General features: G+C 71.6%; 43 protein-coding genes, 1 tRNA gene and 4 pseudogenes. 26 read left to right on the top strand and 22 right to left on the bottom strand.

The window, feature by feature from the left end; all coding sequences use genetic code 11:
- Positions 1-36: 36 nt before the first annotated feature.
- The 3 genes and pseudogenes from nhaA to ACT2CW_RS02305 all read right to left on the bottom strand — a co-directional run.
- A complete protein-coding gene (gene nhaA / locus ACT2CW_RS02315; RefSeq protein ID WP_445515318.1) occupies positions 37-1,428 on the bottom strand; it encodes a Na+/H+ antiporter NhaA in 1,392 nt (463 codons plus the stop codon).
- Between the two features lie 355 nt (positions 1,429-1,783).
- Positions 1,784-3,745 (bottom strand): acetate--CoA ligase, encoded by a 1,962-nt coding sequence (gene acs / locus ACT2CW_RS02310; RefSeq protein ID WP_445515317.1) that lies wholly within the window; start codon positions 3,743-3,745, stop codon positions 1,784-1,786.
- Positions 3,746-3,859: 114 nt separating this feature from the next.
- Positions 3,860-4,963: pseudogene (locus ACT2CW_RS02305) on the bottom strand (carbonic anhydrase); the annotation flags it as partial.
- Positions 4,964-5,571: 608 nt separating this feature from the next.
- Between ACT2CW_RS02305 and ACT2CW_RS02300 the strand changes: the two are divergent.
- Positions 5,572-6,930: a hypothetical protein gene (locus ACT2CW_RS02300; RefSeq protein ID WP_445515316.1), complete on the top strand. Its 1,359-nt coding sequence runs from the start codon at positions 5,572-5,574 to the stop codon at positions 6,928-6,930.
- Here ACT2CW_RS02300 and ACT2CW_RS02295 read toward each other — a convergent pair.
- Positions 6,911-7,915: an ATP-binding protein gene (locus ACT2CW_RS02295; RefSeq protein ID WP_037955333.1), complete on the bottom strand. Its 1,005-nt coding sequence runs from the start codon at positions 7,913-7,915 to the stop codon at positions 6,911-6,913. The two genes, ACT2CW_RS02300 and ACT2CW_RS02295, sit on opposite strands and share 20 nt — an antisense overlap.
- A gap of 102 nt (positions 7,916-8,017) precedes the next feature.
- Here ACT2CW_RS02295 and ACT2CW_RS02290 point away from each other — a divergent pair, with 102 nt between their 5' ends.
- Positions 8,018-8,845: an oxidoreductase gene (locus ACT2CW_RS02290; RefSeq protein WP_445515315.1), complete on the top strand. Its 828-nt coding sequence runs from the start codon at positions 8,018-8,020 to the stop codon at positions 8,843-8,845.
- 415 nt (positions 8,846-9,260) lie between these two features.
- Here ACT2CW_RS02290 and ACT2CW_RS02285 read toward each other — a convergent pair whose 3' ends face one another.
- Entirely contained in the window at positions 9,261-10,097 is an 837-nt protein-coding gene (locus ACT2CW_RS02285; RefSeq protein WP_182467671.1) for an HAD family hydrolase, read from the bottom strand.
- A 453-nt stretch (positions 10,098-10,550) separates the two neighbouring features.
- On the opposite strand from ACT2CW_RS02285, the gene ssd reads away from it, so the two are divergent.
- The 7 genes and pseudogenes from ssd to ACT2CW_RS02250 form a co-directional block, all read left to right on the top strand.
- Positions 10,551-11,660, top strand: a complete 1,110-nt coding sequence (gene ssd / locus ACT2CW_RS02280) for a septum site-determining protein Ssd (RefSeq protein WP_445515314.1) — start codon at positions 10,551-10,553, stop codon at positions 11,658-11,660.
- Positions 11,657-12,823 carry a TadA family conjugal transfer-associated ATPase gene (locus ACT2CW_RS02275; protein WP_445515313.1) on the top strand — a complete coding sequence of 389 codons (1,167 nt, stop codon included), beginning with the start codon at positions 11,657-11,659 and terminating at the stop codon, positions 12,821-12,823. Before ssd ends, ACT2CW_RS02275 begins: the two co-directional genes overlap by 4 nt.
- Positions 12,820-13,782 (top strand): type II secretion system F family protein, encoded by a 963-nt coding sequence (locus ACT2CW_RS02270; protein WP_445515312.1) that lies wholly within the window; start codon positions 12,820-12,822, stop codon positions 13,780-13,782. Before ACT2CW_RS02275 ends, ACT2CW_RS02270 begins: the two co-directional genes overlap by 4 nt.
- Positions 13,779-14,597, top strand: a complete 819-nt coding sequence (locus tag ACT2CW_RS02265) for a type II secretion system F family protein (RefSeq protein ID WP_445515311.1) — start codon at positions 13,779-13,781, stop codon at positions 14,595-14,597. The genes ACT2CW_RS02270 and ACT2CW_RS02265 overlap by 4 nt, the downstream gene beginning before the upstream one ends.
- A gap of 126 nt (positions 14,598-14,723) precedes the next feature.
- Positions 14,724-14,921 (top strand): DUF4244 domain-containing protein, encoded by a 198-nt coding sequence (locus ACT2CW_RS02260; protein ID WP_051573355.1) that lies wholly within the window; start codon positions 14,724-14,726, stop codon positions 14,919-14,921.
- A gap of 139 nt (positions 14,922-15,060) precedes the next feature.
- Positions 15,061-15,492 (top strand): TadE family type IV pilus minor pilin, encoded by a 432-nt coding sequence (locus tag ACT2CW_RS02255; RefSeq protein WP_445515310.1) that lies wholly within the window; start codon positions 15,061-15,063, stop codon positions 15,490-15,492.
- A pseudogene (locus tag ACT2CW_RS02250) lies at positions 15,489-15,881 on the top strand (Rv3654c family TadE-like protein); the annotation flags it as partial. The gene ACT2CW_RS02255 and the pseudogene ACT2CW_RS02250, both read left to right, overlap by 4 nt.
- A gap of 111 nt (positions 15,882-15,992) precedes the next feature.
- Here the strand turns inward: ACT2CW_RS02250 and ACT2CW_RS02245 are convergent.
- Positions 15,993-18,449 carry a DEAD/DEAH box helicase gene (locus tag ACT2CW_RS02245; RefSeq protein ID WP_445515309.1) on the bottom strand — a complete coding sequence of 819 codons (2,457 nt, stop codon included), beginning with the start codon at positions 18,447-18,449 and terminating at the stop codon, positions 15,993-15,995.
- A gap of 54 nt (positions 18,450-18,503) precedes the next feature.
- On the opposite strand from ACT2CW_RS02245, the gene bldG reads away from it, so the two are divergent.
- From bldG to ACT2CW_RS02190, 11 genes are all read left to right on the top strand, one after another.
- Positions 18,504-18,845, top strand: coding sequence for an anti-sigma factor antagonist BldG (gene bldG / locus ACT2CW_RS02240; protein ID WP_014061729.1), 342 nt, complete (start codon positions 18,504-18,506; stop codon positions 18,843-18,845).
- A gap of 92 nt (positions 18,846-18,937) precedes the next feature.
- Positions 18,938-19,366, top strand: coding sequence for an ATP-binding protein (locus tag ACT2CW_RS02235; protein ID WP_037955352.1), 429 nt, complete (start codon positions 18,938-18,940; stop codon positions 19,364-19,366).
- Between the two features lie 583 nt (positions 19,367-19,949).
- Positions 19,950-22,388, top strand: a complete 2,439-nt coding sequence (locus ACT2CW_RS02230; protein ID WP_445515308.1) for a sodium-translocating pyrophosphatase — start codon at positions 19,950-19,952, stop codon at positions 22,386-22,388.
- Between the two features lie 238 nt (positions 22,389-22,626).
- Positions 22,627-23,202 carry a small secreted protein gene (locus tag ACT2CW_RS02225; RefSeq protein WP_311766762.1) on the top strand — a complete coding sequence of 192 codons (576 nt, stop codon included), beginning with the start codon at positions 22,627-22,629 and terminating at the stop codon, positions 23,200-23,202.
- Between the two features lie 228 nt (positions 23,203-23,430).
- Entirely contained in the window at positions 23,431-25,005 is a 1,575-nt protein-coding gene (locus ACT2CW_RS02220; protein ID WP_445515307.1) for a DUF7059 domain-containing protein, read from the top strand.
- 250 nt (positions 25,006-25,255) lie between these two features.
- Positions 25,256-25,453 carry a hypothetical protein gene (locus tag ACT2CW_RS02215; protein ID WP_037955359.1) on the top strand — a complete coding sequence of 66 codons (198 nt, stop codon included), beginning with the start codon at positions 25,256-25,258 and terminating at the stop codon, positions 25,451-25,453.
- Between the two features lie 209 nt (positions 25,454-25,662).
- Positions 25,663-28,512: a type I DNA topoisomerase gene (gene topA, locus ACT2CW_RS02210; protein ID WP_445515306.1), complete on the top strand. Its 2,850-nt coding sequence runs from the start codon at positions 25,663-25,665 to the stop codon at positions 28,510-28,512.
- A 122-nt stretch (positions 28,513-28,634) separates the two neighbouring features.
- Complete coding sequence (gene tmk / locus ACT2CW_RS02205; protein ID WP_445515305.1) at positions 28,635-31,982, top strand: dTMP kinase; 3,348 nt, start codon at positions 28,635-28,637, stop codon at positions 31,980-31,982.
- Positions 31,983-32,450: 468 nt separating this feature from the next.
- Positions 32,451-33,677, top strand: a complete 1,227-nt coding sequence (locus ACT2CW_RS02200) for a DNA polymerase III subunit delta' (protein WP_445515304.1) — start codon at positions 32,451-32,453, stop codon at positions 33,675-33,677.
- A 162-nt stretch (positions 33,678-33,839) separates the two neighbouring features.
- Positions 33,840-35,384, top strand: a complete 1,545-nt coding sequence (locus tag ACT2CW_RS02195) for an alpha/beta hydrolase (protein WP_445515303.1) — start codon at positions 33,840-33,842, stop codon at positions 35,382-35,384.
- Positions 35,385-35,487: 103 nt separating this feature from the next.
- Positions 35,488-35,564, top strand: a tRNA-Thr gene (locus ACT2CW_RS02190).
- A gap of 559 nt (positions 35,565-36,123) precedes the next feature.
- Here ACT2CW_RS02190 and ACT2CW_RS02185 read toward each other — a convergent pair.
- Positions 36,124-36,639, bottom strand: a complete 516-nt coding sequence (locus tag ACT2CW_RS02185; RefSeq protein WP_445515302.1) for a MarR family winged helix-turn-helix transcriptional regulator — start codon at positions 36,637-36,639, stop codon at positions 36,124-36,126.
- A gap of 239 nt (positions 36,640-36,878) precedes the next feature.
- On the opposite strand from ACT2CW_RS02185, the gene ACT2CW_RS02180 reads away from it, so the two are divergent.
- Positions 36,879-38,774 (top strand): BTAD domain-containing putative transcriptional regulator, encoded by a 1,896-nt coding sequence (locus ACT2CW_RS02180; protein WP_445515301.1) that lies wholly within the window; start codon positions 36,879-36,881, stop codon positions 38,772-38,774.
- Here ACT2CW_RS02180 and ACT2CW_RS02175 read toward each other — a convergent pair.
- Both ACT2CW_RS02175 and ACT2CW_RS02170 read right to left on the bottom strand, forming a co-directional pair.
- Entirely contained in the window at positions 38,675-40,153 is a 1,479-nt protein-coding gene (locus ACT2CW_RS02175; RefSeq protein ID WP_445515300.1) for a cation:proton antiporter, read from the bottom strand. The two genes, ACT2CW_RS02180 and ACT2CW_RS02175, sit on opposite strands and share 100 nt — an antisense overlap.
- Before the next feature lie 11 nt (positions 40,154-40,164).
- The gene (locus ACT2CW_RS02170) at positions 40,165-41,586 is read right to left on the bottom strand and encodes an NAD(P)/FAD-dependent oxidoreductase (protein ID WP_262702130.1); all 1,422 of its coding nucleotides are present in this window, start codon (positions 41,584-41,586) and stop codon (positions 40,165-40,167) included.
- A gap of 249 nt (positions 41,587-41,835) precedes the next feature.
- Here ACT2CW_RS02170 and ACT2CW_RS02165 point away from each other — a divergent pair, with 249 nt between their 5' ends.
- The gene (locus tag ACT2CW_RS02165) at positions 41,836-42,855 is read left to right on the top strand and encodes a methyltransferase (RefSeq protein WP_445515299.1); all 1,020 of its coding nucleotides are present in this window, start codon (positions 41,836-41,838) and stop codon (positions 42,853-42,855) included.
- A 111-nt stretch (positions 42,856-42,966) separates the two neighbouring features.
- Here the strand turns inward: ACT2CW_RS02165 and ACT2CW_RS02160 are convergent, their stop codons facing one another.
- The 10 genes and pseudogenes from ACT2CW_RS02160 to ACT2CW_RS02115 form a co-directional block, all read right to left on the bottom strand.
- On the bottom strand, positions 42,967-43,716 hold the full coding sequence (locus tag ACT2CW_RS02160) for an SDR family NAD(P)-dependent oxidoreductase (protein WP_445515298.1): 750 nt from the start codon (positions 43,714-43,716) through the stop codon (positions 42,967-42,969).
- Positions 43,713-44,045 carry an antibiotic biosynthesis monooxygenase family protein gene (locus ACT2CW_RS02155; RefSeq protein WP_182467712.1) on the bottom strand — a complete coding sequence of 111 codons (333 nt, stop codon included), beginning with the start codon at positions 44,043-44,045 and terminating at the stop codon, positions 43,713-43,715. The genes ACT2CW_RS02160 and ACT2CW_RS02155 overlap by 4 nt, the downstream gene beginning before the upstream one ends.
- Entirely contained in the window at positions 44,042-44,377 is a 336-nt protein-coding gene (locus tag ACT2CW_RS02150) for an antibiotic biosynthesis monooxygenase family protein (protein ID WP_445515297.1), read from the bottom strand. The genes ACT2CW_RS02155 and ACT2CW_RS02150 overlap by 4 nt, the downstream gene beginning before the upstream one ends.
- A gap of 1 nt (position 44,378) precedes the next feature.
- Positions 44,379-45,077: pseudogene (locus ACT2CW_RS02145) on the bottom strand (SDR family NAD(P)-dependent oxidoreductase); the annotation flags it as partial.
- Positions 45,078-45,110: 33 nt separating this feature from the next.
- Positions 45,111-45,563 (bottom strand): annotated as a pseudogene (locus ACT2CW_RS02140) (SRPBCC family protein); the annotation flags it as partial.
- A 29-nt stretch (positions 45,564-45,592) separates the two neighbouring features.
- The gene (locus ACT2CW_RS02135; RefSeq protein WP_164427081.1) at positions 45,593-45,844 is read right to left on the bottom strand and encodes an acyl carrier protein; all 252 of its coding nucleotides are present in this window, start codon (positions 45,842-45,844) and stop codon (positions 45,593-45,595) included.
- A 70-nt stretch (positions 45,845-45,914) separates the two neighbouring features.
- A complete protein-coding gene (locus tag ACT2CW_RS02130) occupies positions 45,915-47,144 on the bottom strand; it encodes a ketosynthase chain-length factor (RefSeq protein WP_164427079.1) in 1,230 nt (409 codons plus the stop codon).
- Entirely contained in the window at positions 47,141-48,418 is a 1,278-nt protein-coding gene (locus ACT2CW_RS02125; RefSeq protein WP_445515296.1) for a beta-ketoacyl-[acyl-carrier-protein] synthase family protein, read from the bottom strand. Before ACT2CW_RS02125 ends, ACT2CW_RS02130 begins: the two co-directional genes overlap by 4 nt.
- A complete protein-coding gene (locus tag ACT2CW_RS02120) occupies positions 48,415-48,846 on the bottom strand; it encodes a cupin domain-containing protein (protein WP_325114825.1) in 432 nt (143 codons plus the stop codon). The genes ACT2CW_RS02125 and ACT2CW_RS02120 overlap by 4 nt, the downstream gene beginning before the upstream one ends.
- Positions 48,839-49,177 (bottom strand): TcmI family type II polyketide cyclase, encoded by a 339-nt coding sequence (locus tag ACT2CW_RS02115; RefSeq protein WP_164427077.1) that lies wholly within the window; start codon positions 49,175-49,177, stop codon positions 48,839-48,841. Before ACT2CW_RS02115 ends, ACT2CW_RS02120 begins: the two co-directional genes overlap by 8 nt.
- Positions 49,178-49,396: 219 nt before the next feature.
- Here ACT2CW_RS02115 and ACT2CW_RS02110 point away from each other — a divergent pair, with 219 nt between their 5' ends.
- From ACT2CW_RS02110 to ACT2CW_RS02100, 3 genes are all read left to right on the top strand, one after another.
- On the top strand, positions 49,397-50,470 hold the full coding sequence (locus ACT2CW_RS02110; protein WP_445515295.1) for a methyltransferase: 1,074 nt from the start codon (positions 49,397-49,399) through the stop codon (positions 50,468-50,470).
- Positions 50,471-50,496: 26 nt separating this feature from the next.
- Positions 50,497-52,365, top strand: coding sequence for an asparagine synthase (glutamine-hydrolyzing) (gene asnB / locus ACT2CW_RS02105; RefSeq protein ID WP_445515294.1), 1,869 nt, complete (start codon positions 50,497-50,499; stop codon positions 52,363-52,365).
- 61 nt (positions 52,366-52,426) lie between these two features.
- Complete coding sequence (locus tag ACT2CW_RS02100; protein ID WP_182467716.1) at positions 52,427-52,879, top strand: DUF1772 domain-containing protein; 453 nt, start codon at positions 52,427-52,429, stop codon at positions 52,877-52,879.
- Between the two features lie 72 nt (positions 52,880-52,951).
- Here ACT2CW_RS02100 and ACT2CW_RS02095 read toward each other — a convergent pair whose 3' ends face one another.
- From ACT2CW_RS02095 to ACT2CW_RS02085, 3 genes are all read right to left on the bottom strand, one after another.
- Positions 52,952-54,556 carry an FAD-dependent monooxygenase gene (locus ACT2CW_RS02095; RefSeq protein WP_445515293.1) on the bottom strand — a complete coding sequence of 535 codons (1,605 nt, stop codon included), beginning with the start codon at positions 54,554-54,556 and terminating at the stop codon, positions 52,952-52,954.
- A gap of 183 nt (positions 54,557-54,739) precedes the next feature.
- Positions 54,740-55,399 carry a PEP/pyruvate-binding domain-containing protein gene (locus tag ACT2CW_RS02090; RefSeq protein ID WP_414083833.1) on the bottom strand — a complete coding sequence of 220 codons (660 nt, stop codon included), beginning with the start codon at positions 55,397-55,399 and terminating at the stop codon, positions 54,740-54,742.
- Positions 55,400-55,581: 182 nt separating this feature from the next.
- Positions 55,582-55,806: a helix-turn-helix domain-containing protein gene (locus tag ACT2CW_RS02085; RefSeq protein WP_262702116.1), complete on the bottom strand. Its 225-nt coding sequence runs from the start codon at positions 55,804-55,806 to the stop codon at positions 55,582-55,584.
- A gap of 160 nt (positions 55,807-55,966) precedes the next feature.
- Here ACT2CW_RS02085 and ACT2CW_RS02080 point away from each other — a divergent pair, with 160 nt between their 5' ends.
- On the top strand, positions 55,967-57,580 hold the full coding sequence (locus ACT2CW_RS02080) for an MDR family MFS transporter (RefSeq protein ID WP_445515292.1): 1,614 nt from the start codon (positions 55,967-55,969) through the stop codon (positions 57,578-57,580).
- The last annotated feature ends 91 nt before the right edge of the window (positions 57,581-57,671 follow it).

The raw sequence follows: 57,671 nt of genomic DNA, 5'->3' as shown, positions 1-57,671 counted from the left end.
CTTCTGCGCATTTCTGCGGGTGTCAAGCCTCTCAGATCATGCCGGACCATCGTCGCCGGAGTCGTTTGCGGCGGCCACTTCGGCAAGCCGTCGGTGCTCGGCGGCCTTTGCCTCGTGGATGGCGGCCATCCGCAGGTGGTACGCGGGGCTGTCGAGCTCATAGACATCCGGGATGCCGTCCATGTCCTCGTCCCGCTCCTCCTCCTGACACAGCCGCTGGTACGTGGTGTTGCGCAGTTTGAGGAGGATCCCGGCGAACAGGGCGGCGGTCAGCGAGCCGATGAGGACCGCCGCCTTGACCTCCTCGGCGAGCGTGGGATCGCCGGAGAAGGCGAGCTCGTCGATGAGGAGGGAGACGGTGAAGCCGATTCCGGCGAGGGCGGCCACGGCGAAGACATCGGCCCAGGCCAGGTCCTCGTTCAGCTCGGCCCTGGTGAAGCGGGCGGCGCACCAGGAGCCGCCGAAGACGCCGACGGCCTTGCCCACGACGAGGCCGAGCACGACGCCGAGGGTCTCCGGGCGGGTGAAGACATCCGCCACGGCGCCGCCGGAGAGCGGCACCCCGGCCGCGAACAGCGCGAACAGCGGCACCGCCACCCCCGCCGACACCGGTCGCACCCGGTGCTCGACGCGCTCGGCGGGGGAACGCTCCTCACCCTCCCGTACGGTGCAGCGCAGCATCAGGCCCATCGCGACGCCGGCGATGGTGGCATGCACACCGCTGGCGTGCATCAGCGCCCAGATCACCACGGCGAGCGGGACATATATCCAGGCCGTCCGGACGCCCCTGCGGTGCAGCAGCCAGAAGAGGGCGAGCGCGGCGATCGACAGGACCAGGGCGATGACGTTGATGTGCTGGGTGAAGAAGATCGCGATGATGAGGATCGCGCCGAGGTCGTCGACGACCGCGAGGGTGAGCAGGAAGGCGCGCAGCGCGGCGGGCAGCGCGGTGCCGATCACGGCGAGGACGGCGAGCGCGAAGGCGATATCGGTGGCGGTCGGCACGGCCCAGCCCTTGAGGCTGCCACCGCCGCTCGCGCTGACGATGACATAGACCAGCGCGGGCACGGCCATGCCGCAGACGGCGGCGATCACGGGCAGTGCGGCGGCCTTGGGGTCGCGCAGCTCGCCCGCGACCAGCTCGCGCTTGAGCTCGATACCGGCGACGAAGAAGAAGATCGTCAGCAGGCCGTCGGTGGCCCAGGAGGCGACCGAGAGACGCAGATGCAGCGTCTCGGGACCGAAGGAGAAGTCCCTGATGTCGCCGTAGACGCCGCTGAGCGGGGTGTTGGCGAGGATCAGCGCCACGATGGCGGCCAACAGGAGGATCACACCGCCGACGGTCTCGGTGCGCAGCGCGTCGATGACGAATGTCCGCTCGGGCAGCGACAGGCGTCCGAGGAACTTGCGGCTGGTGGGCGCGGCCACGGGCGGGCCTCCTGGGTGGGTCGAGGTGCGGATACACGTGTGGCGTATGCCGACCAGACTTCCCGGCGCTCCTGTTCATCATCTTGTCGCAATTTTTACGCGGCAGCCACCTGCGGCGGTCGCCTGCGGTGGCGACCTACGGCAGCCCTTGCGGCGGCCACTTGCGGTGGCGACCTGCGGCAGCCCTTGCGGCGGCCGCCTGCGGCGGCGACCTGCGGTGGCGACCTGCGACCGCCACCTGCGGCGGGGCCGCCCGGCGTCCGTGACCGCTACGGCGGCAGCCGGCGCGAGGGGCGCCCCCGCCAGGCGGGAGCGCCCCTCGTACCTCGTGCAGTGCTGACCCCGGGTGGCGGGGTCAGTCCTCGCTGGGGGCGGAGGGCAGCTTGCTCTGGATCAGCTCCATGACGGAGGAGTCGGTGAGCGTGGTGACATCGCCCAGCGCCCGGTTCTCGGCGACATCGCGCAGCAGACGGCGCATGATCTTGCCGGAGCGGGTCTTGGGCAGCTCCGCCACCGGCAGGATCTTCTTGGGCTTGGCGATCGGGCCGAGCTGCTTGGCCACATGCGCCCGCAACTCCTCGACCAGGCCCTCGTCCTCGGCCGCGCCGCCGCGCAGGATGACGAACGCGCAGATGGCCTGGGTGGTCTGCGGGTCGGTGGCGCCGACGACCGCCGCCTCGGCGACCTTGGGGTGCGAGACGAGCGCCGACTCGACCTCGGTCGTGGAGATGTTGTGGCCGGAGACCAGCATCACATCGTCGACCCGGCCGAGCAGCCAGATGTCGCCGTCGTCGTCCTTCTTGGCGCCGTCGCCCGCGAAGTAGCGCTTGTCGAAGCGGGACCAGTAGGTGTCCAGGTAGCGCTGGTCATCGCCCCAGATGGTGCGGAGCATGGACGGCCACGGCTCGGTGAGCACCAGATAGCCGCCATGGCCGTTCGGCACCTCATTGGCCTCGTCGTCCACGACGGTGGCGGCGATGCCCGGCAGCGCTACCTGGGCCGAACCGGGCTTGGTCGCGGTGACGCCCGGCAGCGGGCTGATCATGATGCCGCCGGTCTCGGTCTGCCACCAGGTGTCGACGACGGGAGTGGTGTCCGCGCCGATGTGCTTGCGGTACCAGACCCATGCCTCGGGGTTGATGGGCTCGCCGACCGAGCCGAGGATCCGCAGCGAGGAGAGGTCGAACTTGGCCGGGATGTCGTCGCCCCACTTCATGCAGGCGCGGATCGCGGTCGGGGCGGTGTACAGGATGGTGACCCCGTACTTCTGGACGATCTCCCACCAACGGCCCTGGTGCGGGGTGTCCGGGGTGCCCTCGTAGAGCACCTCGGTGGCGCCGTTGGAGAGCGGGCCGTAGACGATGTACGAGTGGCCGGTGACCCAGCCGACGTCCGCCGTGCACCAGAAGACATCCGTCTCCGACTTGAGGTCGAAGACGGCGTGGTGGGTGTAGGAGACCTGGGTGAGGTAGCCGCCGGAGGTGTGCAGGATGCCCTTCGGCTTACCGGTCGTGCCCGAGGTGTAGAGGATGAACAGCGGGTGCTCGGCGTCGAACGCCTCGGGGGTGTGCTGCTCCGGCTGGCGCTCCACGATCTCGTGCCACCAGACGTCGCGGCCCTCGCTCCAGTCCACCTCCTGGCCGGTGCGGCGGACGACCAGCACATTGCGCACGTTCTCGGTGCCGGGCCGGGTGAGCGCCTCGTCGACGGCGGGCTTGAGCGCGGACGGCTTGCCACGGCGGTAGCCGCCGTCGGCGGTGATGATGACCCGGGCGTCGGCGTCCTGGATACGGGTGGCGAGAGCGTCGGCCGAGAAGCCGCCGAAGACCACCGAATGCGGGGCACCGATGCGGGCGCAGGCCAGCATCGCGACCACGGTCTCCGGGATCATCGGCATGTAGATGGCGACCCGGTCGCCCGACTGGACCCCCAACTCGGTGAGTGCGTGGGCCGCTTGGGAGACCTCCCGCAGCAGCTCGGCGTAGGTGAGGGAGCGGGTGTCACCGGGCTCGCCCTCGAAGTGGAGCGCCACCCGGTCGCCCAGGCCGTTCTCGACGTGCCGGTCGACGCAGTTGTACGCCACATTGAGCTTGCCGTCGGCGAACCACTTCGCGAAGGGCGGGTTCGACCAGTCGAGTGTCTCGGTCGGCGGGGTCGCCCAGGACAGCCGACGGGCCTGATCGGCCCAGAAGCCCAGGCGGTCCACCTTCGCCCGCTCATACGCCTCGGCCGTGACATTGGCGTTCGCGGTCAGCTCGGCGGGCGGCGCGAAGCGACGCTCCTCCCGAAGAAGGTTGGCCAGGCTCTCGTTACTCACGACATCTCCCATTCCCAGGGTGTCCGTTGTGTCCCAGGCCATAGCTCATCAGCCAACGGCACACCCTGACAAGGGCTGTCGCCGAAAATTGGTTTAGACCTGTCGTCGTGTATGTCACCGTCCCAGCTCCAGGGCGCCCCGGGTGGGGTCGCCACCCCGCTCCGCCACGCCGGAATTGCCGCTTCCAGGCCGGGCGGGTGCCGCCGTGGTGGCCAGGCAGACGGGTGTCGGGGCGCCATGGTCCGGGCGGACGGGCAGAAACCTCCCCGTACCCGTGTCCAGGACATACGCCTGGGCCTCCGCCACCTGGAAATACATGCCGTGCAGCGCCAGCCCGCCCTCCGCCACCCGCCGTGCCACACAGCCGTGCTCCATCAGATGGTCGAGCTGCTGTCTCACATTGACCAGCGCCAGTCGCTCCGCGTCGTCGGCGATCGCCCGGCTCGACAGGGCGACCTCGCCGCGCCCCAGTCGACCGATCCGTTCCATCCGCGCCAGTGCTGGTCTGCCGTGGCGCAGCCAGCGCTCCAGCGGCGTCCGGCCCCCGTTGGAGGATGCCTCGGGCGCGTTGGAGGTTGCCCCAGGTCCGCCGGATGACTCGGGCCCGCTGAAGGGTGCCCCGGGTCCGCCGGAGGTTGCCCCAGATCCGCCGGATGGCTCGGCTGTGCCGGGGGAGGCCCCGGTCTGGGGCGGTGTGCGGAGCGGCGCCGATGAGTCGAGCAGCGCCTGCATCGCACCGCATCCGGAGTGGCCGCACACCGTGATGCTGCTGATCTTCAGCACCTCCACCGCGTACTCGATCGCCGCCCCCACCGAGTCACAGGAGTCATCGGCGCCCGGTGGTGGCACCAGATTCCCGACATTGCGCACGGTGAACAGATCGCCGGGGCCGCTTGAGGTGATCATGCTGGTCACCAGGCGGGAGTCGGCGCAGGTGAGGAACAGCTGGCTGGGCCGCTGCCCCTCCCGCGCCAGCCGGGCCAGCTCATCGCGGACCAGCGGTGCCGTATGGCGCTGGAACGCGCTCACGCCGCCGAGCAGCTGACCGCCCGCGTCCCCGCCGGCGGCGACGCTCGCCCCGACGCCCACGGCAGCCGGGGCCGGACGGGTGCAGTGGTGATCACGCCAAGGCGTCCACGGCCGGCAGGGCCGGGCGCCGTCCGCCTCCGCGACCCGCCGCGCCGCCCGTCCATCGGCCGCCGCCCGTCCGGAGGGCGCCACCCGCCGGGAGCCCGAAGGCTGCCCGGAGCCTGAGGGCCGCGCGGAGCTTGAAGGCCGTGCGGAGCTTGAAGGGTGCCGGGAGCCAGAAGGCCGCCGGGACCCCGAGGGCCGGAGGAGCACCGCAAGGAGGACGACCGCGAGGGCCGCGGCGGCGGCCATGAGTCCGGCCGCCCGGAGCGAGGCACCGCGGGCCGATGCGATGCCCAGCGAGACGGAGGCGATACCCAGCGAGAGAGGAACGGCGAATCGGAAGAGGGCGGCCGAGGCGGAGAGATCTCCGAGTCTGAGGCGGGAGACCCGGTGGATTCGGTCCAAGAGCTTCAACATTCCCGTCTCCTCCGGGGCTTCGGTCGCGGATAGGCGCGCGGCCGTGGGTCACGGCGTACTGCGGTACTGACTGCCAAGCGTTGGTAAATGAATCGTAATGCTGAGTAAAGTCGCTGGGAAGCTTTTTGGGAGAGAGTGGGCTGCTATTCCCCCTATGGGGTGAATAGTCATTTAAGACGCCTTGTCATCCACTGTCTTTTTCTCCGCCCATGCGATGTTTGCTCCTATCCGGCCGGATCTCCCGGGTCAGGGCGCGACACGAGGAACGAGGTGGCGGTATGAGGGCCAGAGGAGGCGGAAGGGCCGGAAGAAACGTCACCGCACTGCTGGCCGCGGCGGTGGCGCTCTCCGTGCCGGTCGGCTGCTCGGAAGACTCCCCCCAGGCCCATGGACCGGGCGGCACCGCGGGCTCGGGCCACGACAGGGACAGCCCGCGGAAGGGGCCGGGAGCGCCGATCCATCCGGACAAGGCTCCGAAGGTGATCCGGCTCATCGGCGACGGATCGACCTCCGACACCGGCCCCCAGCCCCATCAGCCGAAGGCCGAGCCGCTCGAACCGGGCGAGAAGCCACCGCAGTTCGTCGTCTTCTCCTGGGACGGCGCCGGCCAGGACAAGCAGAAGCTGTTCTCCCACTTCCGCGCGGTCGGCAAGAAGTACGGCGCGACGATGACGTACTTCCTCAGCGGGGTGTACCTGCTGCCCGCCGAGAAGCGGTACCTCTACGATCCGCCCGAGCATCGGCGCGGCGCCTCGTCGATCGGCTTCAACGACGTCGAGGGGATCAGGGCCACGGTGGAGCAGCTCCGGGGCGCCTGGCTGGACGGCAATGAGATCGGCACCCACTTCAACGGCCACTTCTGCGGGCGCCGCCACGGAGTCGGCACCTGGTCGGCGCGCCAGTGGACCAGCGAGATCCAGCAGGCCGAGTCGTTCGTCAAGAACTGGAGGACCAACGCGGGTCTGGAGCACGAGAAGCCGCTCCCCTTCGACTACGACAAGGAGCTCGTCGGCGGTCGCGCACCCTGTCTCCAGGGGCAGAAGAACCTGGTCCGGGCGGCCGCGAAACTGGGCTGGCGCTATGACGCGAGCTCACCCGGCGGTCTTCAGATCTGGCCCCGCAAGATCCACGGCATCTGGGACTTCCCGCTGCAACAGATCCCGGTACCGGGCCGTGCGTTCGAGACGCTCTCCGTGGACTACAACTTCCTCGCCAACAAGCCGCGCAAGAAGAAGGGCAAGCGACCCAAGCGCTCCACCTGGGGCCGTCCGATGCGCGACGGCATGCTGGCCGCCTTCGACCGGGCGTACGAGGGCAACCGGGCGCCGCTGTTCATCGGCAATCACTTCGAGTCCTGGAACGGCGGAACGTATATGCGCGCTGTGGAGGACGTCATCAAGAAGGTCTGCCCGCGCAAGGGGGTGCGCTGCGTCTCCTTCAAGCAGCTGGCCGACTGGCTGGACGCGCAGAACCCCCGCGTCCTGGAGAAGCTGCGGGTGCTGGACGTCGGGATGCGGCCGCCGGGCGGCTGGAAGGGCTACCTGGCCGCCGAGCCGGGGCGGACGTCCGATCGCGAAACGGCGCACGAGCGGACGTCCGGGCCCCACACACGGACGGCTAAGCGGGAGCGGGAGTAGCCGTCGAGCTCTCCTCCGGCGCGAACTCCCGCAGCCCGAAGGCGGGGTCGACCTGGGCGGCAAGGTCGGCGCCCGTCTTCTCGTTCCCCCAGCTCTGTGCGTTCTTGAGATGGAAGTGCACCATCTGACGGGTGTACCGCTGCCAGTCGCGCCGCTCGTACGAGGCGTCCACCGCGCCCTGGAGTGTCCGCAGCGCCTCGCGGTTCGGTTCCTCCAGCTCCGCGAACCGGGGCGCACGGCCCTTCTCCATCGCCCGGACCCAGTCGGAGTGGCCGAACGCGACCAGCAGGTCATCGCCCACCTCCGCACGGAGGAAGTCCAGGTCGTCCGGGCCCTGCACCTTGTTGCCGACCACCCGGAGCGCCACATCGAAGTCGCGGGCGTACTCCTTGTACTGGCGGTAGACGGAGACGCCCTTACGCGTGGGCTCGGCCACCAGGAACGTCATGTCGAAGCGGGTGAAGAGGCCGGAGGCGAAGGAGTCGCTGCCCGCCGTCATGTCGACGACGATGAACTCGCCGCGCCCGTCGACCAGATGGTTCAGACACAGCTCGATCGCGCCGACCTTGGAGTGGTAGCAGGCGACACCGAGGTCGGATTCGGTGAAGGGGCCGGTCGCCATCAGCCGCACCGACCCGTCGTCGAGCGGCAGGGTGCGGGCGCATGCCTGGTAGACGGGGTTGTCCTCACCGATCCGCAGCAGCCTCGAGCCCTCGCCCGGCGGGGTGGTCTTGATCATGGTCTCGGCGGAGGCGATCCGGGGGTTCGTACCGCGCAAGTAGTCCTTGATCAGCGGGAGATGGGCACCCATCGCGGGCAGTGCGGCGGCCTCCGCCTCGTCGAGTCCGAGCGCCACACCCAGATGCTGATTGATATCGGCGTCGACGGCGACGACGGGGGCGTGGGTGGCGGCGAGATGGCGGATGAACAGCGACGACAGCGTGGTCTTGCCGCTTCCACCCTTGCCTACGAAAGCGATCTTCATGTTCACCTAGCGTAGGTGAGTGATCCCGGACCATGAGGGATTTACGTGAAGAACACCACTCCAACGAGGGGCGCCCGCTGCGAGGTGCGTAGTGTCGTACTCATGAGTACGTCAGCTGATCCGCTCGCCACCCTGGCCGCGCTGCCCGGTGTGGCCGAGTCCGTGAACGCCGTACGGACCGCCGTGGACCGGGTCTATGGGCACCGGGTGATGCGCCGCCGCAGCAATGAGGTCACCTCCGAGGCGGCGTTGCGCGGAGCGCGGGGTTCCGCCGCGCTGGCCGGTGCGGACTGGGCGCTGGAAGAGGTGCGCCGCCGCACCGACTTCGGGGCCGAGGGCGAGCCGCGCACGGTGGGGGCGGCGCTGCGGCTGACCGCCGAGGCGGGGCAGCTGCTGAGCATCTGGCGGCAGTCGCCGCTGCGGGTGCTGGCCCGGCTGCATCTGGTCGCGGCGGGCGGGGCGGAGGGCGACGAGACGATCGGGCGCCCCCGGCAGTCGGGTGAGCCGGTGGACGAGCCGCTGATCGGGTCCGATCTGCCGCTGCCGGACGCGGACGAGGTGGCGGGGCGGCTCGATGGGCTGGCCGGGCTGCTGCTCGCGGGCAGCGAGGCTCCGGCGCTGGTGACGGCGGCGGTGGTGCACGGCGAACTGCTCGCCCTGCGGCCCTTCGTCTCCCGCAATGGTCTGGTGGCGCGGGCGGCCGAGCGGATCGTGCTGGTCGGCAGCGGTCTCGATCCGAAGTCCATCTGCCCGGCCGAGGTGGGGTACGCGGAGCTGGGCGCCGCGCCGTACATGGCGGCGCTGGAGGGCTATGCGTCCGGGACGCCGGAGGGGATGGCGGTGTGGATCGCGCACTGCGGACGGGCGGTTGAGCTCGGGGTGCGGGAGTCCACGGCGGTCTGCGAGGCGCTCCAGCGCGGGGCGGCCTGACGCGGACAGGCCTGACCTCGGAGAGGTGCGGGCTGAGGCGGGACAGTGGCCTGACGTCGGAGAGGCGCGGGCTTGAGGTGGGACGGGCGCGGTCTGACGTGGGACAAGGCGGGCCGGTCCGGACAAGAGTTGCGGCGGCACCACATGGGCACCGCCGCTGGCACAGCTGCCGGGTTACCATGCGTGCAATCTCATTCGCCCATCAGGTCGGGAACTTCTGCCCGTCACCTGGTGCGGCTGGCCCGTAATCGACGGGTCGACGTCGCGTGGGTGCTCAGCATCTGTGCTCGGTCCGTGGGGCCTTGGCGTCTGAGGGTTTCCTCCCGGATACCCCTGGTCTCGCGGGCCGTCGATTCCTTTGTACTCCTGCGAGAGGCCAATCGGAAGCCCTCACCGCAGATCTTTGCTGTCACCCCTAAATGCGGGCATAAAGGGCGCGGCGCCGATTGGTGTACCACAGCAGCCCGGCCGTGGCGGCGGCCGCGCCGACGGCCGCCGCCACGGCGAGAACCGGGCGTGGTGGCATGGAGAGTGAGGGCCTGCGCTGCTTCAGCCGCACCGGGCGGTTGAAGGAGAGCACCGGCCAGCCGCGCGCCGCCGCCTCGCGCCGCAGCGCCCGGTCCGGGTTGACCGTATGGGGGTGGCCGACCGCCTCCAGCATCGGGAGATCGGTCACCGAATCGCTGTAGGCGTAACAGCGCGACAAGTCGTAGCCCTCCGACTCCGCCAACTCGGCGATCGCCTCCGCCTTGGTCGGGCCATAGGCGTAGTACTCCACCTCGCCGGTGAACACGCCGTCCTCGACGACCATGCGGGTGGCCACCACGCGGTCCGCGCCCAGAAGCTCACCGATCGGCTCGACCACCTCCGCCCCGGAGGTGCTGACGATTACCACATCGCGGCCGGCGGTGTGATGCTCCTCGATGAGCGAGGCGGCCTCGTCGTAGATGATGGGGTCGATGAGGTCGTGCAGGGTCTCCGCGACGATCTCCTTGACCTGCTGGACATTCCATCCTCGGCAGAGCGCGGAGAGGTACTTGCGCATCCGCTCCATCTGCTCGTGATCGGCGCGGCCGGCGAGGAAGACAAACTGTGCATAGGCAGTACGCAGTGCGGCCCGGCGGTTGATCAGCCCACCCCGGTAGAAGGACTTGCTGAAGGTGAGAGTGCTTGACTTCGCAATGACCGTCTTGTCCAGGTCAAAGAAGGCAGCTGTCCGAGGCAAGGAGTGGTTTTCCACGACGCCGAGCATAGGGCCCACCATTCGGCGTAAGCTGAGGCGCGTGGGTTTGCCTGAGAAGGCTCTCGGGTACACCATGGAAGTCACGGATCGTTCGCGACCGTGCTAACCCGGCCCGACTCCTCCCCCCCCGAGTCGGCCGTGGGGACGACCCCCGCTCTCCCCCCCGGCGGGGGTCGTCGCATGTCCGGACGCATTTTCGGCGTTCTCATGAGATCTTGCTCCCCTCCCTCGGGCCCCTGCGGCCCCGCCTCTCCACAGCTTGAGCGGTAACCGTACGTAATCGCTAGGCTGCTCTCCGGAAGTCACTGGTTTAGGTGACTGGGATATTCACAACTGATGAGTTGTCCACGGTTTTGGACCAAGATCCCCAAGATTTTCTGGATCGCAGCACGGTGATTCTCCGCGCTGCTCGCACTCGCCGTTCGCGGGAGTGAGAGCGCGTAACGGATATGGGAGGGGATCGTGACTGCATCCATCACACCGGAACGCCCTTCGGCGACCGAAGGACAGCGAAGCAGACCGCTCATCGTCACCGAGGACGAGGCGCTTCTCGACGATCTGCTGCGGTTGTGCGCGGCGGCCGGAGCGGAACCGGAAGTGGCGCACGGCGCGCTCACCCGCCGGGGCAGCTGGGAGGCCGCACCGCTGATTCTGGTCGGTGACGACTCGGCCGCCCGGCTGTCCGACCGAGCCCGCAGACAAGGGGTGCTGCTCATCGGGCGCGATCTGGACGACCACGGCATCTGGCGGCGGGCTGTGGCGCTCGGCGCCGACAATGTGGCGTTCCTGCCCGATGCCGAGACCTGGCTGGTGGACCGGATCGCCGATGTCGCCGAAGGCGTGGGGCGGCAGGCCCTGACCGTCGGGGTGATCGGCGGCCGCGGCGGCGCGGGCGCCTCCACCCTCGCCTGCGCCCTGGCGGTCACCGCCGCCCGCTCCGGTCGGCGCACCATGCTGATCGATGCCGATCCGCTGGGCGGCGGGCTCGATGTGCTGCTCGGCGGCGAGGGCGCGCAAGGGCTGAGATGGCCCGCCTTCGCCGAGTCGCGGGGGCGGGTCGCCGGAAGCGCCCTGGAGGAGTCGCTGCCGGAGCTGCACGCGCTGCGGGTGCTCAGCTGGGATCGCGGCGATTCGGTCGTCATCCCGCCGTCCGCGATGCGGGCGGTGCTGGCCGCGGCCCGGCGGCGCGGCGGGGTCGTGGTGGTGGATCTGCCGCGCCGCGTCGACGACGCGGCGGCCGAGGCGCTGTCCCAGATCGACCTCGGGCTGCTGGTCGTCCCGGCGGAGCTGCGAGCGGTCGCGGCCGCCCACCGGGTGGCGTCCACGGTGGGCATGGTGCTGCGGGATCTGCGCGCGGTGGTGCGGGGCCCGTGCGGGCCGGAGCTCGGCGACGAGGAGATCGCGGAGCTGCTCGGGCTGCCGCTGGCCGGTCAGCTGCCACCGGAGCCGGGTCTGGCGGACGCGTTCGAGGGCGGGGAGCCCCCGGGCGGCAGCCCCCGTGGCCCGCTCGGCCAGTTCTGCGCCGAGTTCTGGGCGCGTGCCCTCGCCGACGAGGGAGGTGTCAGCGCATGAGCGCCGTATCGCCGGATCTGCTGGACGCGGTGCGGCTGCGGCTGGCCGGGAGCGGCGCGGAGCCCACACCCGCGCGGGTGGCCTCGGCCCTGCGCGAGGAGGGTCGGCTGCTCGGCGACACCGAGGTGCTCGGGGTCGTGGAGGCGCTGCGCTCGGAGCTGGTCGGCTCCGGTCCCCTGGAGCCGCTGCTGGCCGCCCGCGATGTCACGGACGTCCTGGTCACCGCCCCCGACGAGGTGTGGGTGGACCGCGGCTCGGGGCTGGAGCGCACGGCCGTCACCTTCGTGGACGCGGCCGCCGTGCGCAGACTCGCGCAGCGGCTCGCCGCGGTGGCCGGGCGGCGGCTGGACGACGCCCGGCCATGGGTGGACGCCCGGCTGCCGGACGGGACCCGGCTGCATGCGGTGCTCCCTCCGGTCGCGGTCGGCTCGACCTGCCTCTCGCTGCGGGTGGTGCGCCCCCGGGCGTTCTCCCTCGCGGAGCTGGAGGCGGCCGGGACGGTGCCGCCGGACGGCGCGCGGCTGCTGCGGGCCATGCTGGACGCCCGGCTGTCCTACCTGATCAGCGGTGGCACGGGCTCGGGCAAGACAACGCTGCTGAGCACCCTGCTCGGGCTGGTCGGGCCGCGGGAGCGGATCGTCCTCGCCGAGGACTCGGCCGAGCTGCGGCCCGACCATCCGCACGTGGTCCGGCTGGAGACCCGCCCCGCCAACCAGGAGGGCCGGGGCCAGGTCACCCTGCGGGACCTGGTGCGGCAGGCGCTGCGCATGCGCCCCGACCGGCTGGTGGTCGGCGAGGTGAGAGGCGCCGAGGTCACCGACCTCCTGGGGGCCCTGAACACCGGCCATGAGGGCGGCTGTGGCACTGTCCACGCCAATACGGCGGCCGACGTGCCCGCGCGGCTGGAGGCGCTCGGCTCGACCGCCGGCCTGGACCGGGCCGCGCTGCACAGCCAGTTGGCGGCGGCGCTGTCGGTCGTGGTCCATCTGGTGCGCGACCGCGCCGGGCGGCGCAGGATCGCCGAACTGCATGTGCTGGACCGGGACCGGGCGGGCCTCGTCACGACCGTCCCCGCGGCCGTCTGGGGCCCCGAGGGCTTCGAGCGGGCGGCGGGCTGGCAGCGGCTCCAGCGGCTGTGCGCACGGGGCGGAGGCGCGGCATGACGGGCGCGGGAGCGGACCCGGGGGCGCTGACGCTCTGCGCCGTGACGCTGTGCGTGGGGGCGGCCTTATGGCTGCTCACCGGGCGGGACCGGGAGCTGCGCCGGGCCAGGCTGCTGTTGGCCGGCGGCGGACCCGTCGAGCCCGCGGGAGCCGACCCGGTGCGGCCGCTGTCCGAGACCGCCGTCTGGCTGCGGGAGCGCTGGCGGGTCAAGTACGGCGGGCGGATGGGGCGTGAGCTGCTGTGCCTGCCGGTCGGATGTGTGATCGCGCTGCTGGGCGCGTCGGTCCTGCCGCTGCTCGGGGCGGTGCTGGCCACTCCGGTCGTCGGCCGTCGGCTGCGGTCCCGGCGGTGTGAGCGGGACCGTGTGCGCCGCGCCTCCGGGGTGATCCAGCTCTGTGCCACCGTGGCGGGCGAGCTGCGGGCCGGGCGGCATCCCGGTGAGGCGCTGCTGGCGGTGGACCCTGGTCATCTGAGGGAGCGTTGGGGGCTGGTGACGGCCGCGGCGCGGTTCGGCGGGGATGTGCCGGACGCCCTGCGCAGAGTCGCCCGGCTGCCGGGCGCCGAGGGGCTGACCGGGGTCGCCGCCTGCTGGCAGGTGGCGGTCGACGAGGGCGCGGGGCTGGCGGCGGGTCTCGACCGGGTGGCGGCGGCGCTGCGCGCCGAGCGGGACCAGCGGGAGAGCCTGGACGCCAAGCTGGCGGGAGCCAAGGCCACCGCCCTGGGGCTGGCCGTGCTGCCCATGGTCGGGCTGGCGCTGGGCGGTCTGATGGGCTCCGATCCGCTGCATGTGCTGCTGCACACCCCGGCCGGGCTGGGCTGTCTGCTGCTGGGCGGCCTGCTGGAGTGGGCGGGCCTGGTCTGGACCGGCCGGATGGTGCGGGCGGCGCGTGAGCCGGGGCGGCGGCGAGGGGATCCGCACCTGCGCCGAGGTCCGGTGGATCGCCGGGGTGGCCGATGAGCGCCGAGGTTGTCCACAGGCTGGGGATTTCGCTGTCCTTCCTGGCGGCGGTCCTGTGCACGGCGATGGCGATGGTCGAGGCCCGTCGGGAGCGATGCGCCCGACGACGGCTGGCGGCGCTGCTTCCGGGCGCGGAGCACCGGCGGCCGAGGCGGGCCCGGCCGTGGCGGCGGTGGCGCGCCAGGGCCGGTGCGGGCGCTCTGCCCGCCTGGGCCGCCCCGAGCGGCGGGTTGACGATCGCCGTCGTCCTCGTCGGAGGGCCACCGGGGTGGGTGCTGGGTCTCGCCGCGGCCTGCGGCCTCTGGCGGTGGCAGCGGCACCGCCGGGCCACGGCTGGGCGGTCCGGCCCTGACCGGCACCTCGAGGCCCTCGCCGCGCGTCAGATCCCGCTGGCCGCCGATCTGCTGACGGCCTGCCTGGCGGCCGGAGCGAGCCCGCGGAGGGCTGCTGAGGCGGTGGGAGGCTCGCTCGGCGGCCCGGTCGGCGAGCGGCTCGCCCAGACCGCGGCGGAGCTGCGGCTGGGCGGCGAACCGGCCCACGCGTGGGGGCGCGTCAGCGCCCTGCCTGGAGCACAGGGGCTGGCGCGCGCCCTGGAACGCGCCGGGACAACGGGCGCTCCGGCGGTGGAGCAGGTGTCCCGGCTGGCGGCCGAATGCCGGGCCGAGCAGGGACGGGAGGCGATGCGAAGGGCCGACCGCACCGGTGTGCTGGTCAACGCGCCGCTCGCGGGCTGCTTCCTCCCCGCGTTCCTGCTGGTCGGTCTGGCCCCGGTGATGATCGGGCTGGCCCGCGGCCTGATGGGCGACGGCCCCTGAGCACGGGCAGGACCACGACAGCCGCACGAGCGGCAGCTGCACGACAACAGCATGACGAACGACAACAGCACGACGAACGAGGACACCGCGGTCGGTGACGCCGCGGACAGGACAAGGGGGGCCGACATGGTGAAGCAGTGGTGGGTACGGCGGTACGCGGCGGCGCGGGCGAAGGCCGAGGCGGGCATGACCACCGCCGAGTACGCGATGGGCACGATCGCGGCATGCGGTTTCGCCGCGGTGCTCTACAAGGTGGTGACCAGCGGGGCCGTCAGCAGTGCGCTCCAGTCGGTCATCGGACGGGCGCTCGATGCGCAGTTCTGAGTCGCCGGGGACGGGGGAGCGGACGGGCTCGCGCGCCAGGAGCGGCGCGCGGGGCGTCCCGAGGGCCAGTGGCGTCCTGAGGGCCGGTGGCGCCCGGAGAGCCCGTAGCGGCGTTCCGAGGGCCCGTAGCGTGCCCAGGATGGGCGTGCCGGGGGCCCTGGGCCCTGCGCGGGACAGCGGCTACGTAACGGCGGAGGCGGCGGTCGCGCTGCCGGTGCTGGTGTTGTTCGCCGTGACGCTGATCTGGGGGCTGATGGCCGCGTCCGCGCAGCTTCAGTGCGTGGACGCGGCCAGAGCCGGGGCGAGGGCGGCGGCGCGTTCGGAGCCGGAGGCAGACGCGATGGCCGCCGCCCGCTCGGCCGCGCCCGATGGGGCTCGGGTCGAGCTATGGCAGGAGGGGGACCTGGTGCGGGTGCGGGTCCGTACCCACGCCGTCGGTCCTGGCCCGCTGGCGGTGGATCTGCGCGGCGAGGCCGCCGCGCTCGCCGAGGACTCGGTGGGCGCGGATGACGCGATGAGCGGGGGCGGCGAGCCCGGCGCGGTCGGTACGGCCCGGGAGACGGTCCCGTGAGCTCGGGAGGCCGTTCTGTGAGTCCGGGAGGTGGTCCCGTGAGTCCGGGAGGCGGTCCCGTGAGCTCGGGAAGCCGTCCCGTGAGTCCGGGAGGCCGTTCCGTGAACTCGAGAGGCGGCCCGGTGAGGTGGGCGGCCGACCGGGGGTCGGCCACCGTCTGGACCGCGCTGGCCGCGACGGCGCTGTGCGTGGTGTTCGCGGCCGTACTGGCGGCCGGGCAGGCCATGGTGGCGCGCCATCGGGCGGGCGGAGCCGCCGATCTGGCGGCGCTCGCGGCGGCGGACCACGGCCTGGAGGGGGCTCGTACGGCGTGCGGTCTCGCCCGGCGGGTGGCCTCCGCGCAGGGGGCGCACGTGGTGCGATGCGCCCTGAGCGGTGAGATCGCGGATCTCACGGCCGAGGTGCGCACCGGCCCGTTCACCCTCCGCGTCCGGGCGCGAGCGGGGCCCGCGGGCACTCCGGTCACCGGACCGCCGTCCCCACCGGGCGGCGGGGAACGCTCACTCGGCGGTCGGCGGCTGCTCCGGGGCGCCGGCGAGCAGGGTCGTCAGCAGGCGGATGGCGGCCTTCTTGTCCAGCGGGTCGTTGCCGTTCCCGCACTTGGGCGACTGGATGCAGGACGGGCATCCCGCCTCGCACTCGCATACGGCGATCGCCTCACGGGTGGCCGCCAGCCAGCGGGCGGCCGTGTGGAAGGCGCGCTCGGCGAAGCCCGCGCCACCCGGATGCCCGTCGTAGACGAAGACGGTGGGCAGCAGCGTGTCGGGGTGCAGCGGGATGGACACCCCGCCGATGTCCCAGCGGTCACAGGTGGCGAAGAGCGGCAGGATGCCGATCGAGGCGTGCTCCGCGGCGTGCAGGGCGCCGCCGAGGGCCTGGGGGTGCACCCGGGCCTCCTCGAGCTGGTCGTCGGTCACCGTCCACCACACCGCCCGGGTGCGCAGGGTGCGCGGCGGAAGGTCCAGCTTGGACTCGCCGAGGACCTCGCCGGTGATCAGCTTGCGGCGCAGGAAGGAGACCACCTGGTTGGTGACCTCGACGGAACCGAAGCACAGCCGCGCGTCCCCCCAGGGGATCTCGGTGGTGGTCTCCAGGATGGAGATCGCCGTGGTGTCGCGGGCCGTGGTCGAGTAGGGCGGAGTGGCCTCCTCCACCAGGGCGACCGAGTCGTCGAGGTCGAGCTGTTTGACGAGATAGCTCCGGCCCTGGTGGAGGTGGACGGCGCCCTCGTGGACGGTGGTGTGGGCCGCCGCGGCGTCCACGGTGCCCAGCAGCCGCCCGGTGGCCGCCTCCACGACCTGGACCGGGCTGCCACCCGTCCCGCGGATGTCGGTGAGGTCGGCGGCGCGCTCACGGCGGGTCCAGTGCCAGGCCTTCGCCCGGCGGCGCAGCAGCTTGCGCTGCTCCAGCTGCGGCATCAGCTCCTCCGTGGCGGGCCCGAAGAGCTCCAGGTCGGGCTCGGTGAGCGGAAGCTCGGCCGCGGCGGCGCACAGATGCGGTGCGAGGACGTAAGGGTTGTCCGGGTCCAGCACGGTGGACTCCACCGGCTGCCGGAAGAGGGCGTCCGGGTGATGGACGAGATAGGTGTCCAGCGGGTCGTCCCGGGCGACCAGGATCGCGAGGGCCCCTTCGCCGGTGCGCCCGGCCCGCCCCGCCTGCTGCCACAGGGAGGCGCGGGTGCCGGGATAGCCCGCCACGACCACGGCGTCCAGCCCGGCGATGTCCATCCCCAGCTCCAGGGCGGTGGTCGCGGCGAGCCCCAGCAGCTCACCGGAGTGCAGGGCCTTCTCCAGAGCGCGGCGCTCCTCGGGGAGATAGCCGCCCCGATAGGCGGCGATCCGGTCCGGCAGCGAGCGGTCCACCTCCGCGAGCCGCTCCTGGGCGATGAGCGCGATGAGCTCCGCGCCCCGCCGGGAGCGCACGAAGGTGACCGTACGGACGCCCTGGACGGCCAGGTCGGTGAGCAGGTCCGCGGACTCGGCCGTGGCCGTGCGCCGCACGGGGGCGCCCTGCTCGCCGTGGAGCTCGGTCAGCGGCGGCTCCCAGAGGGCGAAGACGACCTCGCCGCGGGGCGAGCCGTCCTCGGTGATCTCCACCACGGGCACGCCGGTCAGCCGGCCCGCGGCGACCGCCGGATCGGAGGCGGTGGCCGAGGCGAGCAGGAACACGGGCGAGGAGCCGTAGCGGGCGCAGACGCGGCGCAGCCTGCGCAGCACCTGGGCCACATGGGAGCCGAAGACACCCCGGTAGGTGTGGCACTCGTCGATCACCACATAGCGCAGCGCGCGCAGGAAGGAGGACCATCTGGGGTGGCCGGGCAGGATGCCCCGGTGGAGCATGTCGGGGTTGGTGAGCACGTAGTTCGCGTACTGCCGGACCCACTCGCGCTCCTCGACGGGCGTGTCGCCGTCGTAGACCGCCGCCCGGATGCCGGAGCCCAGCGGGGCGGTGAGGGCGGCCACCGCGCGCCGCTGATCGGCGGCCAGCGCCTTGGTGGGGGAGAGGTACAGGGCGGTCGTCCCCCGGCCGCTGGGCTCCTCCGAGCCGTCCAGCAGGGTGCTGAGGACGGGGGCCAGATAGGCGAGGGACTTGCCGGAGGCGGTTCCGGTGGCCACGACCGCCGATTCGCCGCGCAGCGCGTGTTCGGCCGTGCGCGCCTGGTGGGCCCAGGGGCGATCGATGCCGACCGCGCGAATGGCGTTGATCACCTCCGGCCGGATCGCCGAGGGCCAGTCGGCATGGGTTCCCGGGCGTGGGGGCAAGTGCTCCGTATGAGTGATGCGCGTGCTCCGGCTCGCCCCCGTGCTCAACCGGCCGAGGACGGCCCGGGGTGAGGGGCGTATGCCCGCCTGCCGCGGGATTTGGTTGTCGGCCATCGACACCGAGTGTGTCACTGGTCTGACGGACAATGGTCTCAAGGCGTCGTGCACGCCTGCTGGTAAGTGATTGAATGCCATCGCGGCTGCCGATCCATGGGGGGCGACCGCTCGATGCAAGGTGCTGGAGGATCCGTGGACCTGTCCCTGTCGACTCGGACCGTCGATGACCGCACGGTCGTCGAGGTCGGTGGCGAGATTGATGTATACACCGCGCCCAAGCTGCGCGAGCAGCTGGTCGAGCTTGTCAACGACGGCAACTACCACCTGGTCGTCGACATGGAGGGCGTCGACTTTCTCGACTCCACCGGACTCGGCGTGCTCGTCGGCGGGCTCAAGCGAGTGCGGGCCCACGAGGGCTCGCTGCGCCTGGTCTGCAACCAGGAGCGCATTCTGAAGATCTTCCGCATCACCGGCCTGACCAAGGTGTTCCCGATTCACACCTCGGTCGAGGACGCTGTCGCGGCGACCGACTGACAAGATCGCCGAAGGAAGACACAGAAGGGGGTTCCGGGCGGTGCCCGCCCGGCCCTCCCCATACGCACGCCCATACGCCCGAGGGGGATGGCATGGCCACCGTCGAACTCCGCTTCAGCGCGCTGCCCGAGCACGTCAGGACCGCTCGTCTTGTCGCGGCGGCCGTGGCGCGCCGGGCGGGGGTGGATGAGGCCGTGCTCGACGAGGTGCGGCTCGCGGTCGGCGAGGCCTGCACACGCGCGGTCGGGCTCCACCTGAGCAATGGGGTGGAGGCACCGGTGCGGGTGATCCTGACCGAGGAGGAGAAGAAGTTCTCCATCGAGGTCGGTGACGAATCCCCGACCTCGGCCGCCCTGGCGCCCGGCTCCCATCCGGAGGCGGACGACGAGGCCGAGGGCGAGGACGAGATGGGTCTCGCCGTCATCAGCGGGCTCGTCGACGATGTCGAGGTGACGACCAGCGAGACCGGTGGAGTGATCCGGATGAGCTGGCCGACCGCGCCCCAGCCTCTGGTGTCCTAGCCCGAGCCAAGGCCTTCGGCGGGCCTGGCCCACCGGTTCGGGTTCCGCCCGTACCGGTTTCGGGCCATGTCGTCGCCGGATCGGGCCCTTCGCGGGGTCATTCGTCCGTCATCCCTCGCCCGATCTTCCGGACCACCGGACCGGCCGTTTCAAGATCGCCGGTCCGGCTGTCGGCGTGTCCGCGCCCACTCGGCGGCGCCGTCCCGGCGCGCCCCGGCGCACCCCGCGGCGCATCTCTCGGCGCGCGCTTTATCGATCTCGGGCGTACGCTCTGAACAGCGTTTTTCTCAGTGCCGCGCGATCGTCGCAAGATCGCCATTAAGATCGTTCATATAGATCATTTATGGCGATCACTTTACATCCGTCACCGAATTGTCGACCTTCCTTCTTCCGAAGGAATTCGTACCGCCAAACCTATTGATCTTCGCTGGTGCGGGGGAATTCCCATTCCGGCGCCCTGTTTTGATCGTGTGACGCTCCCTACAATCCGTCCACATCTCGAGCTCAGGACGCCTGAGCGCGGCGGCTCTTCTGCGGTCGCAGAACTGCTGCGCGCCCATGTGCCAAACGTCAAGGAGGACGAATGGCGGGGCCTCTCACCCCTCATCAGCTGGACCTCACCCCAACCCTGGCCGCCGCAGAGCTGACCGACGACAACCGTGTGCTCGTGCTGGTGATCGCCGCCGTCGCGATCGCGGCGCTCGCGGTCGCGGTGGTGCTGGTACGACAAGTCCTCGCGGCCGGCGAGGGCACGGACGGTATGAAGAAGATCGCCGAAGCCGTTCAGGAAGGCGCCAATGCCTATCTGGCCCGGCAGCTGCGCACCCTCGGTGGATTCGCCGTGGTGGTGTTCTTCCTGCTCATGCTGTTGCCGGCGGACGACTGGGCGCAGCGCATCGGGCGTTCGGTGTTCTTTCTGATCGGTGCGGCATTCTCGGCGGCGACCGGCTATATCGGGATGTGGCTCGCGGTGCGCAGCAATGTGCGCGTCGCGGCCGCCGCCCGTGAGGCCACCCCCGAGCCCCCCACCACACCCGTCAATGGCGATTCGGCCGCTTCCGCACCCGGTAAGCCGAGCGTGGATCTCACGGCCGTCTCGCACAAGGCAATGAAGATCGCATTCCGTACCGGCGGTGTGGTGGGCATGTTCACCGTGGGCCTCGGACTGCTGGGCGCCTCCTGCGTGGTGCTGGTCTACGCGGCCGACGCGCCCAAGGTGCTGGAGGGCTTCGGGCTCGGCGCCGCGCTGATCGCGATGTTCATGAGGGTCGGCGGCGGCATCTTCACCAAGGCCGCCGACGTCGGCGCCGACCTCGTCGGCAAGGTCGAGAAGGGCATCCCCGAGGACGACCCGCGCAACGCCGCGACCATCGCGGACAACGTTGGCGACAACGTCGGGGACTGCGCCGGTATGGCCGCCGACCTCTTCGAGTCGTACGCCGTCACCCTGGTGGCCGCGCTGATCCTCGGCAAGGCGGCCTTCGGCGACTCCGGGCTGGCCTTCCCGCTGCTCGTCCCGGCCATCGGCGTGGTCACCGCCATGATCGGGATCTTCGCCGTGGCCCCGCGCCGCTCCGACCGCAGCGGGATGAGCGCCATCAACCGGGGCTTCTTCATCTCCGCCGTGATCTCTATGGCGCTGGTGGCGATCGCGGTCTTCGCCTATCTGCCGTCCAGCTACGCGGACCTCGACGGTGTCACCAACCGCGAGATCCTCGGCCACAGCGGTGATCCGCGGGTGCTCGCGCTCGTCGCGGTCGCCGTCGGCATCGTGCTGGCCGCGCTCATCCAGCAGCTCACGGGCTACTTCACCGAGACCACCCGGCGCCCCGTGCGGGACGTCGGCAAGACCTCGCTGACCGGCCCGGCCACCGTGGTGCTCTCCGGTATCTCGCTGGGTCTGGAGTCCGCCGTCTACTCGGCGGTGCTGATCGGGCTGAGCGTCTACGGCGCCTTCCTGCTCGGCGGCAGTTCGATCATGCTGGCGCTGTTCGCCGTGGCGCTCGCCGGTACCGGTCTGCTCACCACGGTCGGTGTGATCGTCGCCATGGACACCTTCGGCCCGGTCTCCGACAACGCCCAGGGCATCGCCGAGATGTCCGGCGATGTCGAGGGCGCGGGCGCGCAGGTGCTCACCGACCTGGACGCGGTCGGCAACACCACCAAGGCGATCACCAAGGGCATCGCCATCGCCACGGCGGTGCTCGCGGCGGCCGCGCTCTTCGGCTCGTACCGCGACGCCATCGCCGAGGCGGTGAGTGACGTGCACACCTCCGTGGCCGGGGAGATGAATCTGAACCTGGACATCTCGCAGCCCAACAACCTGGTGGGCCTCGTCCTCGGCGCCGCCGTCGTCTTCCTCTTCTCCGGGTTGGCGATCAACGCGGTGTCGCGTTCGGCCGGTGCGGTGGTCTTCGAGGTGCGGCGGCAGTTCCGCGAGAAGCCCGGGATCATGAACTACACCGAGAAGCCCGAGTACGGCCGGGTCGTCGACATCTGCACCAAGGACGCGCTGCGCGAGCTGGCCACACCGGGTCTGCTCGCCGTCATGGCGCCGATCGCCGTCGGCTTCACCTTCGGGGTCGGCGCGCTCGGCTCGTTCCTGGCGGGCGCGATCGGCACCGGCACGCTGATGGCCGTCTTCCTCGCCAACTCCGGCGGCGCCTGGGACAACGCCAAGAAGCTGGTCGAGGACGGTCACCACGGCGGCAAGGGGAGTGAGGCCCATGCCGCGACGGTGATCGGCGACACGGTCGGCGATCCCTTCAAGGACACCGCCGGACCCGCGATCAACCCGCTGCTGAAGGTGATGAACCTGGTGGCGCTGCTGATCGCCCCGGCGGTGGTCAAGTTCTCCTACGGGAACAACGCCAGCCCGGGGCTGCGCGCGGTCGTCGCGGTGATCGCCGTCGTGATCATCGTGACCGCCGTCTACATCTCCAAGCGGCGCGGAATCGCCGTAGGTGACGAAGACAACTCCGAGCGCGTGGCGAAGTCAGCCGACGCGGCGGTGGTGTCCTAGCCCAGGAGGGGGCCAGGGGGCCGGGAAGGCCCCCGCGACATGCGGGCGGGCGGTGTGCGACGGCACATCGTCCGCCCGCCTCCCTGCCCACGATGTGCCATCCGCTCGATGAGGCCATGTCCACAATGAGCGTGGTGCAAATGCTCCTAAAGATATTCATACGGGACGCTCTCCCGGTGGGCTTCGCCGGATGGACGTGTATGTTCCGGGGCCGAGAGCCATGGAAGGGACCAATCCGGTGAACAAGAAGCTTGTGGCTGCACTGTCCGGCGGTGCGGCACTCGTACTGGCGCTGACCGGCTGCGGGGGCGGCGACGACGACAAGAAGGTCAACGACTGGGCCAAGTCGGTCTGTGACGAGGTGCAGCCTCAGCTGAAGAAGATCCAGGGCGCCAACACCGCGATCCAGGGCGCGGCCGACGAGCAGGACTCCAAGAAGCTCCAGCAGACCGACTCCAAGGCGTTCCAGGAGATCTCCGAGTCCTACGGGGCGCTCGCCAAGGCCGTGAACAAGGCGGGCCCGCCGCCCGTGGACAGCGGCGACAAGACCCAGAAGCAGGCGGTCAAGGAGCTCAACGCCACCTCGGGGTCGTACACGAAGCTGAAGTCGGCCATCGACAAGCTGGACACCTCGGACAAGTCCAAGTTCGCCCAGGGACTCGCGGGCGTCGCCGATGAGCTCGACAAGCTCAGCAAGTCGGGTGACCAGGCCCTACAGAAGCTCCAGGAGGGCAAGGTCGGCTCGGCGATGGCCAAGCAGCCCGGCTGCCAGAAGCCGAAGACGGCCGGCGGCGGCGCCACGACGCAGTCCTAGCCGGTCCTGGTCGGTCCTCGTCGGCCCGCGTGGCACCGTAGCCCTCGTGGTCCTTCCGGGCGGTCCCCGTAGTCCTTACGTGGACCGTTCCGGAGTTCCGCCGTCAGGGGGTCAACGCCGCCCCCTGGCGCGCCCTTTGTCGGCCCGTCACCGCGGTCGGCGCGGGCGATGTCGTCCCGATGCCGACTGCCGTCGCCCGCTGTCGGTGATTGCCCCGACAATGGGGGCGTGAGTACGCACCAGCCCTCGTTCCGCCTCCCCACCGCCGACCCCGAGCGCACCGCCCGCCTGCGCGAGGCGCTGGCGGCCGCCTCCTTCACCGCCGACGGTCTGCTGGACCTGTTCGGCCCGTCCGCCTACACGGCCCTGGCGCGCGGGGAGACCGTCCCGGCGCTGCGCGCCACCCGGGCCGGGAGCGGCCCGCTGGAGACGCTGGTGCGGCTCTTCCTGCTCCAGCGCCCGGTGCCGTACGGGCGGGCGGCCGCGGCCCTCCCGGCCGAGGGCTGCCGCGCCGACGGCTGGCTGGTGCGCGACGGTGACGAGGTGCGCGCGAGCGTGGACGTGCGGCCTTACGGCGGGCCCGAGGGCCAGGACTGGTGGATCGTCTCCGACCTGGGCTGCGCGGTCGGCGGCGCGGCGGGGATCGGCGGCCCGGGCGGCGCGCGCGGCCGTGAGGACCGCTCCCGGCTCGTCCTGGGTGTCGGCGGCGCGTCCACCACGCTCGCCGGTCTGACCGTGCCCGCGCCCGTGGACCGGGTCCTCGACCTCGGCACCGGTTCCGGGATCCAGGCGCTGCACGCGGGCCGCCACGCCACCCGTGTGACCGCCACGGACCGCAATCCGCGCGCCCTGGCCATCGCCCGGCTGACCCTCGCCCTGTCCGGGGCGCCGGAGCCGGATCTGCGGGAGGGGTCGCTGTTCGAGCCGGTCCGGGACGAGACGTACGACCTGATCGTCTCCAACCCGCCCTTTGTGATCTCCCCGCGCTCCCCGGAGGGCAGCGAGCTGGTCTACCGGGAGGGCGGGATGGCCGGGGACGATCTGTGCCGCACCCTCGTCCAGCGGTCCGCCGGGCACCTCGCCGACGGCGGCTGGTGTCAGCTGCTGGCGAACTGGCAGCACGTCGAGGGGGAGGACTGGCGCGAGCGGCTGGCCTCCTGGGTCCCGCCCGGCTGTGACGCGTGGATCGTGCAGCGCGAGGTGCAGGACATCACCCAGTACGCCGAGCTGTGGCTGCGCGACGCCGGTGAGCACCTGGCCGGTCCCGAGGCGTACGCGGCGCGCTACGACGCGTGGCTGGACGAGTTCGAGGCGCGGAAGACCACGGCCGTCGGCTTCGGCTGGATCACCCTGCGCAAGTCCGGCGCCGACCGGCCCTCGGTGACCGTGGAGGAGTGGTCCCATCCGGTCGAGCAGCCGCTGGGGGCCGAGGTCATGGCCCACTTCGACCGGCAGGACTTCCTGCGCACGCATGACGACGCGGCGCTGCTGACCGCCCACTTCCGGCTTGCCGACGAGGTCGTCCAGGAGCAGGTGGGCCCGCCCGGAGCCGAGGACCCCGAGCACGTCGTGCTCAGGCAGCACCGGGGGATGCGGCGCGCGACGAAGGTGGACACGGTCGGGGCGGGCTTCGCGGGTGTGTGCGACGGCACACTCAGCGCCGGCCGGATCCTGGACGCCATCGCCCAGCTGCTCGGGGAGGACCCGGTGGTGCTGCGCGACCGCACTCCCGAGTCCATCCGGCTCCTGGTCGAGCAGGGCTTTCTGTGGCCGGTCGGCGACGACGGCATAGGGATGTCATGACGGCATAGGGACGCCACAGCAAGAGCACGGCAGGACGCGACGAGAAACGCGCGCTATGCGCGCGCCGTGCGTGGGGGGGCGTGCGCCGGTGGTACAGCCCTCTGCTTCGCGCCCCCGTATGGCAGGAAGCTGCCGCCGGGGGCGCCGAAGGGGCCATCCCGGGGCGGGTGCGGACGGGGCCCTGCGGGGCGATGCGCGCTGTTCACCCGGGGTTCGCGCGCACGCCTCCCGCCCGTGCCACGCTCCCGCCATGGAGAGCGGACCTGCGATCTTCGCCGGAACGGCATTCGTGTTGTTCGGCGCCGCGCTGCTGCTGTGGACGGCGGCGCGCCTGAGGCAGCGTGTGCCCGTCGCACACGGTGTGAGTCCTGTCGCTTCCGCGGTGCTCTCCCTCTTCTTCGGCATCGCCGCGCTCGGCGGCGGAATCTGGTGCCTGGGTTACGCCTGACAGGGCCTTCCACGCTGCCTCGTGTCGGTCCGGGCGGCAGACAGGACGGTTGTCGGGTTACCGTTCGAGTGGCGTTGCGGGCTTTTTCCGTTTGACACGGGGGCGGGATGTACCGTCACACTCCGCAGCGTCACCGCAGAGGGAGGCCGTGAGCGTTACCCGCACGGCACTGCCCGTTCACCGAGAGTCGACCGGAGAGAAGAGCCAAGTTGTCCCCGACCACCAGCGAGACCGCACAGGGCGGCCGCCGACTCGTCATCGTCGAGTCGCCTGCCAAGGCGAAGACGATCAAGGGCTACCTCGGCCCGGGCTACGTGGTCGAGGCCAGCGTCGGGCACATCCGGGACCTGCCGAACGGTGCGGCCGAGGTCCCCGACAAGTACACCGGCGAGGTCCGGCGGCTCGGCGTGGACGTCGAGCACGACTTCCAGCCCGTCTATGTGGTCAACGCTGACAAGAAGAGCCAGGTCAAGAAGCTCAAGGAGCTGCTCGCCGACTCCGACGAGCTCTTCCTGGCCACCGATGAGGACCGCGAGGGCGAGGCGATCGCCTGGCACCTCCAGGAGGTCCTCAAGCCCAAGGTCCCGGTGCGCCGGATGGTCTTCCACGAGATCACCAAGGACGCCATCCGGGCCGCCGTGGCCAACCCGCGCGAGTTGAACCAGCGCCTCGTCGACGCCCAGGAGACCCGCCGCATCCTCGACCGCCTCTACGGCTACGAGGTCTCGCCGGTCCTGTGGAAGAAGGTCATGCGCGGCCTGTCGGCGGGCCGGGTCCAGTCCGTCGCCACCCGTCTCGTCGTCGAGCGCGAGCGCGATCGCATCGCCTTCCGCTCCGCCGAGTACTGGGACCTCACCGGCACCTTTGCCACCGGCCGGGCAGGTGACGTCAGCGACCCCGGCACCTTCGGTGCCCGCCTTACGGCCGTCGACGGCCTCCGGGTCGCCCAGGGGCGCGATTTCACCTCGCTCGGGCTACTCAAGGACGGCCTGAACGTCCTCCACCTGGACGAGGCGGGCGCCCGCTCGCTGGCCACGGCCCTCGCCGACACCGCCTTCACGGTGCGCTCGGTCGAGTCCAAGCCGTACCGCCGCTCGCCGTACGCGCCGTTCCGCACGACGACCCTCCAGCAGGAGGCCAGCCGCAAGCTGGGCTTCGGTGCCAAGGCCACCATGCAGGTCGCGCAGAAGCTGTACGAGAACGGCTACATCACGTATATGCGTACGGACTCCACCGTCCTGTCGGACACGGCGGTGGCGGCGGCCCGGGCGCAGGTCACCCAGCTGTACGGGGCCGACTACCTGCCCGACAAGCCGCGCACCTACGCGGGCAAGGTCAAGAACGCCCAGGAGGCGCACGAGGCCATCCGTCCCTCGGGAGACCGCTTCCGCACCCCGGCGGAGACCGGCCTCACCGGCGACCAGTTCCGGCTCTATGAGCTGATCTGGAAGCGGACCGTCGCCTCCCAGATGAAGGACGCGATCGGCAACTCGGTCACCGTCAAGATCGGCGGGCGGGCGAGCGACGGCCGGGACGCCGAGTTCTCCGCCTCCGGTAAGACGATCACCTTCCACGGCTTCATGAAGGCCTATGTGGAGGGCGCCGACGACCCGAACGCCGAGCTCGACGACCGCGAGCGCCGGCTGCCGCAGGTCGCCGAGGGCGACCGGCTCACCGCCGAGGAGATCACCGCCGACGGCCACGCGACCAAGCCCCCGGCCCGCTACACCGAGGCGTCGCTGGTCAAGGAGCTGGAAGAGCGAGAGATCGGCCGCCCGTCGACCTACGCCACGATCCTGGGCACCATCCTCGACCGCGGCTATGTCTTCAAGAAGGGCACCGCGCTCGTGCCCTCCTTCCTGAGCTTCGCCGTGGTCAACCTGCTGGAGAAGCACTTCGGCCGACTGGTCGACTACGACTTCACCGCCAAGATGGAGGACGACCTCGACCGCATCGCGCGCGGCGAGGCCGAGGCCGTGCCGTGGCTGAAGCGCTTCTACTTCGGCGAGGGCGCGCAGACCGGCGCCGCCGAGGCCGGGAACGGCGACGGCGACCACCTCGGCGGCCTCAAGGAGCTGGTCACGGACCTGGGCGCGATCGACGCCCGGGAGATCTCGTCCTTCCCCGTGGGCGACGGCATCGTGCTGCGCGTCGGCCGCTACGGGCCGTACGTCGAGCGCCCGACGGAGGTCGAGGGCGGCACCGGCCGGCGCGCCGACGTCCCCGACGACCTGCCGCCGGACGAGCTGACCGTGGAGCTCGCGGAGGAGCTGCTCGCCAAGCCGAGCGGTGAGTTCGAGCTGGGTCCCGACCCCGAGACCGGCCGCATGATCGTCGCCAAGGACGGCCGCTACGGCCCGTACGTCACCGAGGTGCTCCCCGAGGACACCCCCAAGAGCGGTAAGAACGCCATCAAGCCGCGCACGGCCTCCCTGCTGAAGTCGATGTCCCTGGACACGGTGACCCTGGAGGACGCGCTCAAGCTGATGTCGCTGCCGCGCGTGGTCGGCGCCGACGCCGAGGGCGTGGAGATCACCGCGCAGAACGGCCGCTACGGCCCGTACCTGAAGAAGGGCACGGACTCGCGGTCGCTCGAGACCGAGGACCAGATCTTCAACATCACGCTCGAGCAGGCGCTGGCGATCTACGCCCAGCCCAAGCAGCGTGGCCGGGCCGCGGCCAAGCCGCCGCTGAAGGAGCTGGGCACCGACCCGGTCAGCGAGCGGCCCGTGGTGGTCAAGGACGGTCGCTTCGGCCCGTACGTCACGGACGGCGAGACCAACGCGACGCTGCGCCGCGACGACGACGTGGAGACCATCACGCCCGAGCGCGGCTACGAGCTGCTGGCCGAGAAGCGCGCCAAGGGCCCGGCCAAGAAGACCGCCAAGAAGGCGGCGGCGAAGAAGACCGCGGCCAAGAAGACGGCGGCGAAGAAGACGGCCGCCAAGAAGACCGCGGCGACGAAGACGACCGCGAAGAAGACGGCCGCCAAGAAGACGACCGCGAAGACCGCCGCCAAGAAGACGGCGGCCGGGAGGTCGTCGGCCAACGCCGAGTAGCCGGCCGAGCGGCGGGCGGGAAAGCGGAGGAAGGCGGAGCAATCCGCACGCCATCCACGGCTCACCGCCCGTTTGTTCGGCCGGGGGGCCGTGGATTCATGTGATCCGGATAGGCTGGCGGGATGACGCGAGAGCAGCCAACGGACGTGACCGCCACTTCCGGTGCCCTTGCCGCGGACTCCCGCGAGCGGGCCGTACGAGCCCTGCTGCGCTATCAGCCGCTGAGACGGCTGTGGAGCGCTCAACTCGTCGGCGGTGCCGGGGACGTGCTCGCGGTACTGGTGCTGGTGCTGCTGACGCTCCAGGCGTCGGTGGCTGCCGACTCCTTCGGCGGCGGGTATCGCGGCGCGGCCTTCGCGGTGGCGGTGGTGCTCGGCGTACGGCTCTTCGCGACCGTGCTGTTCGGCGCGGTGCTCCTCGGGCCGCTCGCCGCGCTGATCGGACCCTCCGGGCCGCTGGACCGCCGCTGGACCATGGTCGGCGCGGACGGTCTGCGGCTGGTGCTGCTCCTCATCGCACCGCTGTGGATCGACTGGGCCCCGGCCGACGCCGTCGCCTGGCTGCTCATCACCACCTTCGTCGTCGGCGTCGTGGAGCGCTTCTGGACCGTCGCCAAGGACGGCGCGGCCCCCTCGCTGCTCCCGGCGCCGCCCGCCGAGGGCGCCGCCGTGCGGCCGCTGCCCGACCACCTGGACGCGCTGCGGCGGCTCTCGCTCCGTACGAACTTCCTGACGCTGCCGATCGCGGCCGCCGCGCTGCTCGTCGTCACCCTCATCGGCAGGCTGCTGGGCACCGGCGTGGAGTGGTTCCACACCCACCAGGCCGCCCTCGGCTCGTATGTCGGCGCCGGGCTCTTCGCCGCGTCGATCTCGATCCTCGCCTTCATCGAACTGCCCGGCGCGCAGACCAGCCGCACCCGCTCCCCCCTCGAGGGGCTGCGCCGTCCCCGTGCCGCCTCCGGGAGCGGCGCCGACAAGGGCCGCACCGGAGCCGTTCCGCTGCTGGTGCTCGCCTGCGCCGGAGTGGCGGGCGCGATCGCCGCGGCCGTGGGCGTCGCCCCGCTCCAGGCCATGGACCTCGGCGGCGGGCCGGTCGGCTTCGCCCTGCTCGTCCTCGTCCTGACCGGCGGTCCGGCGATGGGCATCCGCTGGGCCCCCAAGGTCCTCCCGGGTCTGTCGCGGCGCCGGCTGCTGGCGCTGACGGTCGCGCTGACCGGGCTCGCGCTGCTCACGGTGGGCCTGGTGCACGACACCACCACCGTCGTGCTGATCGCCCTGATCGCGGGCGCGTCGGCGGGTGTCGCCGCCCACACCGGCCACTCCCTGCTGGACCAGGAGTCCGAGGAGACCCGCCGGCCCCGGATGACCGAGCATGTGCAGGCCGTCGTCCGCGTCGGCGTCGGGCTCGGCGCGGTCGCCGCGCCGCTGCTCGCCGCCGTCATCGGGCCGCACCGGCTCGGCAGCGGTGACTTCGTCTTCGCCCACGGCGGCGCGGCCTTCACCCTGATGCTGGTGGGCGCGCTGCTGCTGCCCGTCGCCGCGCTGGTCCTCGGCCGGACCGACGACCGGCAGGGCGTGCCGCTGCGGCGCGATCTGCGCGAGGCGCTGCTCGGCGGGGGCGGCGCGGACGAGGGCCCGGCCGCCACCGGCTTCTTCATCGTCGTCGAGGGCGGCGATGGCTCGGGCAAGTCCACGCAGGTGGAGGCGCTGGCCGAGTGGATCAGGGCCAAGGGGCACGAGGTCGTGGTGACCCGTGAGCCGGGCGCCACCGCGATCGGCAAGCGGCTGCGCTCCATCCTGCTCGACGTCTCGTCCGCCGGGATCTCGCACCGCGCCGAGGCGCTGCTGTACGCGGCGGACCGCGCCGAGCACGTCGACACCGTCGTCCGCCCCGCTCTGGAGCGCGGCGCGGTCGTCATCTCCGACCGCTACATCGACTCGTCCGTCGCCTACCAGGGCGCGGGGCGCGACCTGGCCGCGACCGAGATCGCCCGCATCTCGCGCTGGGCGACGAACGGCCTGGTGCCGCATCTGACGGTGCTGCTGGACATCTCGCCGGAGACCGCGCGCGAACGCTTCACCGAGGCCCCGGACCGGCTGGAGTCCGAGCCCGCCGAGTTCCACCAGCGCGTACGGGCCGGATTCCTGGCCCTCGCCGCCGCCGACCCGGCCCGCTACATCGTCGTCGACGCCGGGCAGCTGCCGGAGGCGGTCACCTCCGTGGTGCGCCACCGCCTGGACCAGATGCTGCCGCTGTCCGAGGCGGAGGTGAAGGCTCAGGAGGAGGCCCGTAAGGCCGCCGAGGAGGAGGCCCGCCGGCGCGCCGAGGAAGAGGCCGCCCGCAAGGCCGAGGAGGAGCGGCTGGAGCGCGAGCGCCAGGAGGCGCTCGCCAAGGCCCGCGCCGAGGAGGAGGAGCGCAAGCGGCGCGAGCTGGAGGAGGCCCGCCGGCGCGAGGCCGAGCGGCAGGCGGAGGCGGCCCGGCAGCGGGCCGAGGACGCGCGCCGCAGGGCCGAGGAGGACCGCAAGCGCATCGAGGCCGAGGACCGCGCCCGCGCCGCCGAGGAGGAGCGGCGCCGCCTCCAGGCGGAGGCGGACGCGCTGCGCCGGGCCGAGGCCGAGGCGCGCCGCCAGGAGGAGCAGCGCAAGGCCGAGGAGGCGCTGCTGCGGGCGGAGCAGGCACGGCTGGCGGCGGACGCGGCGCCCTCCGGGGCGGACGCGCCGACCGTGGAGACCGAGGCCCCGGCCCCGCCGCCCGAGGACGAGGACGGCCCGCACGGCACCGGCGGCGCCCGGGGCGCGGCGGGCTCCGGCGCGGACGACCCGCACCTGCACCCGCACCCGGACACGACGGAGACGGTCCAGACGCCGAGGTTCGACCCCCGGGCGGGGCACGGCGGCGAGTCCGGCGACTCCGGCCGTCCCGGCACCGGCTCGGCGGCGGCCGATGAGACCGCGGTGCTGCCGCCTGTGCCTCCCGCGCCGCCCGTACCGCCCCAGAGCGGCCCGGACGCCGACGAGACCGCTGTGCTCCCGCCCGTACGGCCCCAGGACGGCCCGGAGCGCCGGGGCGACCCGGACGCCGCGGAGACGACCGTCCTGCCCCAGCCGCCCGCCGAGCCGCCCACGAACGCGGCCGACGAGACAGCCGTCCTGCCGCCCGTACGGGACGAGCGCTCCGCCGACCCGGCGGACCGGGTCCCGCCGTGGCTGTTCCGCCCGGACGAGGGCCAGGGCCAGGAGCCCGGACAGGGCAACGAGCGCACGCGCGAGATGCCGCAGTACGGGCAGGGCCAGGGCCATGACCCGGGCCAGGGCCAGGGCTACGACCAGGGTCAGGCGCAGGGCGAGGCCGAACCGCCGCGTCGGCGCCGCCGCCCCGAGTGGGCCGAGGAGACCCCCCTCGACGACCTCCCGTCCCTGGCCGACGAACTGCTCGGCCCCCGCGACGACGAGGACGGCCGCCGCCGCTGACGGTATGGCCGGGTGCCGCTGCGGATGGCGGCGCCCGGCTGTTGGCTGGGGCGCCGAAGGGGACGTCGTCGGCGGGGCACTGACTTTCCGGCCTTCCGGCGTTTGGGGAGTCCTGGGGTGGAGCTGCACCCTCCAGCCCCTCCGGCGTTTGAGGAGCGGGGTCCAGGGGCGGAGCCCCGGCGGGGGTTCGGGGGCGGAGCCCCCGGAACGGGGTCTGGGGCGGAGCCCCAGCGGGGCCCGGGGCAGCGCCCCGTTTTCGGGAAGGGGCGGGGTGGGGAAGACCGACCGTCCGCGCGCCGCAGCCGGTGGCCGCGCCCGGCTGTCGGCGGGGCGGCGGAGTCAGGGCGCCCACGGCGGGTGACCGCCGCAGGCCCGCCGGCCGGGTGGCGTCACCGGTGGGCGACGCGTTCGGCTGTCGGTGGGGTGGACCACAATGGGGTGCGGTAGGGACGAGCGGCGGAGGCAGCCATGACGGTGTGGGACGACCTGGTCGGGCAGGACCGAGTGGCGGCCCAGCTGTCGGCCGCCGCGCGGGACGCGGACGCCCTGGTCACGGCGGCCGGTGAGGCGGCCGACGGCCCCGCCGGGGAGCCCATGGCGTCGTCCAAGATGACCCACGCCTGGCTGTTCACCGGCCCGCCCGGCTCCGGCCGGGCCACCGCCGCCCGCGCCTTCGCCGCCGCGCTCCAGTGCGTCAGCCCGGACCGGGCCCTCGGCGGCGCCCCCGGCTGCGGCTTCTGCGACGGCTGTCACACCGCCCTGATCGGCACCCACGCCGATGTGGAGGTGGTCCGTACGGACATGCTCACCATCGGCGTCAAGGAGACCCGTGAGCTCGTCCGCCGGGCCCAGCTCTCGCCCGCCGGAGGCCGGTGGCAGGTGATCGTCATGGAGGACGCCGACCGCCTTACCGAGGGCGCGGGCAATGTGCTCCTCAAGGCCATCGAGGAGCCCGCGCCGCGCACCGTATGGCTGCTGTGCGCGCCCTCGCTCGAGGACGTGCTGCCCACGATCCGCTCCCGCTGCCGTCTCCTCACCCTCCGTACGCCCCCGGTGGACGCGGTGGCGGACATCCTCGTCCGGCGCGACGGCATCGACCCCGAGCTCGCCGCCTCCGCCGCCCGCGCCACCCAGGGCCATATCGGCCGCGCCCGCCGTCTGGCCACCGACGAGCGGGCCCGCGCCCGCCGCGCCGCCGTCCTGAAGCTCCCGCTGCGCGTCGACGACGTGGGCGGCTGCCTCAAGGCGGCCCAGGAGCTGATCGACGCGGCGGCCGAGGACGCCAAGCAGGTGGCGGAGGAGGTCGACGTCAAGGAGACCGAGGAGCTGCGCGCCGCCCTGGGCGCCGCCGCCGGTACGGGCGGGCGGCTGCCGCGCGGCACGGCGGGGGCCATGAAGGACCTCCAGGACCGCCAGAAGCGCCGCGCCACCCGCACCCAGCGCGACAGCCTCGACCTCGCGCTCACCGATCTGACCGCCTTCTACCGCGATGTGCTGGCCCTCCAGCTCGGCTCCCAGGTGGCGCTCGCCAACACCGACGTACGGGACGCGGTGGAGCGGATCGCGTCGGGCTCGAAGCCCGAGCGGACGCTGCGCCGGATAGAGGCGATCACGGCTTGCCGCCGGGCGCTGGACAGCAATGTGGCGCCGCTGCTGGCGGTCGAGGCGATGACCATGGCGCTGCGGGCGGGCTGAGTCACTCGTACGGGTTTGTCGCTGGACGCATGGAGCGTGTCCGGGTGGATACTCTCCGTAAGGGGGCGAACCGGTGCCATCCCGTAGGAACCAGTACAGGGTGATCCATGCGATCCGGCCGGCGCGATCCCGCGACTCGACCGCGAACCGAGGGATCAGCCCATGCACACCCGCCACAGCAGCCGCCCGCTCCGGACCCTCGGTGCCGCCCTTACGGCCGCCGCCCTGCTGTCCTCCGGCTGCTCGGCCGGCGCCTCCGCGCCGCGCGCCGCGTCGCTGTCGAAGAAGGCCGTCCCGGCCGCCCTCAAGCCGTACTACGAGCAGACGCTGAGCTGGCGCCCGTGCGGCGGCGCGGACTTCGAATGCGCCACGCTCAAGGCCCCGCTCGACTACGCGAGACCCGGCACCGGCCGGGATCTGAGGCTCGCGGTCTCCCGTAAGAAGGCCACCGGCACCGGCCGCCGCCTCGGCTCGCTCCTGGTGAACCCCGGCGGCCCCGGCGGCTCCGCGGTCGGCTATCTCCAGAGCTTCGCGGCCGTCGGCTATCCGGCCCGGGTGCGCGCCCGTTACGACATGGTGGCGATGGACCCGCGCGGTGTGGCCGAGAGCGAGCCGATCACCTGTCTGAGCGACAAGCAGATGGACACCTTCACCCAGACCGACCAGACGCCCGACGGCCGCGGTGAGACCGACCGCCTCGTCGCGGCCTACAAGAAGTTCGCCCGCGGCTGCGCGACCCGCTCCGGCCGGATCCTCGGCCATGTCTCGACGGTCGAGGCGGCCCGCGACATGGATGTGCTGCGCGCCGCGCTGGGCGACCGGAAGCTGACGTACGTCGGCGCCTCCTACGGCACCTTCCTCGGCGCGACCTACGCCGACCTCTATCCCCATCGCGTGGGCCGTCTCGTCCTCGACGGCGCGCTCGACCCGACGCTGTCCTCGCGGCGCATCAACCGCGACCAGACCGCCGGTTTCGAAACCGCCTTCACCGCCTTCGCCAAGGACTGCGTGCGCCGCACCGGCTGCCCCCTCGGCACCGGCTCCGTGGCCACCGCCCGTGACCGGCTCGGCGCCTTCTTCGCCCGCCTCGACTCCCACCCGGTCCGCACCGGCGAGTCGCGCGCCCTGGGTGAGCCGCTCGCCACGATCGGCGTGATCTCCGCCATGTATGACGAGACCGCCTGGCCCCAGTTGCGCACCGCCCTCCGCTCCGCGATGGGCGGTCACGGCGGCGGTCTGCTCAACCTGGCCGACCTCTACTACGAGCGCGACGCCGACGGCTCGTACGCCAACCTCATGTACGCCAACCCCGCCGTCAACTGCCTCGACCTCCCACCCGCCTTCCGCACCCCCGCCGACGTCAGGAAGGCCGTCCCCGACTTCCGGAAGGCATCCCCCGTCTTCGGCAAGGCCCTCGCCTGGGCGGCCCTGAACTGCGCCTACTGGCCCGTCCGCCCGACCGGCACAGCCCACCCCCTGCACGCCAGGGGCGCCGCCCCCATCGTCGTCGTCGGCACCACCCGCGACCCCGCCACCCCCTACCCCTGGGCCCGCGCCCTCGCCACCCAGCTCTCCTCCGCCACCCTCCTCACCTACGACGGCGACGGCCATACGGCCTACGGCCGGGGCAGCGGCTGCATCGACAACGCGATCAACACCTACCTCCTCACCGGCCGCCCACCCGCCCCCCACACCCGCTGCCACTGACCGGCCCCGCTCCAGCCCAGGCCCCACCCGGCCCCGTACGGAGCACCCCTCGAAACTGTGTAGACTTGGCGACGCTGCTGCTGCCAATCTGGCTCCGCAGCGTGCCGCCTTAGCTCAGTCGGCCAGAGCGACGCACTCGTAATGCGTAGGTCAAGGGTTCGATTCCCTTAGGCGGCTCCACTGGAACCCCAGCCCGGACAGTGTCCGGGCTGGGGTTCTTCTTTTCGGCGGACACCTCGTGTGGACGCGGTGATCGACACCATCGGCGTCGGCACCTACCCGAAGGTTCTGCCGGGTGCTGGTGAGCGAGGGGTGAGTCATCTGTCACCGCCTCTCGCAAGCCTGGGACGCATGGCGACAGACGAGCCGGCATGGATCCCGCTCCCCGCCTGCCCGGCTCCGGCACTGACCCCGCCCGGAGAACGCGCGGAGCGTGAAGAGCCGCTTATGAACCAGAGCTACCGGGACCTGGTCGGCAGCATCCTGCGGCTGGCCGTAGCACACCGGCGCGCGGACGCGCACGAACGGACCGGGGGTGACGACTCGTGCTGGTGATCCTCTCGGTCCTGGCCCTTACCCTCACCCGGTGGTTGCGCCGCCGGAAGAAGGCCGAGGGGAGGGGGAGGGAGGGCCAACCACGTCTCCGCGACAGTGTGGAACGCCGGAGTGAACCGACCGCGTGCCGGTACCGGCACGGTGGACAGAAACCTGGGGGTCGACGGGGTATCCGAGGCGTCCGTCACTCGGCCGGTCCCGTGTCCTGGCGATCCGCTCGGATGCGGGCCATCTCATCGACGTAACGGGTGAACAGCCTGGCGAATTCGTCGCGTTGTCCCGGGGGCCAGTCCTTGGTGACCGTCTCGAAGACCGCGCGCGGCTGGCGCCGGAAGCGGTGCAGCAGGACATAGCCGGAGCGGGTGATGCGCAGCACGCTGCGCCGCCCGTCAACCTGAGAGACCCGGCGCGCGAGGTGGCCGTCGCGGATGGCGCTGGAGACCATGCGGCTTGCGACGGACGGGTCGACGTCGAGCCCCTCGGCCAGTGCCCCGACGGTCACCTCGCCCTCCGACGTGCCGACCCCCTCGTCGACGATCTGAAGCACCCAGCCGCGGCTGATCTCGTTCTGGGACATCAGCCTGCCCAGCGAACCGACATCACGCGCCTGGAGTTTCCCCCACATCCGGTGCAGCCGGAGGAAGGCGAGAGCAGCCTCATCGTGCAACCGGTCTGCCTCAGTCGATATGTGACGGTCCATGGCGTCAACCTACTCTCCGCGCCCGCGTTCAACCCTAGGAGACTTGACCCAATCATGGTCAATCCTTGGGTTTTCAACAAGGCGCGAGAGTAGTCGAGTTTGCATGTCGAGCCTTGCTCTGTGTATTCGCTCGTTTTAGACTCGGCCAAAGTATGCATGCCATCATGCAGATGATCAATTCCGTCTGACCAAGCGGAATTTGTGACTCACACTTCTTCACGCAAAGAGCGGGGGCCCGTGTGAAGTACGGAGTGTTAGGACCGTTCGATGTCACACTGGGAAAGCGCAACATCACGCCAACTGCTCCCAGGCTGCGTCAAATACTCGCGCTGCTGGTCGTTCAGAGCGGCCGGACAGTAACGCTCGCGGAACTCATTGACGAGATGTGGGGCGACACACCGCCCGTCAGCGCGCAATCCACATTGCAAACCTACATCTACAAGCTACGGAAATCCCTGGAGGGCAGCGGCCTCGACTCCTCCGAGGTGCTGCGGACTCGCCCCAACGGCTATGTCCTGGAGGTTCCGGACGACTGCATCGACCTGCGCCTCTTCGACCGTGCCGTCGCCCAGGGGCGCAAGGCCCTGCCAGAAGCGCCGGACAAGGCACTCGGGCATCTCAAGGAAGCGCTCGCGCTGTGGCGCGGTCCGGCCCTGACGGACGTGTCCGCGGGAGAGGTGCTGACCGCGCACGCGACCCGTCTCCAGGCCGACCACCTCAGCGCCCTGGAACTGAAGATCGAGGCTGAGCTGAAGCTCCGCAACCACCGGGCCGTCATCCCCGAGCTGACCAGCTTGTCGGCCGCTCACCCGCTCCATGAGGGCTTCCACTCCCTCCTGATGCACGCCCTGCACTGCTCGGGACGCAGGTCGGAGGCGCTTCAGGTGTACAACAGACTGCGCCACGCCCTCGTGGAGGAGCTGGGCCTCGAGCCCTCCGACCCGCTCCAGCGCGCGCAGCAGGCCATCCTCTCCGGCGACCCCGCTCCGCACACCGGCCCACCGGCTCCGCTCCAGGCCCCGGCGCCGCAGCCGCACGTCGCGGTCACTCCGGCGCCGATCACCTCGGCCCCCGCGTCCACGGTCGTCCGACCCGCGCAGCTTCCCCCGGACCCCGGGCCACTGATCGGCCAAGGCGCCCTGGTGGATTCCGCGATCCGCGCGACGGGCGCCGCGGAATCCATGGAGGAGGGTGTGGGAGTTCTCCTGCTGAAAGGAATGCCTGGAGTCGGGAAGAGCGCGCTGGCGGCGCGGATCGCACACGCTGTGCGGGACCAATTCACCGGCGGACAGCTGTATGTCGACCTGCGTGGGTCACGCCCCCGTGCGACCAGTCCCGATGACGCGCTGACGGCCTTTCTGCACGCTGCCGGAATTCCCGAACCCTATCCCCGGAGTCTCGACGAGAAAAGCAGCCTCTTTCGATCATGGGGAGTCGAACGGGATATCCTGCTCGTTCTCGACGATGCGTTGACGCACTCGCAGGTCACCCCCCTGCTGCTGGACGGGATGAAATCCCGCACCATCATCACGAGCCGAGTCAACCTTTACAATCTGCCGAACTCGCGGACCTTTGAGGTCACTCCACTCGGACGGGCGGAGAGTTTCCAGCTCCTGGCAAAGGCCATGGGTTGGAAAAGGGCCGAGAAGGAGCACGCGGCGGTGGAACTCATCGCCGAGATGTGCGGCCGGCTGCCGCTGGCCTTGCGGTGCGCGGGCGCTCGGCTCGCGGCGCTCCCCGACGTGTCGCCCAGGCAGTTCGCCGAGCAGTTGTACCGCGACAACCGGAGGCTGGACCAGTTGCAGGGTGCCGATGTGAGCATCCGGGACCGGTACCTGGTCGCGTACGACCGGCTCAGCGGCCGGGAACGGGCCGTGCTCCGGCTGCTGGCACTGCTGCGCCAGCGGGAGTTCACCACGGCCACGCTTGTCGGGCTGCTCGGCTGTACCGAGGCGGTGGCGGAGACCGCGCTGGCGAACCTGGTGGAACACCACTTCCTGCACACGGTCCCGACGTCGCCGGACGGCGAGACCACCTACTCATTCCACGAGCTGAGCCGGGTCTTCGCCCGCGAGCGGATGGAGTCGGAGCTGGCCGAGCCACGCGGCGGGGCTCCGCTCGCCAACGCCTCGTAGTCCACGGGGCCCGACAGGGGGCCGCCGGCCTGGCCGTCCGGCGGCACGCCGCCCTTCCGATTCAGCAGCGGCGCCGTGAGCATCGTGGTCGCCAGGGTCATGACCACCAGCATGGCGAACAGCCGCGGTGGGATCAGCCCGAGCTGGAGCCCGGTGTCGAGGACCACGAGTTCGGTCAGCCCGCGGCAGCTCATCATCACGCCCAGCCGCGCCGCCGAGCGCGGCTGGACGCCCAAAAGCCGCGCCGGCAGGGCCGTGCCCGCCAGCTTGGCCGCGACCGCCAGGGCGACGAAGAGGCCGCACAGCAGCCAGTCGGCCGTGCCACCGATCAGCCCGATCCCCGTGCGCAGACCCACCGAGGCGAAGAACATGGGCAGCAGCAGCCACGACGCCATGGTGTCCGTACGCTCCGCGATCTCCTCGATCCGAGGCAGCCGCGGCATGGCCAGGCCCGCCAGGAAGCCGCCGAAGACCGCGTGCACCCCGATCGCGTCGGTGAGGGCGGCCGAGCACAGCAGCGGCACATGGACGAGCATCACCGACCCCGCCGTACGGCGCTCCCAGAGCCGTCGCAACACCGTCCGCCCCACCGTGAGCATCACCGTCGCGAGCAGGGCGGTCAGCGCCGCGGTGCGCAGCGCGCCCAGCGGGGTGCCGCCCTGGGCCACCGCGACGCCGCACGCCAGCAGCGACCAGGCGAGCACATCCGCGACGCCCGCCGTGGCCATGGCCAGGGAGCCCAGGGCGGAGGAGAGCATGCCGTTCTCCCGCAGGATTCCGGCCAGTACGGGGAACGCCGTGACGCAGAACGCGACCCCGACGAAGACCGCGAAGGGCCCGCTGCCCACCCCGTTCGGCCGGTATCCGGAGGGCAGCGCCAGCGCGAGGCCCACCCCGGCCAGGAGGGGGGTGAACACCCCCGCACAGCCCAGCACCAGCGAGGCGGTGCCATGCTGGATGAGCTGCGTGGGTGTCAGCTCGTAGCCGATCCGGAACGCGAAGAAGACCACCCCGAGCTGGGCCATGGCCTCCACGGGCACGGTCGCGGAGGGCGGCAGCAGCCAGTGCTGGACCTCCGGCGCCAGGGCGCCGAGGGCCGAGGGGCCCAGCAGGATTCCGGCGGCCATCTGCCCGACGACCGTCGGTTGGCCCACGCGCCGGGCGAGCGCGCCCAGCGCGTGGGCGGTGAGCAGGACCGCGGTGACCGCGACCAGCAGACGGTAGGTCTCCGGCGGGGCCGCTGCCGGGCCCGCTCCCCGCCGGTGGCCGCCGGCCTCCGCGGATGCCCAGCCGTGCCCCCAGGCCGCAAGGACGGCGACGGTACCGGCCGCGGGTACGGCCACAAAGAGCACCAGCGCGGCGACGGTTCGTCTGTTCATGGGGCGCGTGGCTACTTCCGGTCGAGCTGGTCCGGTGCCGCTTCCGAGGTACGCCGCAGACCCAATGTCGGCCCGAACGACAGATACAGGCCGTCGATGGCGTCGTCGGCGGAGAGCGGCTCCTGTCGGAGCTTGCCGAGGTTCTCGAACGGGTTCCTGCCGGGCTCCGAGCCGCCCCCGCTCAGCTCCTCCAGCACCCGGTCGTACGCCGCCTCCTTGGCGTCCTCCATGTCCTCGATGCCGGAGATGATGCGCAGGAAGGCGAGGTGCAGGTTGAGCTGGTCGACTTCCCGGGAGGAGAGCCGCTGCGCATGGTAGAAGTGGTAATCGCGCCCGCGGTAGCTTTGGTAGAAGACCGAGACCAGCAGCAGCATCCGCTCGTAGGCCCGGCGGTAGACCTGCTGGTAGAAGCCGAACGCCTCGTTCTCGGCGACCTCTTCGCGCAGCACGCTCCCGATGGACGCCGCCGCCACCATCCCGCTGTAGGTGGCCAGGTGCACCCCGGTGGACAGCAGCGGGTCGAGGAAGCAGGCCGCGTCGCCGCTGAGGACGTACCCGGGCCCGGTGAACGCGTCGCTCGTGTACGAGTAGTCCTGCTCGACCCGGACCTCCTTCACCTGCTGGGCGTCGGCGAGCAGTTCGTCCAGCGACGGACAGGCGGCGATGGCCTCCTCGTACGCGGCGGCCGGTCCGCCCAGCTCCTGGCGGCGGGCGTCGAAGGAGCTCTTCGCGCACACGAAGCCCACGCTGGTGGTGCCGTCGTGCAGCGGGATGACCCAGAACCAGCCGTTGGGCACCGAGATCACGGCCGTGGAGCCCTCCGGGCTCTTCTCGACCGTGCCCACGTTCCGCCAGTACGTCCAGGCGGCGACGTTCTTGAACGCGTCGTGGTGACGGCGGTTCTTCAGGTAGCGGGTCGCCATCACACCGCGGCGCCCCGAGGCGTCGATCAGGTAGTCGAAGGCGATCCGCCCGCTTTCGTCGCCGCCGTTCTTGCCCGCGCTCCAGTTCGCCGCCACCGGGCGCCCTTCGTGGAACTCGATGTCCCGCACCGTCACTCCCTGGTGGACGGTGGCGCCCAGCTCCGCGGCGTGGTCGAGCAGAAGCTCGTCGAACTCCGAGCGGATCACCTGCCAGGCGTACGGCGTCGTGTCACCCAGCTCGTTGAAGCTCAGCTGCCACTCGTCGGGGCCCCACTCGAAGTACGTGCCTCGCTTCACCTGGAAGCCGTGAGCCTCGACTTTCTCTCGTGCCCCGAGCAGCCCGAGGATGGGCAGGCAGGAGGGCAGGATGGACTCACCGATGTGGTAGCGCGGAAAGGTGTCCCGTTCGATCACGGTGACGTCGATTCCCTGCCGGGCCAGTAGACCCGCCGCAGTCGACCCGGCGGGGCCGCCTCCGATGACCAGAACCTGCGTTGATGTTGCGATCACTGCTGTTCTCCACTTCTCGTGGCGGACCGGGACGTCTGCTGCTGGAGCGTCGCAGCGGGCGATGGCCTCTCGGTCCAGATCCGCTGGCAGGCCGCCCGGCCCGGCGGGCGCCCTGGCCGTACGGGGCCCGAGCCACGGCGAGTGCGCTGCCATCGGATCGCCAGCGGCGGCCAGCAGGCTCGGGGCGTTCCCGTACCTACCGAGAGGTGAGTGGTGTCCGTGCTGGCACAGGACGATCAGCCTGCGGCAATGGAACTCGTGCGCAGGCTCGAACACTTGGCGGTGGGCGCCGGGGTCGCCGCCGCGCTTCAGGCCGCCGTGCGGCTCGGAGTGCCCGAGGCCGTCGGCGACGACCCGATGGAGATCTCCGAGGTCGCGGCCAGGACCGGGGCCGTGCCCGGCACTCTCGGCCGGCTGCTGCGCGCCCTGGAGCGACAGGGGGTCTTCGAGGAGGCGTCACCCGGGCGGTACCGGCACAACGCGCTCTCCCGGCTGCTCCGGGACGACGCGCCGTACGGGCTCAAGCACCTGGTGCTGTGGCTGGGCGCCCCCTGGACGTGGCAGGCCTGGCCGCTGCTCGACGAGGCCGTACGGGACGGCAAGGCCGTGGTGCCGGAGATCTTCGGAAAGGACTTCTACAGCTATCTGACCCAGGACGCACCCGAGTCGGCGCGGCTCTTCGACAAGGCGATGACGGCGGTGAGCAGCCTGTCCTCACGTCAGGTCGCCCGCGCCATCGATCTGACGGGCGTGGACTCCGTCGTCGACATCGCCGGCGGACAGGGCCATCTGCTGCGTACCCTGCTCGCTCGGCACCCGCATGTGCGGGGTGCCCTCTTCGACCTGGCGGGCACCGTCGCGGACGCTGTGCCGGAGCTGCGCGCGGACGGCGCCTACGGCGACCGCTGTCGGCTGGTGCCCGGCGACTGCCTTGACGAGGTCCCGGTCAAGGCCGATCTCTACATCCTCAAGAACATCCTGGACTGGCCGGACGAGAACTCCTTGCGGGTGCTGAAGAACATCGGCGCCGCCGCGGACCCCGGCGCCCGCGTCCTGGTGATCGACAGCGTGATGGACGCCGATCCCGAGGAGATGCGGGTCACCAGCGTGATCGATCTGTTCATGCTGCTCAACGTCGGTGGACAGCGACACACCCGACGAGAGTTCGAAGCCCTCTTCGAGAAGGCGGGGCTCGAGCTGACCGGTACGAAGGCCGTGTCCGGCACGTTCCCCACGCTGCACCTGGTCCAGGCGACCTTCTCCGGCTGAGCGGCGCCCGCTCGTCCGGTGGGCGTGCACAGCAGACCGTAGGCGCCCCGCGGACCTTCCGTCCGCGGGGCGCCTCGGTGCGGTCGCCGCCGTTCGCCCGGCCGTCCCGTCTCAAATCCCCCCGTCCACGCGGAGCGTGACCCCGTTGATAAAGCTCGCGGTGTCACCCGCGAGGAACACGACGGTGCGGGCCACCTCCCTCGCGGTGCCGAAGCGCCGCAGTGGAATGGCGGACCGCAGCCCTTCGCGCACGGGGGCGGGCAGGTCGAGGCCGCGCTCCGTTTCCACCACGCCGGGCGCCACGGTGTTGACGCGGATACCGCGCGGTCCCAGTTCCTTGCCGAGCGAGCGCACGAACCCGGCCAGGCCCGCCTTGGCCGCGGTGAAGTGGACGTGCCCGGGCCGCCCGCGCTCCGCCATCCCCGCGCCCACGTTCACCACCGAGGCGCCGTCGGCGAGCAGCGGCAGAAGCTCTCTGGTGAGCTGGATGTGGGCCGTCAGGTTCTTGTCCACGCAGCGCGCCACGTCGTCGTCCGACAGCTCTGCGAATGGCCGCGGGGCGTATGTCCCCATGTTGTTGATCAAGATGTCGACGCCGCCGAGCAGCTCCCGGCAGGCGCCCGCCGCCGCGGCCCGGCCCGCTGGGGTCGACAGGTCCGCGCGCAGCGTGCGATGAGCCTCCGCGTCCCAGCCGGGCTCGTCCTCCAGCCGCTTGGCGGCCTCCTCGTCGTCGCGGTAGCAGGCCACCACCCGCGCACCCGCGCCGGCGAGCAGCAGCGAGGTGGCGCGGCCTACGCCGCGCGTACCGCCGGTGACCAGGGCGCGCTTCCCGGCCAGACCGGGTGTGTCCGGATCCGTCACCGCGGCTCCTCCCCTGCGTACGCGTCCTGCACCTCATAGACGCCGAACACCCGGCGCTGCTCGTGGTCCTGGAAGGGGCGCAGCGGGGCGGTGGTCTCCCGGTGCCCGGCACCCTCCTCCCACCGGCGGAAGGCCGCCAGGTCGCGCCACTCGCTCAGCACCACATACCGGTTCGGCTCGTGGGCCGAGCGCAGCAGCTCGTTGCCGAGCAGCCCCGGCACTCCGGCCAGGTCCTGGCTGGTGCGGTGGTAGGCCCGCCGCACGGCCTCCTCGCCGGAGGGGCCCTCGGCGGAGGCGGCGTAGACGAGCACCCGCACCCGTCCCCTCACCGCGCGACCCCCTCACCGGCGCCGACCATGCGCAGCACGGTGCGCATCGTGACCATCGATCCGCCGTCTCGGTAGGGATGCAGCTTGGTGCGGTGCGCTACATGTTCCTCGCTGCGCTCGAACTCCCGGAACGAGGGCTCGTCCACCCAGTCGCTGACGATGTAGTAGACGCTCGGCTCCTCGACGCTCCGCGACAGCCACTGGCCGAGGTTCGCCGGCTGCCGGGTGATCACCTCACCCACCCTTCCCCAGGTCTCCTCGAACTCCTGCTCCATGCCGTGCTTGATCTGCATGCGCAGCAGCACCCGGAATGTGCCCGGTCCGTCCGCCATCTCAGATCCCCCCGTCGACATCGAGGGTCTGGCCGTTGACGAAGGACGACTGGTCGCCGGCGAGGAAGAGCACCGCCCGGGCCACTTCGTCGGCCCGGCCGAGGCGGCCGAGCGGGATCATCTTGCGGTAGCGGGCCAGCACTTCCTCGGGGACCTCCGCATCGGTCGCGGTGGGCCCGGGGGCGACGATGTTGAACCGGATGCCCCGCGGCCCGAACTCCTTGACGAGGGAACGGGTGAGCCCGATCAACCCGGCCTTGGAGGCGGTGTAGTGGGCCCGCAGCGGGACTCCCATGGTGGCGACCTTGGAGCCGACGAAGATCACGGAGGAGCCCTCGGACAGCAGCGGGAGCACCTTTTGGGTGAGCAGGAACGGAGCCGTGAGGTTGGTGTCCAGGACGCGTCGCCACTCCTCCAGCGACAGTTCGGCGAAGGGCACATGGCTGATGGCGCCGGCGTTGTGCACCAGGGCGTCGAGGGAGCCGAAACGCTCCCGGCACTCTTCGGCGAGCCGGATGGTCTCATCGGCCTCGGCGAGGTCGGCCTGGATGATGTGATGAGTCCCTTCGGTGGCCTTGAGGTCCCGGCTCAGCCGCTCGGTGTGCTCGCCCGGCCGCCGGTGGCAGACGATCAGGTCGGCCCCGCGGTGGGCGAGCGCCAGCCCGATCTCCCGTCCGATACCCCGGGTCCCGCCGGTGAGCAGGACCTTCTTGCCCCGCAGCCCCAGGCTCAGCCCCGCGTGTGCCCGTTCCTCGATCAGCCGCTTGATGCGCCTCATCTGCACCGGGGTGTTGGCGTTGAGACGGCGCTCCATCGCTTCATCGTCGACCGGGGCGCCGGGCTTCATGTGGAAGTCCTGGGTCCAGAGCATGCGCACGCCGTTCGGGGTCTGCTCGTAACTCCAGAAGATGTTCATGAACTCGAAGGGGCCGGTCTCCAGCCGCTTCGCGCGGACGGTGCGGCTCCCGGGGTCCGGCGTGCGTTCCGAGACCCAGCTCCAGACGTCGCCGTTCTCGTCGGGGTGCATGGTGAGCCGGAAGACGACGGTGTCGCCGCGCTGCTCCAGGACCTCCGCGGCGGCGTATTCGCTGAAGAGCCGGGGCCAGGAGGGGACATCGTTGGTCATCGACCAGACCAGATCCATGGGCGCGTCGATGGTGATCTCGTTGTCGGTGTGACCGGTCATGGTGCTGAACCTCTCGATCAGTGGTTCGTTCAGTCGGCGTGGACGACGGAGTTGATCTGTTCGATGGCCTCACGGGGCGTCCGGGTGGGGACGGCGATGTCCTCCGGTAGGGAGATGCCGTACTGGTTCTCGATCCGTGTGGTCACCTCCAGCAGGGCGAGTGAGTCGTAGCCGAGGTCCCCGAAGGGCATGTCGAGAATGTCGCCCTCCAGCTCCTCCCGGTCCGCGCCGCCGCCCGCGCGCATGATCAGTACGAGGTCGTCCAGGGTGAAGGTGGTCATGTGCTTCTCCCGTTCGATGTGCGGTTTGCCGGTCCGGCCGGAGTCGCCGTGACCGGCCGGGGTCAGGCGTTCAGCTGGCGCCGGAGACGACGAGGGCGGCGTTGAAGCCACCGTGGCCCCGGGCGAGGATCAGAGCGTTGCGCAGCGGAGCGGGGCGCGGCTCGTCGCGCACGAGGTCCAGCTCGCAGCCGGGCGCGAGCGTGGGCACGTTGATGGTCGGCGGGATGACCCCGTCGCGCAGTGCCAGCAGCGCGGTGGCCATGTCGAGCGCCGCGCCGCCGCCGTAGAGGCGGCCTGTCATGGTCTTGGGCGCGGTGACGGGCACCCCCCGGGGGCCGAACAGCCGGGTAAGCGCCGCCGCTTCCAGCCGGTCCCGCTCCGGGTCGCCGCTGGCGTCGGCGAAGACGACATCGATCTGGCCAGGCTCCAATCCGGCGTCCTCCAGCGCCTGTCCGGCGGCCTGACGCAGCCGCGATCCGCCGTCGGGATCCGGGCGGCCCGGCCGGGGGTCGAAGGTCGTGGCGTACCCACTGATCCGGCCGTATACCCGCGTGGCGCCCCTGGCCTCGGCCGCGTCGGCGGCCTCGGCCACCAGGATCGCGCCGCCCTCGCCGGGCAGATAGCCGTCGGCTGTCGCGGCGAACGGCTGATAGCCGCGGTCCGGGTCATCGCTGCCGCTCAGCCGCCCGTTCGCGGCCTGGGCGGTCACCCCGTACGGGCACAGCGACGCGTCGGTGCCGCCCGTCAGGACCAGACGCGCGCCGCCGTCCATGAGGAGCCGCCGGGTTCGTCCGGCCGCGTCGAGACCGCCCGCCTGCTCCGTGCACACCACGCCGCAGGGGCCGCGCATGCCGTGCCGGATGGAGAGCTGTCCCGTGGTCGCCGCGTAGAACCAGGCGATCGACTGGTAGGCGGTGACGTAGCGCGGGCCCTGCGACCACAGCCGCTCGATCTCGTACTGTCCGAACTCCGTGCCGCCCGATGAGCTGGCCGTCAGCACCGCCATGTCGTACTCGGGCAGCCCGGCCGGGTCGGCGCCGGCATCCGTCAATGCCATGTCGGCCGCGTGGAAAGCCAGTTGTGTCCACCGGTCGGTCTGCACGCGCAGCCGCGACGGGACGTGCTCGACCGGGTCGAAGCCGGTGACCTCGCCCGCGACCCGTACCGGATAGGCGTCGGCCTCGAACCTGCTGAGGGGCGCCAGGCCGCTGCGCCCGGCGAGCACGGAGCGCCAGTAGTCCTCCGTGCCGACGCCGTTGGGCGCCACGATCCCGATGCCCGTCACCACTGCCGCGGTCACAGCGCCTCCGCCCGCCGCAGGAACATGGCGGACTGGAAGCCGCCGAATCCGCTGCCGACGCTGAGCACCGCGCCCATCGGGTGTTCCCGCGCCGTGACGGGGACGTAGTCCAGGTCGCACTCGGGATCGGGGGTCCTGAGGTTGGCCGTGGGCGGAACCACTTGGTGGCGCAGGGCCAGGGCGCTGGCCGCGATCTCGATGGAGCCGATGGCGCCGAGCGAGTGCCCGATCATCGATTTGATCGAGCTGACCGGGACCTGACGGGCTCGTTCCCCAAGGCTGCGCTTGAACGCGGCTGTCTCATGGCGGTCGTTCTGCCGGGTGCCGGAGCCGTGCGCGTTGATGTAGTCGACCTCGTGCGCCGGGGCCCGCGCCTCGGCGAGCGCGGCGGTGATCGCCTCGGCCATCTCCCGGCCGTCGGGCTTGAGTCCGGTCATGTGAAAGGCGTTGCTGCGGCGGGCGAACCCGGAGATCCGTGCGTACTGCCGGGCGCCGCGCCGCCGCGCCGCCTCCCGCTCCTCCAGAACCAGCACCGCCGCGCCCTCGCCCAGCACAAAGCCGTCCCGGTGCAGGTCGAAGGGGCGGGAGGCGGTCTGTGGCGTCTCGTTGCTGGGGGAGGTGGCACGGATCGCGTCGAAGCACGCCACGGTTATCGGGGAGAGCGGCGCGTCCGAGGCACCGGCGAGCACCAGGTCGGCCGCGCCCTCGCGGATCAGCTGGGCCCCCTGCCCCACCGAGTCGATCCCGGCCGTGCAGCCGGTGGAGGTGAGCGATACGGGCCCCTCGGCGCCGCATGCCCAGGCGACCTCGACGGCGATGCTGCTGGGAACCATGTAGTCGTAGAGGTGTGGCACCGCGTAGTCCGGGTCGAGTAGCCAGTGCCGCCCGCCGTCGCTCAGCACGACGTACTCCTCCTCCAGACCGGTCGTGCAGCCCACCGCGCTGCCGATGCTCACTCCGGTACGGCCGGGGTCCACGCCGTCGAACGCGAGCCCGCTGTCGGCCATCGCCTCGCGCGCCGCGACGACCGCGAATTGCGCGGCCCGGTCCATACGGCGTATCTCCTGGGGCGTGAGACCCTCGGCCACCGGGTCGAAGTCGCACTCCGCCGCTATCCGGGAGCGGAAGCCGGCGGCGTCGAACAGCGAGATGGCGCGCGTCGCGGTGCGCCCGTCGGTCAGCAGGTCCCAGAACTGCTTGGTCCCCACCCCGCCCGGGGCCACCACGCCGATCCCGGTGATCACCGGCTCCCGTGCGTGCGCCTCGGTGCTCACCGGACCTCCCCGACTTCCACCCCGGCCTCGTCGGCGTGCGGCGGGGGTTCCGTGTCCACATGTCCGAGGTCCGGGCGCGGGGCGAGCGGCGCGAGCTGGAAGACGGCCCGCGTGGGCTCGGTCCCGGAGTGGGACACCCGGTGCCGGATGCCGATCGGCACCACCAGGCCCTCGCCCGCGACCAGCTCGATCTCCCGAGTGCCCGCCAGCCGTACGGTCAGGGCGCCGTCGATGACGAAGAGGTATTCCTCGGAGTACGGGTGATAGTGCTCGGAGACGAACTCACCCGCGCCCAGGGTCAGTTCGCCGAAGAATCCGGTGCCACACCCCACCGTCCTGGGGCTCAGCAGGACCCGCATCTCCCCGCCGCGCCGCCGGTTCACCGCCACGTCGCGGAGGGCCACCTTCTGGATCGGGGCGTCAGCCACGGGTCACTCCCTCCTGCGGCGTCCAGGTGTAGAACGGCACGGCCATGGCGTCCTTGGGCTCCTTCCAGTTGGGGTCGTAGGGCCTGATGTGCTCGGCCAGCTCGGCGCTCATGTCCTGGTAGAGATCGGTTTCGCGGGCCTCGTAGAGCCGTTCGGTGATGCCGTGGTCCGCCTCGACCAGGTGGAAGTAGAGGTCGTGGAAGCGGAAGAGGGTACGCCGCGTGACTCCGATCATGTGGGGCAGTTGGGTGGCGTCCGACTTACTGAAGATGTCCGCCACCGCGTCCATCTCGCTGGGGGCCATACGCGCCACGATCAGCGTCCGGTGCATCGTGCTCTCCCATCGGTCTTCGGGACACCCGCGGTGTCGCTGGGGCCCATACCGTGCAGGGCACGGTTCGCAATCGGCTCACCAACCACTGACACCGCCCACCGCGGCCGTCCGGGCCGCGCTCGGACGGCGGCCGTGCGCCGTCAGCCGATTCCCACTCGACGGCCACTGGGGCGCTCCAGGCTGCGGCGTACCGACGCCTGATGACGAGGAGCTCCCATGGCAGCATCCGCACGGACGACCGCGGCGGACTCCGCGACCGCGCCCGGCCCGGCGGCCGGCGCGGTGCCGAGCCCGGCCCCACTCATCCGCCTGAACCTGGCCTTCGCCTCCTCCCGGATGCTGATGAGCGCGGTGGAACTCGATCTCTTCACCGTTGTGGAGGAGGCCCCGGCGACCGAGGCCGAGCTGCGGCGGCGGCTCAATCTGCACCCCCGCTTCGCCGGGACCTTCCTCGACGCCCTCGTGGCCCACGGGCTGCTGAGCGTTCAGGACGGCCGCTACGCCGGCACCGCGCTCGCCTCGGAATTCCTGGTGCCGGGCAAGCCCCGGTACATCGGCGGCTTCATCGAGGTCGCGACGCGTGTGCAGTGGCAGGCGTGGAGCCGCTTCACCCGGGCGCTGCGCACCGGCGAGCACCAGGACGATTCGCCCGTCGACGACGGCAACGAGCTGTTCCGCACCCGTCCCGACGAGGACCCCGACCGTGTCCGGCGGTTCATGGCCGCGATGGACACCCATACCGGCCGGGCCGGCGCCGAGATCGCCGAGCGGCTGGACTGGAGTGGGTATGGCTCGGTGGCGGACCTGGGCGGTGCGCGGGGCAATCTGCTCGCGCACCTCGTCCGCTGCCGGGCTCATCTGCGGGGCGTCAACGTCGACCGGGCACCGGCCCGGCCGTTCTTCGACGAACACATCACCGCCCTGGGCCTGGCCGACCGCGTCTCCTTCCTGGAGGCCGACTTCTTCCACGACCCCCTCCCCGCGGCAGACGTGCTGATCTACGGCCATGTGCTGCACGAGTGGAGCCAGGACACCCGGGCGATGCTCGTGCGCAGGGCGTACGAGGCGCTGCCCGCGGGCGGCTCGCTGGTGATCTACGACCGGATGCTCGACGACGCGTCTCCGGACCGGGACGCGCTGCTGCTCAGCCTCACCTTCATGCTCACCTCACCCGGCGGCGGCGAGTATCGCGTGGGCGAGTGCGCGGAGTGGCTTCGCGAGGCCGGCTTCCAGGACGTCACCTTCAGCCCCGTACTCGACAACCACACGCTGGCGATCGCCCGCAAGTGACCGCCCTCCCCGGAAGGACAGCGCCCATGTGCGGGATCGCCGGATGGCTCGACTACGCGCGCGACATGACCGCGGAACACCGTACGGTCGCGGCGATGACCAGGACGCTCTTCAGCCGCGGCCCGGACTCCTCCGGGCTGTGGCTGGACGCCGACGTCGCCCTCGGTCACCAGCGCCTGTCGATCATCGACCTGGACCACGGCGGCCAGCCGATGCGGACCGACGACCGGGACCCGGCCGCGCCCGTGATCGTCTTCAACGGCGAGATCTACAACTACCGCGAGCTGCGCGACCAACTCGTGCTCGCGGGGCACCGGTTCACCACCCGCAGCGACACCGAGGTCTTGTTGCGCTCGTACCTGGAGTGGGGGCCGGAGTGCGCGGAGCACCTCAACGGGATCTTCGCGTACGCCGTCTGGGACCCGGGCCCGCGCAGGCTCGTGCTCGCCCGGGACCCGCTCGGGGTCAAGCCGCTCTTCTACCACCGCACCGGGCACGGCCTGGTCTTCGGCTCCGAGCCCAAGGCGGTGCTCCGCCATCCTTGGGTGGACCCGGTGGTCGACGCCGACGGGCTGCGCGAACTGCTCTCGCACGCCCGGACCCCGGGGAAGGCGGTCTTCCGCGACATTCCCGAGGTCCCGCCCGGCCACACACTCACCATTACCCCGGACGGGCACCGGCTCTCCGCGTACTGGGCGCCGTCCGCCAACCCGCACACCGCCGGGCTCAACGCGACCGTGGCGGACGTCCGGGAGCTGCTGGAGGACATCGTGGCCCGGCAGCTCATCGCCGACGTGCCCACCAGCCTGCTGCTCTCCGGCGGCATCGACTCCAGCGCCCTGGCCGCGCTCGCGGCCCGCACCGTGCCACGGCAGGGCGCGGGGCCCGTGCACACGTACTCCATGATGTTCCGCGGGTACACGGAGAACTTCCGGCCGCAGAAGCTGCGCGGCACCCCCGATCCGCCCTTCGCCGCACAGGTCGCCGAGCACCTCGGCACCGTCCACACCGACATGGTGGCGACGCCCGGCCAGCTCGCCGATCCGCTGATCAGGTCGCGCGCCATGCGGGCCCAGGACATACCGACCCACCACGGCGACATGGACAGCTCGCTCTACCTCGCCTTCCGCCATCTGCGCGAGGAGAGCCGCGTGGTGACGCTCTCCGGTGAGGGCGCCGATGAGGTCTTCGGGGGCTACTTCTGGGCCCACGACTCCGAGCTGACCAGCGCGGGCACCTTCCCCTGGGTCGCCTTCGAGCGGCGCAAGGCCGCCTCGGGTGGTCTGGGGCTGCGCCTCTTCGATCCCGCGCTGCGCAAGGATCTGGACCTCTATGGGTACGCCGACCAGCACTATCGGGAGGCGGTCGCCGAGGCGCCGGTTCTGGAGGGCGAGAGCGCCGCGGAACGGCATGCCCGCCAGGTGGGCTATCTCGTCCTCACCCGCTGGCTGCCGACGCTCCTCGACCGCGAGGACCGGCTCAGCATGGCCAACGGCGTGGAGCTGCGGGTGCCGTTCTGCGACCACCGGCTCGCCCAGTACCTGCTGGACGTACCGGTCGGCCTGCGACGCCGCGATGGTCAGGAGAAGAGCCTGCTGCGGGCCGCCGTGGCCGATCTGCTGCCGCCCGCCGTCGTCAACCGGCCCAAGAGCGCCTACCCGGCAACCCAGGATCCGGTCTACGGACGTGCCGTGCGCGAGAAGTTCCTCCGCCTGGTGCGCGACCGCGAGGCGCCCGTGGCGCCGCTGCTCGACGCGCAGGCGACCCGAGCCGTGCTGGACGGGGGCGGCGGTGGCGACGAGGAGGCGGGCGCCTGGGTGGACCGGGCGGGCTTCGAGATGGTCCTCCAGTTCGACTCCTGGATGCGGGAGTACGACGTCCGGCTCGACCTCTAGCGGGGCCGGCCCCTCCGTTTCCCCGACAGCCTGATCAGGAAGGTGTGAGGTGCCTCTTCCCTTGGAATTGGTCCAGGCCCTGGTCATCGTCGCAGCCGGCATTGTGACGGGGACCTTCTTCGCCGTGGCGGTCAGCGTCTTCCCCGTCCTGATGACCATGCCGCCCCGGCAGTACGTGGCGACCCAGCGCAGGCTGGGCGAGGGCTATCACCCCGTGATGCCGATCATCGTCTCGTCCGTGCTCGTGGGCGACGTACTGCTGGCCGTCTTCGCGGACGGCGGAGGGCTCCGCGCCGTATACACGGTGGCGGCAGCGCTCTTCCTCGCCGTCCCGCTGATCTCGCAGTACGGCAACCTACCGCTCAACAAGGCCATTCAGGCGGCCGACCGGGACGGCGTCCCGGACGACTGGGCGGACCCCCGCCCCGGCTGGCGCCGGTGGCACCTGATCCGCTCGGTATTCGCCGTCGTCGCGCTGGTGCTCAACGTGCTGGCGGTCGCGATTCCGGCGTAGACCGCGACCGCCGGTCCCCGTTTCCCGCGGGGGCCGGCGGTCGGCCGTGCCGGTTCGGGCGTTCCGGCCGGGTCATCCCGGGTCCGACACCGGCTCCCGCCCCCGGCCACACGCCGCGTCCAGCGCCGCGCCGAGTCGCTCGGCCGTGTCGTCGCCGCAGCGCCGGCCACGCCACACGATGTAGCCGTCGGGGCGCACCAGTACGGCCCCCTCGGCGGGCAGGCCGTAGGCCACGCGCCAGCGCTCCGCACGGGCCGCGCCCTCCGCCGAGGCGTCACCGGCCCCGGCCGCGTGCACCGCGAGCGGAATCCCGCGACCGTCGGCGGCCTGCTTGGCCGCGGTCCGCCACTCGGCGTCGCAGTCCCCGGTGAGCAGGACGAACTCCCGGCCGAAGAGGTCGAGGGTGGAACTGGCCCCGTCCGCGTACCCCGTCGGCAGCGGAACGTGCGCCGCCCGCGTGCCCGGGCGCCCCGAGGGCGCTGTCGGGTCCTCCAGCTTCTCGTTCCCACCCGGCCCGTCCGCGCCCTCTTCGGCGGCGAAGGCCGGTGAGTGGTAGCGGTAGCCGAGCGAGACGGTGTTGTACTCCTGAGTCCACGGTTCGCCACGCATCCGCCCGAGCGCGTACTCCATGTTCAGGAAGGCGATGGGCCGCCGCTCGGTCTCGTAGGTGTCGAGGAGCCGTTCACCGGCGTGGCCCGCCAGCACGGCGGCCAGTTTCCAGGCGAGGTTGTGCGCGTCCTGGATGCCGCCGTTGCCGCCCAGCCCGCCGCGCGGCGAGGAGACATGGGCGCTGTCGCCCGCCAGGAAGATCCTCCCCTCCCGGAACCGGTCGGCGACCAGGGCGGCGATCTCCCATGTCAGCACGCTGTCGATCTCCGCGTCGAGGTCGGCGAGGCCGGTGCCGGTACGGACCACCTCGCGGCAGCGCTCGTCGGTGAAGTCGTCCGCGCTCTCGCCCAGTTCGGGTGTGAACGGCACGCCCATCTGCCAGACGTCCGCGTCTCGCCGCACCAGCACCCCGGACATGGTCTCCAGGAAGCAGGCGAACACCTCCCGGCCGCGCAGCGCCCGGTCCAGGTCCGCCCGGAAGAGGATGCTGACCTGGTGCTGAAGGGTGCCGGGCCCGGACCTGGAGATGCCCAGCCGCTCCCGGACGGGGCTGCGCCCGCCGTCGGCCGCGACGAGGTACCGCGCGCGCACGGTGCGCCGTTCGCCCGAGCCGCGGTCCCGGAGCACCGCGGACACCTCGTCGCGGGACTGCGTGAAGTCCACCAGCTCGGTGCCGAAGCGGACATCGGCGCCCAGCTCGCGGGCGCGGGCGAGCAGGAGCGGTTCGAGCCGGTCCTGGTCGCAGGCGTACAGCGTGGTCGGGCTGACCTCGTCCGGTGTCCTGGTCTGCGGCATCACGACCGCATGGTGGTCATCGTCCGCCAGTGCGCGGGCGCGGACGAACACGCCGATGTCGTCCTGGCCGTGCGCCCGCACCGCGTCTTCCAGGCCGACCTGACGGAAAAGTTCCATGGAGCGGGCCGTGATGCCGCGTGCCCTCGGATGGATCGAGGTGCCGACGTGCCGCTCGGCTACCACACACGGGACTCCCTGGTGGGCCAGGAACACGGCCGCGGAGAGCCCGACCAGGCTCCCGCCCACCACCAGTACCGCGGTTCGCTCTTCCATAGGGGTCTCGCTCTCGGGTCGAGGACAGGGCCGTGCCCTGGTCACTGGACGGTGACCAGGGCCTCGCCCGTCACCCTGCGCGAACCCGCTCGCAACCGGGTCCACGCCCAGTGGTCGTCGCCCCTGGCCCTCACCCGGCGCTCGGGCCCGATGCCCCGGGTCCGGCGCACCCGGGCGTCGGCCCTACCCGGCGGCCTCGCACCACAGCACGTAGACCACGCCGTTCTTCCAGGCCAGTTCCATGCGGACCGGCCGGCCCATGACGGCCTCGGCGACCAAGCCGATCCTGACCATGTCCCGGATGCGCCGCTCGGGCAGGCAGGGGCGATCGCGCAGGGCTTCCGGCAGCGGCCGCTCGGCGAGTCCCGCCGGGGTGGGGACCAGCTGCCGGTACTTGTCGGCGAACCACTCGACCAGGATGTTCAGATCGGTGCGGCGCACGAGGTAGGTGTCCGCCGCCCCCACGGGATCCACTCCTCCGACGGCCACCCCGTGGGCGGCCCTGACCAGGGCGACCGCCTCCTCGAACCGCCCCCGCGCCCGGGAGTGCACGTGCGCGCTGGCGTCCGCCGCGATGAACTCCTCGACGACCACCGCTGTACGCCCTGTGGACCGGCACCTCCGGGAACGGCTGAGATGCTCGCGGACGACGGCGAGAGCGTCGTCGGCGCCGATGATGTGCCGCGAGACCCAGGAGCCCTCCCGCCATCCGGCGCCCCCCGGGGCCGACCCGAAGGGCACGGCCCGTATGTCGACCGCGGCGTCTCGTGCGCCGCCGCGCCGTGTCAGCTCCCTGACTCCCTCGAGGAAGTGCTCACCGCACGGAGCCGGGGACGGGGCCACCCCGCAGACCGAGCGCGGGATCGCGCACCATCGCCCCAACCGGCTCAGGGCCGCCGCTTCCGGCCCTACCACTCCCGCCGGGGGGTGGACGCCGAGGTGCAGCCGGTACACCCCGGTGCGGCCCGGCCGGCTTGGTCCGCCCGGCCCGGCACCGTCATCCGCGGGGCCCGGAGGGGCCCCGCTCACTTCGCCCGCCGCCGCGCGTGCTTCTTGTGCGCGGACTGCCGTGAGATGCCGAGCGGCTCCGCGATGTCGCCCCAGGCCCACCCGAGATCACGGGCGCGGCGCACCTGGAGCGTCTCGATGTCCTCGACGAGCCTGCGCAGCGCACGCACGGCGGCGAGCCCCTTGAGGATGTCGTCGGACGTCGCCTCGGCTACCAGCTTGTTCACTTCTTCTTTGTCCACGCCGTCAACTTTAGCTGACACCATGGCCTCGTCAAGAGATCCTTCGTGTCAGAAGAGGTTGACACGTTTTCCTTGTAAGCCTAAGTTGACACGAGAAAAGTGTACCCCCACGCGCGGAGCTCATGTGCGGAGCTCATACGAAAGCGAAGGAGGGAATCTCATGTCGCACGCTCAGACAGCGCCCGCCGTGGATCCCGGTGCCGCCGCCATGCCTCGTAAGCAGGCGTTACTGGTCTTCATCGGCCTTATGCTCGCGATGCTCCTGGGCACGCTGGACACCCAGATCGTGGCCACCGCGATGCCGACCATCAGCGGTGATCTCGGCGGCGTCAGTCAGTTCGCCTGGGTCAGTACGGCTTATCTGCTGACCTTCAGTGTGACGACGCCGCTTTACGGGAAACTCGGTGATCTCCTTGGGCGTAAACGTGTCTTTGTCTTCGCCATTGTCGTCTTCTTGATCGGGTCTGTGCTGTGCGGCGCCGCCGGATCAATGACGCAGCTCATCGTCTACCGCGCCGTTCAGGGTGTCGGAGCCGGCGGCCTTACGGTCTCCATCTTCGCCATCCTCGGCGATCTGTTCTCGCCCCGCGAGGGCGCCCGCTATCAGAGCTACGCCACCGGGACCTTCGCTGTCTCCAGCGTCAGCGGCCCCCTCCTCGGCGGTCTGATCACCGATCATCTGGGCTGGCGCTGGGCTTTCTACATCAACATGCCCGTCGGCGCGCTCGCCCTGTTCATGGTCGTCTCCTTCCTGTCCCTCCCGGCCTGCCGGGGCACACCGCGCATCGACTACGCGGGCATCGTCGCCCTCGGCGGTGCGGTGAGCTGTCTGGTCCTGCTGACCAACTGGGCCGGGAGCGAGTACGCGTGGGGCTCCTCGGTCATCGTGAGCCTCGCGGTCGCCACCCTCGTCCTCGGCGGGCTCTGGTTCGGCGCGGAGCGCCGGGCGGCCGAGCCGGTGGTGCCGCTGCGTATGTTCGGCAGCTCGACCTTCAACATCTCGAATGTGGTGGCGTTCGTCGGCGGCTTCATCTCCATCGGTGCCCTCAACTATCTGGCGCTCTACCTCCAGATGGTCACCGGAACCAGCTCGCAGAACGCGGGCCTGCTGATGCTGCCGATGACGGCGGGCATGCTCCTCGCCACCATGGGGACCGGCCACTTCATGACCAAGACCGGCCAGTACAAGTGGTATCCGGCCGCGAGCATGGCCGTCTCCTCGCTCGCGCTTTATCTGCTGTCGACCATGACAAACAGCACGAGCTTCGCCGTCGCCTCCGCGTTCATGGCCGTTCTCGGCCTTGGTGCCGGGCTGTCCCAGCAGGTCACCGTGGTGGTCTCGCAGAGCGCTGTGGAGCTCCGGGACATCGGCGCCGCGACGTCCACCGTGACCTTCACCAGGATGCTCGGCACGTCGCTCGGCGCCTCGCTGTTCGGCGTCATCCTCAACAACGGCCTCGCGGATCACAGTTCCAAGCTCACCAAGGGCGCCTCGATCAGCCCGGAGGCGGTGCAGCGGCTGCCGGAAGCCGCGCGGGACGCCTACACCTCCGCGTATGCCGATGCCCTGTCCTCGGTGTTCCTGACGGCTCTGCCGCTCACCCTTACGGGCCTCGTCGTCGCGCTGTTCCTGAAGAAGCTTCCGCTGCGCTCCGGGGGCGGCCCGGGCCGCGGACCGGCCGGCCCCGGGAAGGCGGAAGGCAATGTCCCGCACCCCGCAAACGGCCCGGACACCTCGGCAAGCTGCGAGAACCCGGAGAAAGGGACGGCATGAGAACGGGCGGTGGGGGGGTCCCCCCCCCCCCCCCCCCCCCCCCACCCCCCCCTCCCCCCCCCCCCCCCCCCCCCCCCAACTCCAGACCACC

The organism is Streptomyces sp. NEAU-174, from assembly GCF_052665095.1.
Note: the sequence above shows the minus strand (reverse complement) of the source record. Positions and strands in the feature narration are given on the sequence as shown.

Excerpts from the sequence above, each read along its gene's own strand:
- ACT2CW_RS02270 (WP_445515312.1), top strand. The coding sequence starts at position 12,820 with ATGACGGGCGCGGGAGCGGACCCGGGGGCGCTGACGCTCTGCGCCGTG.
- ACT2CW_RS02235 (WP_037955352.1), top strand. The coding sequence starts at position 18,938 with ATGGCCACCGTCGAACTCCGCTTCAGCGCGCTGCCCGAGCACGTCAGG.
- ACT2CW_RS02215 (WP_037955359.1), top strand. The coding sequence starts at position 25,256 with ATGGAGAGCGGACCTGCGATCTTCGCCGGAACGGCATTCGTGTTGTTC.
- ACT2CW_RS02200 (WP_445515304.1), top strand. The coding sequence starts at position 32,451 with ATGACGGTGTGGGACGACCTGGTCGGGCAGGACCGAGTGGCGGCCCAG.
- ACT2CW_RS02195 (WP_445515303.1), top strand. The coding sequence starts at position 33,840 with ATGCACACCCGCCACAGCAGCCGCCCGCTCCGGACCCTCGGTGCCGCC.
- ACT2CW_RS02300 (WP_445515316.1), top strand. The coding sequence starts at position 5,572 with ATGAGGGCCAGAGGAGGCGGAAGGGCCGGAAGAAACGTCACCGCACTG.
- ACT2CW_RS02135 (WP_164427081.1), bottom strand. The coding sequence starts at position 45,844 with ATGACCACCTTCACCCTGGACGACCTCGTACTGATCATGCGCGCGGGC.
- ACT2CW_RS02295 (WP_037955333.1), bottom strand. The coding sequence starts at position 7,915 with ATGAAGATCGCTTTCGTAGGCAAGGGTGGAAGCGGCAAGACCACGCTG.
- asnB (WP_445515294.1), top strand. The coding sequence starts at position 50,497 with ATGTGCGGGATCGCCGGATGGCTCGACTACGCGCGCGACATGACCGCG.
- ACT2CW_RS02185 (WP_445515302.1), bottom strand. The coding sequence starts at position 36,639 with ATGGACCGTCACATATCGACTGAGGCAGACCGGTTGCACGATGAGGCT.
- ACT2CW_RS02110 (WP_445515295.1), top strand. The coding sequence starts at position 49,397 with ATGGCAGCATCCGCACGGACGACCGCGGCGGACTCCGCGACCGCGCCC.
- ACT2CW_RS02165 (WP_445515299.1), top strand. The coding sequence starts at position 41,836 with ATGGAACTCGTGCGCAGGCTCGAACACTTGGCGGTGGGCGCCGGGGTC.
- ACT2CW_RS02150 (WP_445515297.1), bottom strand. The coding sequence starts at position 44,377 with ATGGCGGACGGACCGGGCACATTCCGGGTGCTGCTGCGCATGCAGATC.
- ACT2CW_RS02230 (WP_445515308.1), top strand. The coding sequence starts at position 19,950 with ATGGCGGGGCCTCTCACCCCTCATCAGCTGGACCTCACCCCAACCCTG.
- ACT2CW_RS02260 (WP_051573355.1), top strand. The coding sequence starts at position 14,724 with ATGGTGAAGCAGTGGTGGGTACGGCGGTACGCGGCGGCGCGGGCGAAG.
- tmk (WP_445515305.1), top strand. The coding sequence starts at position 28,635 with ATGACGCGAGAGCAGCCAACGGACGTGACCGCCACTTCCGGTGCCCTT.
- ACT2CW_RS02290 (WP_445515315.1), top strand. The coding sequence starts at position 8,018 with ATGAGTACGTCAGCTGATCCGCTCGCCACCCTGGCCGCGCTGCCCGGT.
- ACT2CW_RS02095 (WP_445515293.1), bottom strand. The coding sequence starts at position 54,556 with ATGGAAGAGCGAACCGCGGTACTGGTGGTGGGCGGGAGCCTGGTCGGG.
- ACT2CW_RS02245 (WP_445515309.1), bottom strand. The coding sequence starts at position 18,449 with ATGGCATTCAATCACTTACCAGCAGGCGTGCACGACGCCTTGAGACCA.
- ACT2CW_RS02080 (WP_445515292.1), top strand. The coding sequence starts at position 55,967 with ATGTCGCACGCTCAGACAGCGCCCGCCGTGGATCCCGGTGCCGCCGCC.
- ACT2CW_RS02255 (WP_445515310.1), top strand. The coding sequence starts at position 15,061 with ATGGGCGTGCCGGGGGCCCTGGGCCCTGCGCGGGACAGCGGCTACGTA.
- ACT2CW_RS02115 (WP_164427077.1), bottom strand. The coding sequence starts at position 49,177 with ATGCACCGGACGCTGATCGTGGCGCGTATGGCCCCCAGCGAGATGGAC.
- ACT2CW_RS02175 (WP_445515300.1), bottom strand. The coding sequence starts at position 40,153 with ATGAACAGACGAACCGTCGCCGCGCTGGTGCTCTTTGTGGCCGTACCC.
- ACT2CW_RS02275 (WP_445515313.1), top strand. The coding sequence starts at position 11,657 with ATGAGCGCCGTATCGCCGGATCTGCTGGACGCGGTGCGGCTGCGGCTG.
- ACT2CW_RS02265 (WP_445515311.1), top strand. The coding sequence starts at position 13,779 with ATGAGCGCCGAGGTTGTCCACAGGCTGGGGATTTCGCTGTCCTTCCTG.
- ACT2CW_RS02285 (WP_182467671.1), bottom strand. The coding sequence starts at position 10,097 with ATGCTCGGCGTCGTGGAAAACCACTCCTTGCCTCGGACAGCTGCCTTC.